This window comes from Bradyrhizobium sp. CCBAU 11357 (assembly GCF_028128865.1).
In the GTDB taxonomy this organism is placed as follows: Bacteria; Pseudomonadota; Alphaproteobacteria; order Rhizobiales; family Xanthobacteraceae; genus Bradyrhizobium.
The window spans coordinates 56720-113883 of sequence record NZ_LBJW01000094.1 but is presented as its reverse complement, the minus strand read 5'-3'; the positions used below and the strand labels follow the sequence as shown (position 1 = coordinate 113883).

Sequence of the window (57164 nt, the reverse complement as noted above, 5' to 3'; positions counted from 1 at the left end):
GCTGGGCTGGCCGAAGGCTTGCGACCGCGCGCCGTCGCGCCCGAGCCTGAAACGATCACCCTAGACATCGACGCGATTCGCGCCGACGAACGCTTTCGCATCATTCAAGCTGTTGAAAGCCTGGCCGAGACCGCTGAGCATCAGCTCGCAGCGCAACTCCGAACGGCCAACGCAGCCGAACGACTCGCGAATTCCATCGAGACGCTTGTGGGGCTGTTCGCATCATGCGTCGGCCGTGGCTCCGCGAGCGGGCCCGGCCAGTGCTCTTCCGATCCTTGGACCAGCGAACCTGTCAACTATTTCAGGGCGTCCTCAACGGGCAACAGCTTCAAGCCAGATCGCGATGGGGACGACGATGAGTGACATAGCAGCATGGGTGCAGGCGGCTTTTGCCGCGAACGCGCCAGCGACCGCTTCGAGCGTGTTGCAGCTCGCAGCTACGGGCTTCGCGGTAATGGCTAACGCTCACGTCGAGCGCGTTCGCTCCGAAATGGAGCTTGAGCGCATCGTCGCGCCCAGAGCGCAGGCGAAGTAACAACGAAGAACGGACAACACATGTCAGTGCTCAAAGTTGATCTGGACGGAAGTAAGCTAGAACAATGGGCGACTGTGTTGTCCACGCGCGGGCTTCGGAACTCCATAAGACGCGCGATTGATAGGTCAGCAACGGCCGCAAGGAAGGCTGCGCTAAAGATCATCGCGCAAGACGCGGGTGTCCCCGTCGCTAGGATCAGGCCGGGCGTTACTAAGTTGCGGCGGACCACGCAAACGGACCTGAGCGCGAGCTTCACGGCTACGAAGCTTCGCATCGGCATCTTGAACGTGTCAGGAGCTAAGATCGGTGCGGGCGGACTGACTGCCTCGACTCACCGCTTGACGGGCGGCGGCTCGTCTTCGTTGAAGATCAAGAGCGTGTTCCTGGTGCATGCCAATGGTGGTACGTTTGTCGCCTTTAGGAAGACCCGCGAGCGGCTGCCGATCAAGGGTGTTTACGCAGAGCACCCAGGCACAGCCATGGGTCAAGAGGGCGCAGCGGCTCGCACAGCGTGGGAAAAGGAAGCGAATAAGCAACTCGCTGAACGACTGCCGACCGAGCTTCAGAATCAGCTACTGGCCGAGGGCTTGCCGTACACAGCGCCCGCCGACAACGATTGATGGGGACCAATGAACGACAAACACAAGTTGGGCGATCTGCCAGCGGTTGCCGCGTGGCATGACGAGCGTGCCTCGTCAGCTTATCGCAAGCGGGCCTTTTCAGTATCGCGCAGACACACCTCTATCGCTGCCAAGCTCCGACGAACCCACAACCTCCTACTCGCTCGGCAACTGCCAGAGAAAATGCCGAGCGAGTTCTGAACTAAGACCAGCCCGCACTAGGACGGGCGCACCCCTTCGCGGTTTTGGACATGCCGCTTGACGGGACGTGCGCCACCCGGAGTGCAGGGCACAGCGCGTGGCGCCTTAGCGCGCCTGGCAGTCCGAAAGGGCGCCACGCGCACCCAATACCCCACGCGGCAGGCCGAGCAGCTTAGCTCTCGCGTCAGCATCGCCCGTGCGCCCCGAGGAGCACGCGTGGACTACGTCACCGACGCAGCCGAGCGCACACGACCGCACGGGCGATCACAAGCAGTACCCACGCGGAAGCCCGTGAGGCCGTGGCAAGCGTCCGCGCTTGGGTCCCCTCCGAGCCCCTCCGAAGGGCCGAGCGGGCCGCGGCCGCAGTTTTTCGATTAAAGCGAACCTACTTTTTGATAGCAGAGAACCATCATGGGCAGGCCGAGAGGCACAATCCGCAAAATCGCCGACGAAACGGGCCTTGATCAAGCGACCGTACGCCGCGCGCTCGCGGCTTCCAACTTAACCGAACGCGACTGCGAGGCCGATTTCTCAACAGCCATCGAGACCGTCGCAGCAATCGCAGACGCGGATCGCATCATAGGCCACGCATCTAACGGCAGAGGCGGAGGTGGGGGTAACAGCTCGGATTACGCAGCTGCTCGCGCTGAGTCTGAGAGGCACCGCGCTGAGAAGCTTCGCCTTCAGAACGAAAAGCTAGCTGGGAGTCTGATCGACCGACAGGTGGTGACCGACACTGGTATCCGCATATTGGCTGAGGCTCGTACTGCCTTCCTGTCACTCGGACTCCGCGTCGCTGATCGATTGGTCGGAAAGACAGACGCGCGCGAGATCGCGCGAGCCATCGAGGCCGAGGCGCGAATTGTGCTCGGTGAACTCGCCGATGACGAGAAATTTTTCGAAGCGCTCGACATCGAGGCGCTGACTTAGGACATTCGCAATGATCGACCACGACATAGCGCGAGCATGGTTGCGCGCGCTTGCGCCGCCGCCGATTGTCGCGCCGACTACTTTCGCCGAAAGCCAGATCATCCTCCCAGCGAGCGTCAACGCACTGCCGCGACCGCTACGTCTTTACCCATATCAGCGAGAGCCGGTCGATTCGGTCGCAGACGATGACGTTGAAATCATAGTACTTATGCTCGCTTCGCAAACCGGAAAGTCGACCACCATCAATGCGATTTTGGGCCACTGCATCGCGAGCGATCCCGGCCCTATGCTGCACGTCTCCCCGACCGGAGGCCGCTCGGAAGAGTTCGTTCGGGAACGCTTTGACCCGCTTGTACTGTCGTCCCCCGCATTGCGGGCGCTGATCGGCAAGGGCCAAGACACCCGAAAGGGAAGTAGCGGGGGCGTCAACTCGGTCACGGCGAAGAGTTTTCCTGGCGGGCAGCTCAGTTTTGCGTCGTCGTTCAAAGCCGACGAACTTGCCGCTCGCGCGATCCGGTTTCTGTTTCTCGACGAGATAGACAGGTTTGCCGCATCGGCAGGCGCGGAAGGTGATCCCATTGGCTTGGCCGTGAAGCGAACGAAGACGTTCGAAGGCAAGGGCCGAAAGATTATCATCGTCAGCACGCCGACGACGCGCGCCGGCTCCAGAATAAATGCGTGGCATCTAAGGGGAGATCAACGGAAGTTTTTCGTCAAATGCCCTGACTGTGGGCATTCAGAACCGCTTGCCTTTGAGAACCTCAAACGGGTGCCCGGCAAGCCCGAGACGGCCCACCTAATTTGCGAGGCTTGCGGCGTTATCCATGACGAGCGTGCCCGCCGGTCAATGATCGAAAGCGGGAAGTGGCAGGCTACCGCATTAGGTGAGAAGGGCATTCGCTCTTATCACCTGACCGAGCTGTCGTCGCTCTTCAGTACCATGGCGTCGGTCGCTCAGCAGTACGAGGCGGCCGTAACGCCAGAGCAAAAGCAGGCGTTCTACAATACGACGCTCGCGCAGGTCTACGATGCGGGCACCGAAGTAGAACTGTCGTCATCCGAGTTGCAACAGCGTGCCGAGAAGATCGCGCCGCCCTATGCGGCGAATCTTGTCTTCATCTCTGCGGGTGTCGACGTTCAGGCGGACCGGCTTGAGGCGACCTTTCTCGGAGTGCACAGCGATGAGACGTTCAGCGTGCTCAACCATCTCAAATTGATGGGTGACACAAGCGGCGATGCAGTATGGCGCCAGCTTGACGAAGCGATGGGGTCGACGTTCAAAACGACAGACGGGCGGACGTTGGCCATTCAGATACAGGCCATCGACTCCGGCTTCAATGCCGATCAAGTCGTCAAGTTCGTGATGGCACAACGTAAGAAAGCGCGTGCCGCTTACGCTGTGAAGGGCAAGGAAGGCTTTGACCGCATGCCGCTCGCACAAGGCGGGCGTCTGAAGGGACAGTTGCGGTTGCTCATCGTGGCGTCTGACGCAGGCAAGCTCGCGGTGCAAAAAGCGCTGGCGCTGCAAGAGATCGGACCCGGCTACATCAGGCTGCCTGATCACCTTGACGCTGATTACTTCGAGGGCCTCGCCTCCGAAGAGCTGCGGGTCAAAGTCATTAAGGGCGCACCGCGTTACGCCTATCACCGCACAGTGAAACGCAACGAGCCGCTAGACTGCCTGGTCTACGCGACGGCCATAGCGAAACACCCACACGTGCAGGCCGTGATCACAAAGCCGTCTGTGCCTGCACAACCTAAACCGTCATCAATTACCGAGTCGGCCAAGCGTTTGGCCGCGCTCTCGCAAACGAGGTAACCCACTATGTCTAAGAAACCCACCGTCGCCGCGACTGTCAGCGGAGACCGCAATGCCGCTATCGCTGCCGAGCGCCTGCGCATCGCGGCTATTCTCGAAAGCCCCGAGGGCAAACGCAATCCGGCAATGGCTCAAAAGCTCGCGCTCGGCTCGGTTCTTGATGCAGAGACCGCTCGCAGCATTCTTGCTGAGGCCCCGGCCGCTAACCCGTACCTGGCCGCCGCAGACCGCGAATGCCCAATCGGGCTGAGCGCTTCCACCGTGGACATCGCGGCCGACCCGAAGGCTGCGCGCCTCGCCGAGATCAAAGTCGGCATGAACGCCTTCAACGCCAGCCGCAAGAAGGGCTAACCCAAAATGGCTAAGCGATCCACGCGCAGTCGGCCGTCACGGTCGATTGCCGCACAGAGCGCGATCAGCTCCGGCGCTGCTATCACCAACAACATGGTGGGCGTGTCGGAAGCCAAGGCCGGAATCATGTCCGGCACCGATGGCAGCAAGCCTTCGCTGGTTTGGGCTCGTTACGACGGTGCGCCCTTCACGGCTGGAAATCTTGGCGGCTGGCAGCCCTATTGGGGAATGCCGGGCTCAGAGATCAGCCGGGAGCGAGCCTTGGTGTCTTCGGTCACCGTCGACCTGCTTATGTCCAATCCGGTCATCGCCGCGCTCGTTGAGGGCTTCTCGACTTACGCGGTTGGCAACGGGCTCACGCTGTCGTCGCGTCCCAACTACGCCGCGCTCGGCATCACCAAAGAAGCTGCGGGCGAGCTGAGCCATCAGATTGAAACGGCCTGGCAAGCTTGGGCAAAGAACGGCGCCGAGTGCGACGCGTCCGGCCGTCACTCGCTGCATCAGTTGGCCGTCGCTGCTTATAAGAGCTTCTTGCTCACGGGCGAGACATTGTTTGCTATTGACTGGCAGAAATCAGTCGGCGCGGTCTCGCGCACCAAAGTCAATATGCTTGACGTTCGTCAGCTCGACCAGACCATCACCCGCATCGCGGAAGGCAATGGCGGGGGCAGCATCATGCAGGGCGTGCAGTTCGATACGAACGGCAGGGTTGAAGGATACTGGATCAGGCCCTTCGTGCTCGGCAGCTTCAGTTCGGCGCCTCAGGCTGTCTTCGTCAAGGCACGCACGTCATGGGGACGCACGAGAATTGGGCATCTGTTCGACTTGATCGTGCCCGGCCAAATCCGTGGCATCTCGCCGCTAGCTGCCGCACTCACCCCCGCGCACTCAAAGTCGACGCTAAGAGAGTTCGGACTCGCCGCCGCGCTTGTTCAGTCAATGGTTGCCGCGACGGTGGAGTCGGACTTGCCCCGCGATGCAGCGCTGCGGTCACTCACCACTGCCGATGCAATGGATATGCCTGCTCCGGCCGGTGTTTCGCCTGAGGCCTGGGCGGAAGCGCGCGCATCGTACTATGAGAACGTTAAGGTGAACCTCCAACCGGGTCTAGTCACCCACATGTACAGGGGCGACAAGCTGGTAATGCACCGGCCAAACAGCCCGAACATGGTTCACGACGTGCTCGATAAGAGCTTGTCGCGAGAAGCGGCGAAGGCTGCAGGCTCATCGGCTGAGGACGTGAGCGGGGATTACTCGCAAACGTCCTTCAGCGCTTCGCGCCTTGCGCAAGAGCTGCCTTGGCGGATCAACAAACGCAGACGTTCGGCAATTGTCGAGCCGTTCTATCAAGCTGTCTTCACTGCATGGCTTGAGGAGGCTTGCGAGACGGGCCGCATCCGTCTTCCGAACGGAGCTCCCGCATTCTGGCAGGCCACAGACGCCTACAGCACCGCTGTCTGGCGTGGCGAGGGTAAGCCGGTTGCCGATCCACTGAAAGCCGCTCAGGCTGACATTCTTGAGATCGAAAATGGCTTGTCGACGCTTGAAGCAAAGCTCGGTGAGCGCGGCCTCGATTTTGAAGAGGTGCTTGCTCAGCGAAAGGCTGAACGAGAACAGTTGGAAGCGGCTGGGCTGCCTCACCCCGTGCCAAAAAATCGCGACGACTTCGACCCCGAAGGCGACGAGCGGCCCGCAACATCAGGAAATCGAACCGATGACTAAATACACGCCAAGCGTCGATAACCCGTGCGCAATGCTCTCTGCGCTGCGCGCGGCGTTCTACCAACTCTTAGCGGGGCAAGCCACGGCCCAGGTCCGTAATGGGGACATGTGGACCACGTGGCATCGCTCCGACGCTAAGACGCTGCAACATGAAATCCGTCGCCTCGAAGCCGTCTGCGAAGGCGGCTTGAGCGCGGGGCGCGCCGTCCGGGTTGGACCGTATGTCCCGATGGGCGCACAACGCCATCACCGATACTGAGGTCAACGCATGACTACCGTCTACACGCACCCGGCTTCCCGCCGAGACGTACTTCTCTCATCCGGCGAGACGATGTCTCGCGCGGACGCTGAGGCGCTCGGTTATGACATCGCTCCGTACACGGACCTGCTGAAGCCAAACGAGCGCATCGCCACTCGACATTCAGACCATCTCGACCTGGCAGTCCTACCGCCTTTCGGGCTGACAGTCACCGAAACCACCGCAAAGACAATGGGCTTCGCCATCACGAAAGATGGGGCGAAGCGAAATGCACTGCGATCCGACGCGTCCGCCGCATGGCGCACGGCCATTTTTACTTCACCCGAGGCGCAAGACAGACCAACCGCGACGGCCGAGCTTGTTACGTCGCGCGGACCTGAAAGCCTCTCAGCCGATCAGGCCATCAGTTTTCTGCGTGGCCTTCCCATCGAAACCACCGACATCAACACAGAAGAGACCACCATGACCAATGACGACCCGCGCGCTGCACGCCTTGCCGAAATTCGCAGCACCATGAACGCATTTAACAGGAACAACGGCTACAAGGCTAAGGCGTCGCGCGCAGATGCAAGCGCCGTCGAGCCCGCGAAGCTCAAGCGCCTCGCTGAGATTCGTTACAGCACGCTGTACACGAACGGCAAGGGCATGACGCAAGAAGCGAAGCAGATCAAGCTCGCGCTCGACACGCACGACAAGATCGGAACGCCGCTGGTGCAGGCCCTGGCTCAGCTTGGCGTTGACGCATCTACGCTCATTCCGCGCACCTAATCGAGGATCGCATACATGACTACCGAGACCTTCACCTTGACGCGGCCGCTCAAGACACACAACGGAGAGGTGCTCACGCTTACTCTGCAAGAACCGACGGCAGGAGCGTTCATTGATTACGGCGAGCCATTCACGCTCAAGCCGCGCAAAGGCGAGGACGGCGAGCCGGAGGGCGTGACGTTCGTTTACGACAACAACAAAGCGTTCATGCGCTTTTTGGTCGACATGATCGCGGAGAAGGGCATCGACGATCTCGTTTTGAAGAGCATCAGCGCGAGCGATTTTCAGCGCCTCCGAGGCGTCGCGACCAACATCATTCTGCTCGGGGTGCAGGACGAGCGCCCTACGTAACCGTCCAGCGCATGGTCGCGGTCATGATCCGCGATTACGGGGTGCAGCCTTCGGAGCTGCACTCCATGCGCATCGGACGGCTAGTGGCACATATCAAGATGCAGGCGGACCTCACTAAAGTTCGCAAAAAGAGTGCAAGGTAGGACGGATGTCTAACCCTTCAGTAACAGCAACAATCTCCGCCAATGATCAGGCAACGCCCAAGCTGCGCGAGTTGCTTGAGCTGACGAAGAAGCTAGACCAAACATCTAAAGCCCTATTCCGTGAGAGCACGGGCAGCGGGTACACCAACAGCTTCCGGCAAGCCACCTCGGCCGCCGTTCAGCACCTTTCCGTGCTGGAAAAGATTCACAAGGTCCAATCGGCAATTGGTGCGACTGTGGCGGGGGTCGCAGGCGCGAAGGCGTTCCAGTTAGCCCGTTCGGCTGTTTCCAACTACATCCCATACGAACGGGATGTTCGGTATCAGCGGGCAATTCAACACTATAGCAATGCCGATATGGCTCTGTTGGAGCGACAGCGCATCAACGCGGCGACGGTCTACGGACTGAAGCCAGAAGATACGCTGCACGCTCAGCAAGCCTTCGTCACCCGGAACTTCTCAGCCCCGATCACTGAAGCCGCGACCAATCAGGCTATCGTGCTCGCCAAGGCCCTGAACGTCCAAACGGCTGAAGCCGCAAAGATCGTCGAGGGCCTGACGTTCGGGCAAGGCATCCATTTGCACAATCCGGCTCAGGCTGCCCGCGAGATCGCCCGATCTTCGGACCTCGCGGCCATCGCCGCAAAGGCGGGCGCGATGTCACCGGAGGACATCACCCAATTCGGCAAATTCGGTATCGGCATGTCCACGGCTGCCGGTATCAGCGCCGAACAGGCGTTCGCTGCGGCTATGACGCTGAAGCGGGCGAACGTTGGGGGTGACGAGTCGGGCGTCTTCATGCGCCAGTTCGCAGCGCGCCTGCTCGCGCCGACCAAGCAAGCCTTCGAAGCGTTCGCCCATATGGGCATCAACTATGCGGATTATGCCCCGCAGGGGAATGTCAATCCGGATGCTATTGATGCTTCGCTGCGTCGTCGATACGGCAAAGGACTATCTGAGGCAGGAAAGGCAAAGCTGACGGAAGCCTTCGGCGACGAGTCCCGAAACGTGCTCGGCAGCCGAGAGGACTTCAGCACCGCGGTTCGGGAGGCCGTTGAGGCGAGCGGCGAGAAGCTCTCGAAGATGGACCAAAAGCATTTGGTCGATACGGCGCTTCGTCAGTACGACCTTGCAAAGGGCTCGCTGAACGGCGGGGCGCTCTTTGACGCGATCCTGCAAAAGGCCAGCGCTCGGGATATTCAAGCGATCCTCGGGGACAAGCAGGGTGGCCGTGCGTCCCTTCTGCTCGGTGCGAGTGACCAATATGGCGAATATCTGGAAAAGCTGAACCACGGCGACGGTTTCGCACAGAAGATCGCCGAAGAGCGCATGCAGGGCTTGGCGGCGGCCGTCGACAGGCTCTCAGCGTCAATCGACAGCGCTGAAAAGCAGATCGTGAAAGCGAACGAAGGGTGGCTGACGCCGCTCGCCGATGCCGGTGCAAAGCTGGCAGGGTTTGCCGCTGGTCTGTCGGACGCTCAGAAACAGGCGCTCAGCGTCTCAGCGGGGCTCGCCTCGCTGTCCGGCTTAGCGGCTGCCGGTGCCACCATCGCCTCTGTCATATCGAGCTTCACGGGCCTAGCGGCGAGCGCCAATGTGGCGTCTGCGGCCTTGACCCGGATGGCAGGCGGCAGCGCGCTCGGAACGGCCACCAGCGCAGCGGGAGGCATGGCTGCGGGCGCGGCAGGCTCGCGAGCGGCATCTATCCTGGGCGGCGCTTCCAAGGGCCTCGGATGGCTGTCCCTCGGTGCGTTGTTCGGCCCTACGCTTTGGGATGAGATCGGCAAAGAGGCGGCGGGAACTGACGACGCAAAAGGCGGGGGGGCTGCAAACTATCGGCGAAACCTGGCACGATTGCGGGCGACGCGTGGCAGCGAGTACGAGGATTTGGTTGGTGATGAATCCAGCCCGTTTGATCGCTATCAGCCCGCCAACCCCTGGAAGCGTCGGCGCGGTGCGACTAGCGAATACCTTCGCCAGCTTGGCGCGTCGGAGGATATGGATGGCAGCCGGTTCGGTTGGCAGGACTCAATTCGCGCAGTCGCTCAGTCGTCGGGCTTCAAGGACGTTGCCGTCACTGGCACCGTGACCGGCGAAGCCGAGCTGCACAACAATATTCAAATCGAGGTCAAGCCGTCCACCTACTTCGAGTCGCTGGTCAAGCGGATGGAGGCGGTAGCCAACATGCATTTGAACGGTCAGCTCGGGGCCGGTCTTCAAGGGCCGGGTGACAATTCGGTCAAGCCGATGCAAGGCCCGCCGACAGGAGCGCAGGAATGACGTGGTTATTTCCAGAGGCAAACGATTGGCGAGCGGGCATGCAGGAAGTATCTGCCGCAATCGACGACACGATGGGCGAAACCGTGGTTGTAACTCCGGTGCGGTCGGGCGGTGTGAACTTCCCCACCATCCCCGAGCCCGAGCGGTCAATCAGCACAACGGCGGTTTTCATGGCGAAGCCAGAAACGGTGGTGATGGGGGACAACAAAGTACATTCGCGCGGCCATGCGTTGAGCCCGCTCATCTCGACAAGCGTTCCCGTGTTTAGCTTCGATCACAAGTCGCTGCCGTGGCCGCTCAAGCAGGGTTACCGGATCAAGCTTTGTCGCACAGGCGCAGTCTATGAGGTAACAGACCCCAAGTACGACAGCGTCGCGCGAATCGAAGCTAAGGTCGTGCAACTCGGCAGGGACGCAACATAATGGGAGTAGTCAAACTTCAGTTCGCGCCGCGCACTGCGGCCGTCGAGACTGATACGCCAGATGTCCTGGCCCATGCGCTCGCGAAGCTCAGACAGTGCGGGGGCGATGCAATCAACGTTCTGCGCTTGACGGATGAGCTGCCTGAAGTCGTGTTGCCGTTCCTTGCGTGGGCGGCTTCACGTCGGCAGGACATTCCGGCTCGCGCCATTCGAGTCGTGATGAAATGCTGCGGCGAGCCGATGCTTGAGAGAGCGCTTGGCCTTCACCGGTTGCGGCAACTGAAGCAGAGATATGGGGAGATCAGCCTGCCGTTCGCGGCGCGAGCGACTTAACGCCACCCAACCTATCAGACTGTAGAACGATCAGAGCGGTCTCCACGCGAGTTTCATGACCACCAATCCTGGTAGGTCACTTCGGATAGCTTTCCCGCTAGTATCCTTTGCATCCCGTGGCAACGGGCCTAACGGGAAAGCCGGACGGGTTAGCCTTTTGATACCCAGGCTGGCCACCGAAGTTAGCAGCACGCGATAGTGACCGTGCTTTCCTTTGCTCTCCAGAGGGAGGCTCACGTCGCTTCTGACTTCCCGGGAAGTGCGGATGCGGCAGGGACAGCGCCTTTATCTAAGGCCCCCCGGTCGATAAGGACGCCGAGTCGCATCCACGCTGCTTTCCCCCAACGCCATCAATTTATCAACGGGGCGGAGGGTCGAAACGTTGTTGGTTTTGTAAGGATTGTCACCTTACAAAAATCCAGTAAAATCAGTTGCTTAGAGCGGTTTTGGCGTTGACAGAAACGGCACGGTTGTGCATTGTATGGTTGCACGGTCGATAGATCGTGTGGGGCGTGACAACCCCATTAGAGGCGCCCAAAGCGCCGAACCTCGAACGGCGCTATTTTTGTGTCCGGATTTCCGTTCGATGTTCCGCACGGCGGGAGGGCAGCGATATAAGGCTGGAAACAGCACGAATAAGCTCGCCTGTCCTCTACAGGTTGTCAACCTCCCGCCACCAGCGGAGAGGCTTCCACCAGTCTCTCTGCGAGGTTTTTGACAAGCCTATAGGGGAACTAAAATGGAAGTCATCCGCAACGTCTCGAACTCGAAGACCTTCAACACCGCAGTCGATATAGCCATCGTCACACGCATCAGCCTTGAGCGCGACTCAGATGGCGCTTGGTGTGAGACGCACTCCCGCCTGATGCACAAACCGAACGGCAAGCTCTATCTGATCGAAGAGACGCAAGAGCCGGGAGGTCGTGAGGTCGTAACGCCTATCAGCCGCAAACATGCAATAGCTTGGCTTATCAGACACCCGGCGCGTCGCCCGGGGGGTGCAGCCGCTGATCGTAAGTGGGCCGAACGCCTTTTGTCTGCGGCCTGAGTGCGAAGCAGATGTACGCGTTTGATCACATTCGCCGCTACTACTGGGACGAAGCGGCCTATAAGCGCTACTGGCGCTACATGTTGAGATGCTGAAAGACGACGGCCCGCGTCAGAAGGCACAGGGCCGTCCCAGGGTTCTCAGTCCTGACGGCAAGCGGCCCCATACGGGCCGCTTTTCGTTTGTATATTGCCGCGCGCGGGCCTCGTCAGCTTTTGGAAAGCTAGCCCGAATACTCAGCCATCGAGCTTAGCGGCGCGTGGCAGGGACAGCGCGTGCCCAGGTGTACGCGAGGGGGCTAGAGCGCCGAGTCACGTCCACCGCTAATCTCATTGCAGCGCGGGCACGGTAGGGACAACGCCTGATTCTTATCCTGACCTGGCGCCGAGCCGTGCCCGCGTTGCTTCCGGTCACTGAGACTGATCGACCAAGCGCCTGGCGACGACCAGTCCTGGTAGTTGTGCCACGGGCTTTCCTGACGATACTTTCCGCCGTCAGCTTCAGTCGCTTGACGCTGGCCATGTTGAAGTTGGCGGGGCGTGGTAGGGACAGCGCTCTAACTCCAGCCCTAGGGCGCCGAGTCACGTTGCCGCTAACTTCTACAAATGGGTCCAAATGGACGGTGATCATCAGCGTGACAAACCTTCGCCCGCAGAGCTGAGACGTTCGGAGCGGATACTACGGGCCGATCAGATCGCACCTCGGGGCCTCACAAAGGCCAACGCAGCCGCCTATTGCGGCTGCTCCGAGGACGCGTTCGACACATGGGTTAAGAAGGGCTTGGTGCCCGGGGCCATCCCGGGCACTCAGCGTTGGGATCGCAAGGCGATTGACTGGTATCTGGACCGGGCGTCTGGTCTGAATACGGATACCGCAGCGCACGATCCTCTGGCAGACTGGCAGGCTTCTAGGCGTGCAGGCCGGTGAGCGCGATCTGGGGTTGATAACTATCACGGACACTCAGGGAGCGAGAGGAGATTGTTCGGCTGAATTCCGTCCGCTGTTGTCTTGATGTACTTGTGCCCTTCGTGTTTGGCCACGTCAAACTAGCCGTGAGCCCGTCTTCCTGGATATAGAATTCCCACGCGCCGCTTTCGATGTCTCTGATCGTCTGAACGACAGATTGCTTCCACTGACTTCCGTTCGAATATACCCCTCCGATGCTGCTGATTCTCTCGTGTGGATTCGTCCTGTCGGTCTTGTGGCGATGTACAAGACCACCCGCGCGAACGCTCAGTTCCAAGAGATTTGGGCGATCCCGCTCGCCGAAAGGAAAACGCCAATGACGAATGCAGCCTATCACCGCACGCGCTGCCACTCGCTAATGTTCTCCGGTATGCCCAGGTTTGAGGGGTCTCCGTTCGAAGGCCAAGAGCATGTACCGTTCGCCAAGTCTTCGGCGGCTGAGGATGGCGAAGCATAATGCCCCAATGTCTCACCACCAAACGTGACCGCAAAACCCTCCCCAGTCGGAACGATCTCAGCGACCCCTGCGTGAGTTTTGTAAAACCACTTCACCATCTGCAACTTTCATAGCGCTGTGTTTCACGTCGGAATGTACCTCGACGGCGCCGAGGATGCTCGCACCACCTTACGTTCTCGTCCCCACCAATTTTGATAGGTGCCAAGGCCACTTCTTAGCCATACAAAGTGGTCGCACCTTGAGAACTCAGCCTCTCGGGAGCAAAGGTGGCTAGCTGGTGCCCAGAGACGGGCAGCCACCACCGCTTGAGACGCCCCTACATTGTAGGGTACAGGCGAATGGATGCACATATTCGAGCGGTACATCACGTCCCTACGCTCACAGGCGCTTGCGGTGCTTGCAGCCAATCAGGCCCGCGCGGCCGATCAGTTTTTGAGCCTGGCAGATCGCCAAGTCGCGACGTTTGCGCGCATGAGAGCTTCGCACAGACCGGGGCGCCAAATCTAGAGGAGCTTCACGGGTTGGTGACGCGACTCCTTGATGAGCAGATGGCGACTGTGCCTGACGCGCAAGCGGGAGAATTACCTGCCAATGACGCGCCCGCCTAGCGATAGCTTGGGTGCACCCGCGCCTTTAGTATCTCGGTCAACTCAGCCAAATTTAGTCTTCGATTGTGGAGCCTATTACGGATCGGTTCGAACACACGGTACATGCGCTTGTACGCGTCAACTGAGTGACTATGCGAATTGAGATTGCGCCCCTTGAAGTAATCGAAGCGATGCCGCATGTCGTTCAACATGTAACTAGCAACGTGGTAGTGCGGCTCGTTGTTCGCGTCGAAACCCGGGAATTTGACGTCCGTTCCGAAAGGCTCTGCATCTTTCTCTAGCTGCTTCTTTTCGGCTGGCCCCAATGCCTCATAGCCTTCCTCCAGGAACATCCACATGTCGAGGAAGTCTGTCGTTTCCCGCACTTCGGATGGGTCCTCGGCAGCCTCGAACGGAATTCCGGAAAGCTCCCAGTTGAAACCCCATAGCTGATCTTTGAAGATTGTGTTGGAGATGAAATCAGGGTCGAACTCACCTTTGATCTTCATCGCTTTGTAAATGTCAGCAAGCATGAGGAGGATTAGCTTCTCGCCGTCCGATAATTTCATAGATCGCTCCCGGTATATTGGCGTCTATTTGCACAATCAGTGCGTGCGGTACAATAGCCACATACAGTAGGGGCGAGTTGAGACGTCCAACGCTGGGGCTATTTAATAGACAAGTTTTGAAAGTCTATGCGACTACAGGGCTGATGCTTGTCGCCCCTGAAGGTCTGCCGATGGTCAGAACGGAAAGCCCCAATCAATCCGCGTTCACGCGCCCTCGCAGGGGATTGCGTCGTGAAGACGCGGCGTTCTACGTCGGGGTGTCTCCGTCCACATTCGACAAGTGGGTTGAGGACGGCACGATGCCGAGGCCCATCAGGCGCGGCGGCGTGGTCTTGTGGGACATGCGACTGATTGACCGCGCCTTCGAAGTCCTCTCGGGCGATGCGGAAGATGCGAACCCGTGGGCTAGTGTGAGCCTAACGCGGCAATAGCCTGCTTGGCGAGCAGCCTTTGCTCCGCAGCCTTCGTGTACCGTTCCAGTTCTTTCAAGCTGTCGTGCCCTGTGATGCTGGCAATCACCTTCAGTGACAACCCCAGCTCGGCAAGTCGACGGGCTGCCGCGAAGCGCAATGTGTGGGGACTGCATTGCGTCGTGATCCCGGCTGCTTTGCCCCAGGCTGAAAACTTGCCGGTGAACGACTTGTCGCTGTAAGGCTTTCCGCGTTCAGTCAGGATGAATGCTGGCGCATCCGCTGCGATCTTGCAGGCCTTGAGCGCGGCTGCGAGTTGTGCAGCTAGTGGGATTTCCAGCTCTTTGCCGGTCTTGTTTTGTCGGACTTCGATGCTGCTATCGTTCAGGTCATCGAGATCGAACTTGCCGCCGACCACGCTGTGAGGCCCGAGCCTGACCGCATCGCCGCGCCGCTGGCCGGTGTAGAGCAGTACGGTCATAGCGAGATGTTGCCGAGTACCGAGGGGCCACCGCTCGAAAAACTTGGCTATGTTGGTTTCCGATAGCGTGTCCCAACCTTTCTTCGCGCCTTTCGGCCGACGCTTCTTTTTGATGTCCTTGGCCGGATTGTCCTTCCGGTACTTGTGGTCCTTGGCGAACGCCATGAGCAGCCGGAAGATTCGCCGCGTACTGTTCCCGGCTTCTATGCCGCCTTCAGCAGCCCGTTCGTCGACCATACGCTGAATGTCATCCTCCGTGATCTTGGCGACGGGCAGGCTTCCAGCGGCCTCTTCAAGCCGGGCGAACAACCTGGTGTAGTTGTCCTGAGTGACCTGGCCCAGCTCGGGGAACTTGGACTTTTTGTAATGCCGGATAAGGGCCGCCATACTGCCAGCGGGAACGGTTTTGACGGGCGTGCGCTGCTTGCCAGCCTCAGGCGCGCTCGTTGCCCGTCCGGCCTTGCTGCCCGCCTCCAGGGCGGTTGCGTAGGCCCGCATGAACTCTTCCGACCAGGGCAGCCCGGGCAGGGTGACGCGCGGTATGCCTTTCTTTCGGACGTAGTGGCGCGGATGGCCGTGGCTGTCTAAAAAGCCTTGCACATAGCAGGGGAGTCTGCGGCGGTTTTGCATGCCTGAGCATGGGGGAATGAGGCCGCAAGTGTCAAGGTGGCCGTTCGTGAGGTCGCTGAATTGACAGTCGCGATAAAAATATCAATAAAATCAAAGGTGAATTTTGGTTCTGGCGCTCCCTAGGGGAATCGAACCCCTGTTTCAGCCTTGAGAGGGTAAATCGATGCCCTCGATGATCATCGTTGAGAGTCCTGCGATGGAGACCTTCCGGATGTCACGCCCGGCTCGCATAAGCAGGCGTTACCGCACCAGTTTCGCACCAGAAACGACCCAACCGAAGCGTAACGAACGCGATCAAATTCAAACAAAAGGTCAGCAAAATCAACGAAGCCAATCGCTATCCCGCCGCTCATAACGGTCTGGTTGCAGGTTCGAGTCCTGCCGGGCCCACCAATCAATCGATCACTTTGCCGGGCCGCGGCAAGCACTCCACTTCCGCTGAAGCGGGCGACACGAGCTTTGGCCGCGACCCAGGTCGCAATACGGTTCAAATCCGGCAATGCGCCGGATTCATTTTGGCCGCAGGCGAGATGAGTGCGCGGACCGGGGGAATTGATGCAAAGGCTGTAACCGCACCCGAACGGATGTAGCCGATGTTGCGGCTGCCAGACGAGCGCTATATCCGAACTGACGGCTGGGCATTCGACCTTCCCGGGACGACATTCTCTCCGGAGTGCAGAACCCGTCCGATTGCGCGGAGCGATCGCGATGAGGGAGGCTACGATGGATTTTACGCGGATGTCGGATGCAATCCGGCTGCATCACGCCTCTCATCACCACGATGGGTACGATGGCGCGGGCGAATTGGGCCCTGCCCCCAAAGCTCCGTTCATGGCTGACCCGGTCGGCGGCGGCGCCCTGGTCCATCGTCCCGGCCCGTTTGCCGGTCCTGGAGCATACGCCGCGAGCGCGAATATCCAGCATAAAGACTCCGACCCGGTTCAATCCAAACATCCCCCATCGGGGGGCGAGATGGGCAGCCACGCCGGCAACCACGCTGCAGCGGGCCTGGATGTTTCGTCCACGAAGCCTGCTGCCGGCGCATCCTTTGCCGAGAAGGGCATTGCTTCGGTCGAGAGTGGGGCGAACACGGCAGGGAACGGCGGGGATGGCCATTTTTACGGAGGTATCATTCACGCGTCCCTGTTGATCTACGAACCGATCAACATTTCGATCAGCGCGGGATACGGCTCGGTCGCCCTGGCCAACCAGTCCAACGATTTGAATGTCGATCAATCCGCTTTTCAAATGGCCGGCGTCGGCGGCCATGGCGGCAATGACAACATTGCAGCGGGTGGGAGCATCGGTACGTTTTCAGGCTCCGGCGTGATTGCGAGTGGCGACAACAGCGCCGGAAACGGCGGCAGCGGCCATTTCTCGGGTGCGATCGTGGACGCTCCCGTGGTGATCTATCATCCGATCAATATCGCGTTGGCGAGCTCGGGCGGCACTGCACATGCAAATCAGTCGAACACGGTCGACATCGACCAATCGGCCACGCAGATCGCGGGCGTCGGCGGAAGTGGCGGACATGGCAATGTGGCGGCCGGCGGCAGCGTCATCACGCTCGACCCCAGCTGGGGATCGAGCGTCTTTGACGTTCAAACGGGCGGAGGCCAGGCCGGCAATGGCGGTGACGGCATGTTCTACGGGGAAGTCGTCCATACCTCGTTTGTCGTGTACAACCCGATCAACATCGCAATCGCGGGCTATGGCTCCAGTGCTTACGCGGTCCAGATAAACGATGTCTCCGTGGATCAATCCGCGGTTCAGATCGCTGGCATTGGCGGGCACGGCGGCAACGACAACGCCGCAGCGGGCAGCCATGCAAGCCTTCTCTCCCATCATCTGTGGGGCGGGTCCGATACGATCGCGACCGGTTCGAACAGCGCAGGCAATGGCGGCAACGGTTATTTTGCGGGCAGTCTGATCGACGTCAGCGTCGCGATCTATGCACCCATCAACATAGCAATCGCAGGTCCACATTCGACGGCCGTGGCCGATCAGGTCAACAACGTGCACATCGACCAGAGTGCGACCCAGATCGCCGGCGTTGGCGGAGACGGCGGCTACGGCAACCTCGCGCCAGGTGGCGATGCCGCGCACCTCCTGTCGGATCTTCACCTGGTGGCATAGCGAAACGTCGCATCGCTCACATGGCCGATCGCATCGCGGCACGCGGCCTCGCCACTCGCCGCATGCAAAGCCCGCGCAGAGGCGCCTCCCCTGACGAAATGTCGTACTTTCGTAGGTAGGCCCACCAAACCTGATGATGTTCGATTTGACATCTATCGCTCTCGCGCACGGGCGGATCAGACTTGCCGTGCGCGTCCGCCTGATCGGGATGGATGTTGCACGACAGCCAACAAAACGACGGAGGCCTCAAATGATGCCAAAGGCAATCAACATCTCGGATACGATCAAGGTCAAATCGATCGACACCGGTGGTCAAAGTGCCGGAAATGGCGGCGACGGTACTTTCAAGGGAGCCATCATCAGCAAGCCGACTGTCAACTACGATCCGACCAACAAGGCGGAAGGCGCCGACGTGCACGTGAGCACCGGCGATCACGTCAAGCAGACGGCGGATTGGGATGCCGGCGGCGCCAACGCCAAGGCCTCGGTGTTCTCCAAGGCTCATGGCGGAGACGCCGAGTCGAACGGCAGCCAGAAGTCCTACAGCGGCTACGATACTTCCAAGGTCTACGCCAATACGGATGCCACCCAGATCAACAAGGTCACCGTGGACCAGCACCAGGAAGTGGTCGCCGGCATCGGCGGCGATGGCGGAGACGGCAACTTCGCATGGGGCGGCGGAGTGACCTTCCATCTCGACACGCTCTGACGAGCCGCTCGTCCGACTGGCGGGACCGGCTGCCGCGGCCGCCGGTCCCGGATTTCGCGCCAAAGATCTACCGATGCGGTTGACGGATTGCGTTGACCGTCAGTCAAGTGCGCCGGACCTCGATTTCAGGCGGTGACGATCATGCTGATGCCGCCCATTCGGTTGCCCATCCTGCCGCAGATCCGGACGCCACTGCACACAGCCCTCCGGTCCTGCGTGGGACCGCTAGGTCTCGTATTCGCATATAGCTGCAGTTACAATCTGCTACTGTTTGCGCCCTCCATCTATCTTCTTCAGATCTACGACCGGGTGTTGTCGAGCCGGAGCGGCGACACGTTGCTCCTGCTCACGCTCATCGTCGCGATCACAGTGGTCGTCGGCGGCGTGTTCGATGCATTGCGGCGCGCCGTCCTTGGACGCCTCGGCGCCTGGCTCGACGATCGCCTTCGTCCCTGCGTGCTTTCGGCCGGTCTCGAATCGGCGTTTCGCAGCGATTGGACGCAAGCGTCGGGCGCATATCGGGACCTCACCGTGCTGCGCCAGTTCGTCGAGTCCGGCTCATGTACGATGCTGTTCGACGCGCTCTGGGCGCCCTTGTTCCTCCTTGTCCTCGTTCTGATCCATCCCCTGCTTGGCGTGGTGGGCGCCTGCTGCGTCGCCTTCCTGTTCGCACTCACGGTCGCCGGAGAGCTGGTCACGGAAGACGTTTTGCTCAGGTCCAGCGCCGCGCTCTCCAGAAGCTACGGTCGCCTTCAGACTGCCGCGTGCAACATCCACATGATCCGCGCGATGGGAATGTTCGATAGCGCCGCGCGCATGATCCACCGTGACGCGCAGCACGCGCGCAGAGAGCACGATGTGGCGCTCCGGCGAGGCGAGATCGTTGCTCTGGTCGCCAAGCCCGTTCGCGCGCTGTCGCAGGTCTTGATCATGGGGGCTGCCGCCTGGCTCGTCCTCGATCACGGCAAAAGTCCGGCAATCATCTTTGCTTCTACGCTGATGTTCAGCCGGGCGCTCGCACCGGTCGAAAGTGCTGTCGCAGGCTGGAAATCACTCGTGACGGCCGTGAGCGCCTGTCAGCGGCTCGGCGCGCTTCTCGCCGCATTCCCCGTCACCCGGCAGGAGAGCGCGGGGGTTTTCCCGCCGCTGGCACGAACTGGCCTCGTCGTCGACAATGTGGGCGTGTGGCTTGCCGGGACCGATCATCTTCTGCTGAACGGCGTCTCCTTCAGCCTCATGCCCGGAGAATGCCTTGGCATTATCGGTCCGTCCGGGTCAGGCAAGTCCTTGCTCGGCCAAGTGATCGCGGGGCTGTCTATGCCGACGCATGGCCGTGTTCTCCTCGACAATACCGACGTCTCGCTGCTCCGCGAGACCCGAAACGGCGACGGCCTCGGATATCTCCCCCAGGACATCAATCTGATCGGCGACACCATCAACGACATCATCGCACGCCTTGAAGATGCGGACCGGCAAAAGGTCGTCGAAGCGGCCAAGCTCGCCGGAATCCATGGGGCGATCATGCGCCTGCCGCAGGGTTACGACACGGTGGTTCACAATGAAACAATCTTCTCACGCGGGTATCGGCAGCGCCTCGGTCTTGCCCGCGCCTTTTTCGGCAGTCCACGCCTCATCGTTCTCGACGAACCCAACGCCAGCCTCGACTACGGCGGCGAGCGAATGCTCCTGGATGCCATCGAGCGCATGAAGCTCGCGGGCGTCATTCTTGTCGTCGTCACTCACAGGATGGGTCTCCTCGCCGCCACGGACAAGATTGCCATCATGGAAGACGGTGCGGTCGCCGCGTTCGGCGACAGCGAGGACATCTTCGAACGGCACCTGAGCCGACCCCAGGTTACTTCACAGGTTGCGCCATGATCTGGAATTCTCTCACCACCTGGAAGCATCCTGCCGTCGCCAGACTTCCCATGATCTGGGACCGGTTCGTACGAGGGCCGTCGCGCCCCCCGCCGGCCCGACGATCTGGCGTCGTGGTAACCGCAATCGACGATTTCGAGCCTCTGGAATTTCCATGGTGCTCGACGCCCACGCCGACCTCGCCACGCGGAAGGCTTCGCGCTATCACCGTCGCGGGCAATCTGCTGGTGCTCTGCTTCATGCTGGGGCTTGGTACATGGGCGAGCCTCGCGCCTCTCGAAAGCGCCGCGATCGCGTCCGGCGTCGTGGAATCGGAATCGAGTCGCAAGACGATCCAGCATCTGGAAGGCGGTATCGTCAGCAAGATCCTGGTTTCGGATGGCGATATCGTGCGCAGCGGCCAAACGCTGATCGCGCTGGAGGACACCCGGGCGAGTTCGGAGGTGCAGAGCCTTCAAGGCCAATTGTGGGATGCAACTGCTCGTGCCGCTCGGCTTCAGGCCGAGCAGCAGAGATTCGAGAGGATCGCAATTCCGGACGCGCTGGAACAAGACAGCATGCAGAGCGGAGTGGCCGCCGCTGCGGTGTCGGCGCAGCAGTTCATTTTCCAGGCACGCCTGCAGGTCCACGAGTCGCAGCTTGCAGTCATTCGCGAACGAAGGCGTCAAGTCGAAAAGGAGATCGAAGGTCTCACGGCGCAGGAGAGCGCCACCGGGCAGCGGGTCGGCATCGTACGGGAGGAACTGGATATGGTCACGACACTCGTCAACAAGGGTCTCGAACGGCGGCCGCGACTTCTGAACCTGCAGCGGGAGCTGGCCGACGTTGAGGGCCGCCGCGGCGAGATCGCCGCGCAGATTTCCCGCGCCGCGCAAGTCATCAGCGAACAGCAGGCCACATTGTTCAAGCTCGAGAGCGAGAGGCAGAACGAGATCGCACAGTCGCTTCGTGAAGCACAGAACCAGATATTCCAGCTCCGCGAGCGATTGTTTGCGGCCAGGGACCAGCTATCGCGAACAGAGGTCAAGGCGCCAGAGGACGGCGTGATAACCGATTTGCGGATTCATACAGCCGGCGGCGTCATCGGAGCGGGCGCTCCGCTCATGGACCTGGTACCCCGGCAAGACCGTCTCATCGTGACCGCGCGCCTGAGGCCCGAGGATATCGATGTGGTTCATCCCGGCCTCAATGCCGAGGTTCACCTCGTACCGTACAATCAGCGTCGCGTGCCTCGCCTGATCGGAACTGTCGTGCACGTGTCCGCAGACCGGCTCCTCGACAAGCGCACGGACCAGCCATACTACGCGACCAAAATCCGGATCGATGACGCGCAGATCGTCGCAAACGACATCCAGATCGTCCCCGGCATGCCGGTTCAAGTGTTCATCACGACAGGGCGCGGTACCGTGGCTCTCTACGCGCTCAGGCCCCTGCTCGACTGCTTCCGTAATGCATTCAGAGAGGACTAAGTCTCCTGCATCGGACTTGCGCCGGGGTCGTGCCCCTGCGACGGCAACCGGCCGCGCCAGCGCAGCACGGCTTCCGTCCGATTGTGCGCAGCACATTTCCTCATGATATGCTGGATGTGCATTTTGACTGTGCTTTCCGACAGGTTCAATTTGGCGGCGATCAGCTTGTTGGGCAGGCCGAGCGCCAATTCCGCCAGAACCTGTTGCTCACGAGGCGTGAGATCCGGCACGCTCCTTTCGATAGTCACTCCGGCTCCCTCGTTCACAAGAGATGCGCGCGCAAGCCCGCGCGCATCTGGCGGCTCGAAATCCGATATCCTGTTCATCCCGGCGACGGGCAACGGCCTGTAGACGCCGCCGACAAGGACAAGGCGCAGGCCAGCTATGGCAATCTCGATCGGCAGCGAGGTAGAAAGAAAGCCGCGCACACCCCGCTGCATCGCGGCCTGCACGGTCGGCTCGTCGTCATGGTTTGACAGAATTGCAACGGCGGCGTTGGGACAACACTCCGCAACGAAGGCGAGACTTCCCTCAACCGAGGGATCGTCGATGGGCTTGTCTGCGATACTCAGCACCACCAGACGAACATCGCGGGTTGATGTGCAGTCCAGGCTTTCGACCGTTGCCATGTCGAGGATCTCGAATTCCGCCAATTCCCGCCTGAGGACGTTCAGAATACATGTGCGAGGCAACAGGAGCGGTTCGACGAGCACCAGAACCGGCAAGTGAAGTGACCCATCGAGCCGCTTTGAGGAGTTTGTTATGTCGTCCATGATTTCCTCGAGATAAAAAGAGCTTCCGCGATATTCCCATTCCCTATTGCTTGTCCCCTGCTGCTGCATTCATCCTGAATGATCATCACGAGAGCGGCGCAGTGCCGCCGCCAGTGCCTTGTCCACTGCGGTTAAACTGGCGCCTGGGTGGAAATTCTTTCCGCTCAAATTCATTTCGGCGCGGACCGCGCGCTGCCGCAGCCGACGCATTCCCTAATTGCAGATATTTCGATAGGCCGTTGACGCCGCCGACCCCGACTTGCCGTCGACGACGTATGCTTCATCCTCCTTCACGAGATAAAGAAACGGTCTCTCTGCGGCCTCGCCCCCTGATGCGCTTCCTCCTTTCACACGCCCGCAAATCGTATCCACGGGGCGTCCGAGCGTGTTCTTTCGCATCGTGCGCTTCATTTCGGTGAATTCGGCCGATCCTGGATCCTCCATCTTCGTCGCGATGGTGACCTTCGCCTTTTCTAGGACAGGATCTGAGTCTTCGGCGGGCCGTTCGGATGCTGGGGCGCTGGTCCTCGTCCGCAGTGACGCCGCTTTGGCGAGGTCGACCGATCCGCTCTTCTTTGGTGATGGTTTCTTGCCGGACCTTCCCGGAGTTGCAGAATTCGGTTTGACGATCACGGGATCCGGCGCCAGTGCCGCCGGCGTTGGCTGCGGGGGTCGGGCGACCGCAACCCGGTCGAAACAGGGTCGTGACGCACACCCAAGGAAATACCCTCGGGACGGCGCGAACCAGCCAAAGCCGATCAGGACTCCTGCCAGCACTCCAACAAAAAGCAGTCCCATCCGATTCCCCTCCCTGGGAGCTCGGCTCGCACTCGTAACTAGGACTAATTCCGCGCTGGTGATCCATCTGTTGCGCAAAAGCGTTAAACGCCCATTAAGCGCGCAGCGGCGCGATTTGGTCCGCTCTTGGACCTCTCTGCAACTTGCGTGTTCGAACGTCCGCCTTGCACCACCAAAAGCTGCCGATCACCGGCGCGTGGCACAGCCACGCAGAGGCCCGAAGGGCGAAGCGCGGTGTCCGGCATAGCTGGAGCGCAGCGGAAGCGACGACGGACTGTTGCGGCGAGCTTCAGCTAGGAGAGCCAGCGACACACATTAGAAGCGAAGCGAGTGAAGGCTGCCGTGCCCGATGAGGTTTCTTATCGTTTGAATTTCCGCTCGATGACTGGAAGTGCCGGAGTATCGCGCGTATACGTCCAACGGAATGCACAACCCGCTTGCTCGCCGGTGGCTTCGCCTTCCAGGCGGTTCTCATGGCCGGTGTATTGACCCTCGCCCAGCTTGTGGATCGTCCGGCGCAGCGTGTCGCTGTGGTCGTGTACCGAAGGTGCGCGGATTGATTTTCTGGTTATTCGACTTGGCGCGCTACGGTTTCTCCGCTGGAATCCGACCATCCGGATCCCAGATACTCACCGCGATCGGTGGTGAAAGCCGTGGTGCTGGGCAACGCCAGGCGTTGTCTCATAAGCCCTGTTGGGCCCAAACAAGGGAGCCGCTCCGCCAGGGCGTTCCAGGCCCATTCTACCTGCTGGCGTCAGTTCGCAGTCGTTCAACACATCCCGATCGGGATATTGCGCCTGAAACAAATTTGGATTTTGAGTCGCCCACAACGGGCACTGGGCGCTTGCAGAGCTTATCGCGCCAATCGACATCATCGCTGCAATAACAATGGTCCTGAATCCAGTCATGGTCGTGCTCCGAACGGCTGTTGTTTTCGTGCGGAGCATTCGCGCTTGCTCGAATCGGCTGCTCTGTTGAACGCGTTTCCTTCGAGTTTCTTGGACGAACATTAGATGGGTGTGCGCTCGGCAAAAACACGCGGTGAACAATCACAGCTGCGCGAATGGCAAATCGTTATGCTCACCATTGCGTGACGCACACCGGCATCCCGCATGTCTGAAGTCGCGTCACATCGGACACATTCGCCAAAGTCGCTCCAGCATCGGCAGCTGAGTGCAGCGACGGCGCGTGATGCCGAGGACGTTACCAGTCTTGCAGGCGTGGCCGATTGCGAGGGCGTGGACTGAGACTCATCTAACTCCTCATCGAGGTCTATCGGAGAAACCACCATGCGATCAGGTCTCGTTTTCAGCCTTCTGATTATCCTGTGTGCACCCGTCAGCGCCGCGGTGGCAGGCCAGGTCCATCGGCATCATGCGACGGCACATTCCCGTGTCTTGACGACTGGGACCGCTGCGGCCTGGGCTTATTCACCGGCACGGCCGGACCGCCATCAACCGACCCCGCACTATGATGATCAACCAGAACCAGGTCATAATCCGTACGAGGGATGGGGCGGTTAACACCCCCTCGCCGCCGCGTCGCCGCCGGCTTGGCGCCCTTCGAGCGCGGCGATGTACGGCGAGTTCGGTGCGGACCTCAATCCCGGTTCAGGAGGCGTTCGCCCTCGCCCGTTCGCGGGCTTCGCGGCGGCGCTCTCGGCGCTCGCGCCGCGGCTTGGCCCGGTCAGCTGGCTGCGGCAGCGGGGGAAGCGGAGCAATCTCGAATACCGGCTGGGACGTCTCATCGACCGGGGACGCCGGGCTTGGCTCGCTTGGTGCCGGGCGGGCTTCCATGAACTCCAAGATGTCTCGCCCCTTGGAGGTCAGTCTCCAGCCACCGCTGATGCGCTCGACCAGCCCCTGTGAAAAGATGTCGAGGTCCGGCACCCGGCTGGCGAGACGCCTCGTCCGGTCGGCCCAATCGGGGCCACTGGTCGCCAGGATGGCCATGTCGCGCTTGAGGTCTTCCATGACGGCAAAGCCATCTGGATAGCTCACCAGGATCTTCAAAACCGTAACCTGGAAATTCACGCCCCCGCCCCGCTCTGAATCAATCAGCGCCAGAAGATCCCTCCCGGGAAACGCCCACCGTACTTTGCTTCGGTGCCTTCGCGATTCAAAAATGTTAATCTCGAGGAAGAAGCGCTCGCAGGAGGAGCAGGGCTGCAGCCCGCGTCGGGCGAACCTAAAGCTTCCGATAAGTCACATGCGCCGTCGCGAACGGAATGCCCGCCCGCCCGGCGGATCCGCGCACGATGCAGGCGCGGTCATCGATCGCATAGAACCAGTCATCGAAGTTCAGCTTGAACGACTTTCCATCGCCTTGGGGCGTGTCGCGCGTGTACGTCCAATGGAATGCACAACCGGCCTGCTCGCCGTTGGCTTCGCCTTCCAGGCGGTTCTCATGGCCGGTGTATTGGCCCTCGCCCAGCTTGTGAATCGTCCAGCGCAGCGTGTCGCTGTTGCCGTCGTCGAAGGTGTAGGTTTCGGTCAGGACGACAGTGTCGGTGTCCGCGTCCAACTCGCCATGCGCCGTGATCGTCGCTCGCTTCAACAGCCCGCCGACGAGGCTCTCGACCACTGCCCATCCTTCCAAGCGGCCGACGAAGAACTGCTCAGGGAGAAACACCGGCGTGGTGCCAGCGAACGCATCAATGGCCATGGCTTTTCCTCCGAAACCGATGACCACTCAAGTCGCCTCTCGGCACCAGGTTCCCCAGCAGGGACCCGCCTGGCTCGGTCGTGCTTGCGGCGCAGGCAGACTCCGCGTCAACACTTCGCCTCCTCCACAGCCCACCGGAACACGTGGACAAGATCAGTCCCGCCGTTTGGGAATCCCTGACCCGTGCTAACCGCCGGGAACGAGCGGTCGGTGGCGCGGATTCGTCCCGCAGGAGTGATCTTGCATGCTGATGATCAGGGAAAGACGGCCGGCGATCCGCACCTTGCGGGGATGGGCGATCCATGTGCTGCACGACGCCGGCGCGATTTGCGAATGCGAGGAGCACGGCTGGGCCAAGGATCGTGCCGACCCGCACGCGCGCCATCGCGCGGTCGAGCTTGCGCGCCAGGAGCCACCGGACGGCGTCTCCGCCGATCAAGCCGTCGCGGAGATCAACGATGTGCTCGATTCGATCGGCGATACCTGTCCGGAGTGCCCTGAGGAGGGCCTTTGAGGCCTCCGACAAGGACCTTCGCGTACCGCGGACGATGAAGATGCTTCATGCCGATTTCCGCCGCGCCCCTGAGGCCGGCTTCTTAGCGGACGTCTCCTTGGCGGCCGCCTTCTTGCCCGCGATCGGCATCAGCATCTCCTTCTGGCCGGCCGCGGCCTTCCTCGGCTTCTTCGCCGGTTTGTCCGCCTTTGCGGGCGCGGCCTGCTTCCCGGCCTCCTTGCCGACGCTCCGCCGCAGCGCCTCCATGAGGTCGACGACGTTCTCGCCCTTCGGCCGCTCCTTCGGCCGGATCACCTTGCCGGCGCGCTTTTCGTTGATCAGCTCGATCAGCGCGGTCTCGTAGTGATCCTCGAACTTTTCGGGTTCGAAGCGGCCGGCCTTCTGGTTGACGATGTGCCTGGCGAGATCGAGCATGTCCTTGGTGACCTTCACGTCCTGGATCTCGTCGAAATATTCGGCCTCGCTGCGCACCTCGTAGGGGTAGCGCAGGAGGGTGCCGACGAGGCCCTTGTCCATCGGCTCCAGCGCGATGATGTGCTCGCGGTTGGTCAGCACCACGCGCCCGATCGCGACCTTGTTCATCTCGCGGATGGTCTCGCGGATCACCGCGAAGGCGTCGTGGCCGACCTTGCCGTCGGGACGGATGTAATAGGGCCGGATCAAATAGCGCGGGTCGATGTCCGACCTGTCGACGAACTCGTCGATCTCGATGGTGCGGGTGGACTCCAGCGCGATCTCCTCGAGCTCTTCCTTGGAAACCTCGATGTACTGGCCCTTCTCGAGCTCGTAACCCTTGACGATGTCCTCATTCGGCACCTCGTCGCCGGTTTCCGCATCGACTTTCAGGTACTTGACCCGGTGGCCGGTCTGCCGGTTGAGCTGGTTGAACGAGATCTTCTCGCTCTCGGACGTGGCCGGATAGAGCGCCACGGGGCAGGTGACGAGGGACAGTCTCAGGAAGCCTTTCCAATTGGCGCGCGGGGCCATTTACGCAGTACTCCGGTTCGAGGCGGCTTGGATTCAAGACGAACGGCCGGCCCGGGTTCCGACATGGGGAGCTGCATTTCAGGACACCGCCTCCGCGCCTCGCCGCCTTCGCCGCTCTCCCGCCGCAGGCGCCTCCCGCGTCCCCATCCAGAGTTTCAGATATTGCAGTTAGCTGCGTCAGCCCCTATATTGGACCGGAAGGAAAATCCGTTCCATGACCACCCATGTGCTGCAGTTCGTGGGGCTATCTGACCAGGACCGCAAGGCGGCCAAGGCCTTCGACAAGCTCGGCAAGGGCGATCAGGTCGAGGTCCGGGTTCGCCGCAAGTCGGGCGAGGATCAGGTCGTAAAGTTGCCGCCGAAGGCCGCGGCGCTGCTTGAGACTGCGCTCGGCCATCTCCTTCAGGGAGAGCGTGTCGCTGTCCTCGCCGAGGATCAGGAGCTCAGTCCGAACGACGCGGCAGACATCCTGGGCATCTCCCGACCGCTGGTCGTGCATCGGATGGGCCTCGGGGACCTGCCATTCCGATATGTCGGCAAACACCGCCGCACGAAGCTGAAGGATGTGTTGGCGCTGAAGTCGCGGATCGGTGCCCAGCGGGCGGCAATGGAGGCGCTCGCCGGAAATGCCGAGGACCTGAGGCGGCGCCAGGGCGTAAGCCCGACGAGGAAACCGAAGAGCGTCGGACGCTCTTCAAGCCGTACCTCCAAGCCAAAGGACGTCGATCAACTCGTTCTCGGTACAATCAATGCTCCGTACCGCCGGACGATCAATTCGACTGATCTTGTGGCTTGCCTCATGTCGAGAGATTGGCAGAATTGGATCGCACATGTCGTTACATTCTTCACGGAAGTACGACCTGAACTGGTTTTGCAATTCGCTCGGCTTCACGCGATTCCCATTCGAGACTTGGTTGCTGCCTATCACGCGATGACGTCGGCCACTGGCGAAACCAATCCCGCACTGGAGCGCGCATTTGAGCGGCTGGCGTAAGTTACTTGGTCGAGCGCTCGATGGGCTGTCCGATCTGGAGCAGCAGGGCCAATCGGTGCCCGGCTGGGTACTTGGCGGCGGCACGGCCCTGATGCTCTACGCCAACCATCGATTCAGCCGGGACATCGACGCGTTCATCGACGATCCCCAGTATCTCGGCTTGTTATCGCCAGATACCACGGATGTATGGAACTGCGACGATTGGGACAAGGCGGCTCATTGTCTCAAGCTCAGATATCCCGAGGGCGAAATTGACTTCATCGTCAGCGGCCCGGTGTCTGATCTTGATCCCGCTGAGAAGGAAATTGACCTGACATCAATCCGAGCAGGCTGGAGGCCAGCGATCATGGTCGAGCCGCCGGCGGAGATCGCTCTCAAGAAGATGTATCATAGGGCGACGATGCTGAAGCCTCGCGACATTTTCGATATTGCAGTCATTAATAAGATCGACAGCGACTCCCTTATCGGAAACCTAAGCGAGATCGCCTCCAAGAAGGACGACCTCGTTCGCCGGCTCGCTGGCATTCGTGTCGACTACCTGACGGCCGACCTTGCCGAATTGGACATCCAACCCGGATGGGAGCACGAGAAGGAAACATGTCTCGAAACCGTCCGCTCGCTCGTGGCGCAGATTCCAATGGCCGGCTAGGCGCGTGAGACGGCATGTGAACTTCTTTGGTAAATTTGAGACCCATGGCCTCGTTTGCTCAAGTCCCCGAAGAACAATCGCGCACGCTGCGGTGGCTGCCCTTTATTGCCGCAGTCATGACTGCAGCTCCCTTTGCGTGGGATACGAGCCTTCGCACGTTTCTGATAGAGAGCATGCGGGTGAAGAGCGGAAAGCATCGGTGAAGTTACGGTGACAGTGCTGGACTGTCATCGCAATTAGAGATCGCGCCTGACGCGCGCGAGCGCTTTGAAAGCACTTCAAAGTCTCGTTCAAAATCGAGTCGCCGCGTGGGTGGATTGGTGCGGCGAAACACCTCCGGCGCGTGAAGAAACGATCGGCTGAACTGGAACGCAAAACGTGATTTATACCCAAATTGGGGTATATCCTACCCAATATGGGAACATCAGCCCAGCCAACCAGCCTGTCGAGCGCGCTGTTTTCAAACGTGCAGCAGCGCGTGCTTGGCCTCATCTTTGGCCAGCCGGAGCGAAGCTTCTACACGTCCGAGATTGTTAGAACGGTCAACTCGGGGACCGGCGCCGTCGAACGCGAATTACAGCGGCTGCAAGGCAGCGGCCTCGTCTCGGTTCAATGGATCGGCAATCAGAAGCACTACCGCGCTAATCCCGATTGTCCGATATTCAACGAGCTGCAGAGCCTTATCCTGAAGACGGTGGGATTGGCGGGACCGTTGGCGGAGGCTCTGCGGCCACATGCTGGGAAGATGCAAGCGGCGTTCGTGTTCGGATCGGTCGCAAAAGGCTCGGACACAGCGGCGAGCGATATTGATCTCTTGGTGATTGGTGACGATCTCGACTACAGTGACCTCTACACGGCGTTGCAAGGTGCCGAAGGCAAGCTGCATCGCAAGGTCAATCCTCTGTTCCTGACGCGCGAGGACTGGCGGCGTAAGATTTCGCGCAAAGATTCGTTCGTTCAAAGAATTAGCACGCAGCCGAAGATCTTCATCGTGGGATCGGAAAGAGCCCTTCATTCGTGAGCAAGGTCGAACTCGACAATCTGGTGAAGATCAGGAAGCTCAGGAAGAGCCGCCCTCGCGCTCGGAATATGATGGGATGCTGAGCGCCGCGAAGACGCGGCTGCGCGACGCACAGAACGAAGATCTCGATTCCGACAGCCAGTTCGACCTGGACTATGGCGCGGCGCACAGGCTAGCGGCAGCTTCTTTGCGACGGGAAGGCTATCGCTCGGAAGACCGTATCACGGTATTTCAAACGCTGGTCCACACCGTCGGCACCGACAAGTCGGATATCCAGGTTTTCATCAGGGCCCATAACGAGCGCAATCTGGCGGAATACGAAGGCCGTACCGAGATCGACGCAGCGTTGTTGGCGGCTTTGATCCGCTGCACGAAGAAGCTGGAAGCGGATCTCGCCAAGCTTGCGCCGCCGCCGGAAGCGAAAGGTTGATGCGCGGAATTGGATAGGGCGCTTCCCGCGACCTCTGAAACGGCCGACCCATTTTCCCGAGATGCTCAAGACAACAATCGCGACATCACGGCTCAGCTACGCTTTCGGCACCGTACTTTTTCCGGCAAGGGGGAGCGGACGCACCTGCGGGGGCCGTGGGTCAGTCGGCTCAGTCACCTTTAGACCCAAGCCTGTTCAGCCGTTCGATGAATTTTCCCTTCTTCTCGTGCCGGACGCGAAGTGCGGTGATACGGCCACCAAAATCGTCCTGGCTTCCCTCTTCGTCCGCCAAGGCCTGGAGGTCGGCGAGCAGGCCAATTGCGTTGGCATAGCCGGCCGGATTGCGGCGCTCGATCTCCTGCTCGATTTCGCGCCATACAGTGCTGACGCCGCGCCGCTTGAGAATCGCAAGTCGTGCGCGGCGCGCCTTTTCGGCCTCTGCCTCCTGGCGACGGCGTTCACGCTCGCGTCGCCCGGCTTCCGCGCGCTCGCGCGCCTCGGCGATTTGCTGCGCCCGCATACGCAGCATGCCGGCGGTACGCCGCCCGGACGAGGCGAGATTCGTCTTGCGAACGCTTTTCCTGAGCTCGGCAGCGACGTGAGGATCGCCGGCGGCGAGCCGCATCAGCAGATCGACCTTGTCACGCTCGGGAATGGCCGAGATCGCCCGACGCAACGCGTCTTCGGACGGGGCATCATCGTCTCGACCCAGCTCCGCAGCCGCCGCGACGAGATCCGGATCCACGAAAAAGAAATCCGCGAACGCTTCGAGCGCGCCAGTCAGCGGCGCAAGACCGGGCAACGGCTCGATCTCGTCCTCGGCGATCAGCTCGTTCTGCACCACCGTCAGCCACACGAGATAGAATAATCTGAGGTCGCCCGACAGCAAGTCGGCCCGAAGCGGCGCGAGCGCCGCCAGCCGACTGGAGCCGTCCTCCCAGTCGTCGTGGCCACCTTCCTCGTGAAGACAAAGATCGATGATCAGATTGTCGTCGGCGGTCCATATCTGTGCCCAATCGATCTCGCCGAGAAAGGGATCGATGTCCGCCCGGCTCACGAACCGCTCCGGGACCCTGATCATGAGACGGCGCGTTCCCCAGTTCGCGACGTATAGATGCAGGTCGAACCAGCGCTCCATGAACTTGGCAGGATCGCCCATCAGGTCCGCCCATTCGTAGTGATTGATAAAGCTCGTCGCGGTGATCCGCGCGCGAGACGAAATCGCGCGCAGCTCATCCTGTGCGGCGCGGTCGAGAGGGCGATCGACTGCCTGAAACTCGTAGTACTGATATTCGCTCATAGCTGCTCGTCAGACGTCGACCGATTCATTTGGGCCGCAATGCAGATTGCACGGGCGCGCCGCTGCAAGCTAATAATCGCCTCGACATCTCGGTCAAGCGTGCAGCGCCGCGCTGGCGGCCTTCGCAGTGGAGCGGACGATGTCGACGATCAGGGCGGAGGCGAGCGCTTGCGTACCCACGCAGCGCGCCGTGCATCCCTCAGGACGCCGCCCGCCTGACCTTCTCCGCAGCCGCCTCCAGCCGCCGCGGCCGCCCCAAGAGATAGCCCTGCATCTCGTCGCAGCCTTCCTGGACGAGGAGCGACATCTGGGCCTCGGTCTCGATGCCTTCGGCGAGGACGGGGACGCCGAGCCCGTGGGCGAGGCCGATCACGGCGCGGACGATGGCGAGCGAGCGCTCGCTCTGGCCGAGGGCGGCGACGAAGGAGCGGTCGACCTTGATCCGGTCGAGAGGAAACGCTTCGAGATAGGACAGCGACGAATAGCCCGTTCCGAAATCGTCGAGCGCGATCAGGATGCCGAGCGACTTGAGCGACTGCATGGTCCGCTTGGCGCGCGGCACGTCCTCGATCAGCACGCCTTCGGTGATTTCGAGCTCGAGCCGCGCGGCCGGCAACCCGCTCTCGCGCAGCGCGCGGCGGACCTGCGCATCGAGGTTTTCGCGGCGGAACTGGGCGGCGGAGACGTTGACGGCGACCCGCAGCGGCTGATCCCATGACGCCGCCTCCCGGCACGCCTCCATCAGCACCCAATCGTCGATCTGCGCGATCGCGCCGCTCTGCTCCGCGATCGGGATGAACTCTCCCGGAGGGATGACACCGCGCAGCGGATGCCGCCAGCGCACCAGCGCCTCGTAAGCCATCAGCGTGCCGTCCCGATGATGCTGCGGCTGATACTCGAGATAGAACTCGCCCCGCTCCACCGCGAGGCGCAGATCGTGCTCCAGCGCGCGGCGGTCGCGCAGCTGCTGGTCCATCGCGCTGGTGAACAGGCGGATGGCTCCCCTGCCCTCGTGCTTGGCGCGATAGAGCGCGGCATCGGCGTTTGCGAGCAGCGACACGGCGTTGTCCGCATCGCGCGGATAGAGCGCAACGCCGACACAGAGGTCGATCTTGAGCGCGTGGCCGTCGACCTCGATCGGGCGCTCGAATTGCGCCCGCATGCGCGTCGCGAGCAGCTCGGCGGTCGCCGGCAGCGGCAGCTCATCGGTGATGCCGATGAACTCGTCACCGCCGACGCGCGCGACGTAAGCTCCCTGCGCGGCCTCCTGCAGCCGGCGCGAGGCTTCGCGCAGCACGGCATCGCCGACGGCATGACCGAAGCGGTCGTTGATCGCCTTGAAGTGGTCGAGATCGATACAGAGCACCGCGAAGGCGCCGTCCGTGATCTCAGCGCGCTCGATGGCATCGCCGAGATGCTCACCCAGCGCGGCCCTGTTGGGCAGCTCCGTGAGCGCGTCGTGGCCCGCGAGATAGCTCACCCTTTGTTGCGCCCGATTGCGCTCGGTGACGTCGAAGGCAACGCAGACATGGGCCAGACGGCCCTCATAGACCAGCGGCCGGGATTCGATCACGACCTGGATCGCCTCGCCGTCGGCGGTCCTGTGCAATTCGTAGTCCTGCCCGGCGTCCTGCCGCTCGCAATATTCGAGCTGACGTTCGGACATCGCGAGCAGGTCGTGGCGGGAATAGCCGTAGTGCCGGCACATCGCGCCATTGACGGCGATGAGGCGCCGCAGCTTGGCGTCGACCACCCACATCGGAAGCGGGTTCTCCTCGAACAGCAGGCGGAACGAGGCCTCGCGGCGCTTGAGGTCGGTGATGTCGATGCGGACGCCGATGCTGCCGCCGTCGCTGGTGCGCCGTTCCTCGACGCGGATCCAGCGGTCGCCCGCCAGATGCTGCTCGTGCGAATGGTGGGGCAGCGCATGGTGCGCGAGGCGCTCGGCGAGCCACGCCTCCTCGCGCCCCGCGGCATCAGGGTATTGTCCCGCGGCAAGGCCGGTTCGAAGCATGGTTTCGAACGGCGTGCCGGCCGCAAGGGCTTCCCGGCTCGCCGCGTAGAATTCGGCGTATTGATGATTCCAGAGGACCAGGCGATCGTCCTTGTCGAAAACGGCAAGTCCTTCGGGGACGACGTCGAGCGCTTCGGTCAGATGGGTGTGAGCGGCGCGGGCGGCGGCTTCGGCCTGCTCGGCCGCCGTCTTGGCTTCCGCAAGCGCCATCTCGGTTCGATGACGCTCGGTGATGTCCTCGTGGGTGGCGACCCAGCCCTTGCCCTCCATCGGGCGATGCTTGATCCGCACGATCCGGCCGTTGGTCAGTTCCACGGTGGTATCCGAATTCTCGGCGCTCACCGGAGCGCTGTTGCGCCAGACCAGATAGTCCTGCTTCGACATCTTCGGCGCGCTGCCGGCCGAATAGCGGAGATCGACGATCTCGGTCAGCTTCATGCCGGGCCGGACCAGCTTCGGATCCAGATCGTAGATCTCGAGATATTGCCTGTTGCAGACGATCAGGCGCTGATCGTCGTCGAAGAAACAAAGGCCATGAGACATGTTGTTGAGCGCCCGGTCGAAGCGCTCGGCGAAGGCGGTCGCGATCTGCTCTGCGGCCCGCGCGCGGTCGCCCTCCTCGGACAGCCGTCCGTGGGTCTCGACCAGCTTCACGAAGGAACGGAAATTGGTGTTGATCATCCGGGCGAGCAGAGCGAGCAACACCAGGAGATTGATCCCGACCGAGACCAGCATCCCCTCGCCCGAGAGCAAGAGGAGCGTGGCGATCGGTGCGCCGGCGATGATCATGGTCAGCCGCGTCGCGGGCGGAAAGCTGCCGAGGCAGTAGGCGGTGCCGACGCAGCCCATGAAGAGAAGCAGCGAGACCGACGCGCGCAGACCGGGATCGACGACCATGAACAGCGCCAGGATCCAGATCACGAAGCCGGAGCTGAGCACCACCGTGGCGATGCGAACTCTTGCAAGCTCGAGATACGCCTCCTCGGCGGTGAAATCGGCCTTCTTGAGCCGCAGCCACTGGGCGAGCCGGAACAGACAGGCCGCCAGAAGGGCGGCCGGCAAGGCAAATCGCAGCCACGCCGATATCGTGTTGGGAAGGACCAGGCCGACGCTGATGCTGTTGACCAGGAGCATGGCGTAGAGAACGGGCACCTGCTTGCGCAAAACCCGGAACTGTTCGACCAGCAGCGCACGGCCGAGCGGATCGCTCGTGTCGCCCACGGAGAAGGAGGCGCGAAGCCGCGCGAAGAAGCCCATCGAATTTGCCCCAGCCCGTGAAGGCTAGGGCACGAGTGGCGAAGGACCCGTAAAGGCGCTTGGTATTTTTAGGTTTAACGGAATGTTGGAAAACACTGGGACGTCGATCATCTCGGTTCCCGAAATGAAACCTCGAGGCTGGGCAAGGAACGATCCTCACCCCTCCAGCCGCCACAACCTCCACCGCTCCGGCACGCCCTTCAGCCGGTGCACGCCGTGATCGCGCAGGCCGATCGCCGCTTGCGTCGTCATCAGCTCCTTCACCGCGCTCGACACCAGCACCTCGCCGGCGCGCGCCTTCGCGGCAATGCGGGTGCCGATGTGGAAGGCGAGGCCGACCATTTCGCCGCCGCTGATGGTGTATTCGCCGGTGTGCAGGCCAACCCTGATCTCGAGGCCGAGCGTGCGCACGGCTTTCTGAATCGCGCTGGCGCAGGCGATGGCGGCGGCGGGCTTTCTGAAGGTCGCCAGCACGCCGTCGCCGGTGGTGACGACCTCCTTGCCGCCGCACGTCTTCAGCTCCTTGCGGACCGCCGCGTAATAATGGCCCATCACCTTGGTCCAGCGCGCATCGCCGAGCTTGGCCGCCTTCGCGGTGGAGCCGACGATGTCGACGATCAGGATGGTGGCGAGCGCCTGCTTGAGCTCGACGCCGCGCGCGGCCGGCGGCCGCCGGTTCGCGATCGCGCCGGTCAGCGGCTCATAGCGATGGCTGCGGCGCCGCGCGATCGCGGCTTTGGTGTAGTCCTGCGCGCGCTGCGCGGTGCCGCAACGAACGGTCTTCTCCTGCGGCAGGCGCGACCAATAGACCTTGCGCGCGGCGCCCGTGCCATGCACCTCCACCGCGCCCCATTTCAGGAAGACCGCCGAGCCGACGCGTCTGACACACCACGCCTTCGACGTGTATCCGGAGACGTTGGACTGATGGACACCGATGCGGAGGAATTTGGGCATGAAGGCGCGGCCGATGGAAGGACCGTTGGACGATGTGCGCCAAGCCTATTCGGAGAGTTCCGCATCGGCAATAGGCGCTCGGTTCTCTGGCCAACCGATTGGCACTTTCTGCGGCAAGGCGCGTTGCGGTGTTTTCGAGGAGGCGCAGATGACCAAGACGAAGGCTGCCCACGCGCAAGACGCAAAGACGCAAGCAGCGCTCAATCCCGGTGACGAAGCCGCGCCCGGAACCAAGGGCACCGGCGAAGACATCTGTCCCGATTGTCACGGCAAGGGGCGCATCGACGGCGCGCCTTGCGCGACCTGCGGCGGGAGCGGCACCATCACGCGGGCGGTCGGCGGCGCCTGACGCCGCCAGCGGCTTCATTTTGGTAGCAACGATCGGCCTTCACGCGTGTTTTCCGCAACTGGATGCAGTGAGGCGTGCCATGAACAAGACGACCGGACTGACACCCGACGATTTTCCGATCGAGGCCGACAAGGACAAGCTGAAGACCCACAAGGGCGAGCCGGTGGCTTCGGCCGAGACCGAGCAGATCGCCGACGAGATCGCCGACCGGCTGAACGAGCACGCGCACCAGGAAGAGCAGGATCGCTGGTCGGCGTAGTTCAGCGGGTTTGCGGCCGCCGAACAGGATTTGGAACGACCACGCGTTGCCGCGCATTGGCCTTTTGCCGGCGTCTCACCATTCCGGCAAATGGCGGCCCCGGCTCAAAGCCCCGCCCCCGGACCGCCGGGCCGGGGCCGCCTGGGGCCGAGCACAGGAGCGGACATGAAAGCACTCGTCATCGCAGGGCTCATCGCGGCTCTCGCCTCGCCCCCTTCCGCCTTCGCGCAAAGCGGCGCGGGTGCGTCGAGGACGGGCTCGAGCATCAATTCGACCGGCACCGGCGGCACCACCGGCGCGGGCGCCTCCAGCCTCAATACCTCGTCGGACGCCAACAGCGGCGGCGCGAATGCCCCGGCGAAGTCGTCAACGATGAGGCCGGGCGACAACGATCCGGCCAGGCAAACCCAGGGCGGCCAGCAGGCCCTGCCGAACGCCACCGGAACTAACCGGAAGTAGCGCGAGCCGGATAGGCATACAGCTCGATCGGCGCGTTGAAGCCGCGCACCTCATGCTGGCCGACATGCTCCAATGCGAACTCCTTCTCGACCAGCTCGGCGAAATCACGTGACAGCAGCACGTTCCTGCCGAGCGTCTTGGTCAGTGTCTCCAGGCGGGAGGCCATGTTGACGGCCGGGCCGATCACCGTGAAGTCGAGCCGCCTGGCCGATCCGATATTGCCGTACATGACGTCGCCGACGTGGACGCCGATGCCGTAATTCAGCGGCGCGCGGCCGCTTCCGCTGTTCCGCTCGTTGAGCGCGGCCATGGCTCCCCTCGCCTCGGCCACGGCGTGCAGAAGATTGGCGCAGGCGTTCGGCTGACGCAGCGGGAAGATGGCGAGCAGGCCGTCGCCGATGAATTTCAGGATCTCGCCGCCGTGCCGCGCGATCGGCTCCGACATCGCGTCGAAATAATCGTTGAGCAGGTCGATGACGTCGTCGCGCGGCCAGTTGTCGGAGATCTTGGTGAAATCCCTGAGGTCGCAGATCATGATCGCCGCGCGCACCGTCGTGCCGCTGCCGCGCCTTGTGGCGCCTGCCAGGATCAGCTCGCCGGCGTGCGTGCCGACATAGGTCTCCAGCAGCGTGCGTGCCAGGCGATTCTTGATGCGGATCTCGCTGACCAGCGCCAGCACCGGCAGCAGCTTCTTCAGGCCGGCGATGTGGACGTCCTCGAAGCCGCCGGGACGATCGGTGGCGAAGGTGACGACGTGGCGCTTGCCGAGCGTGTGAAGCAGCGGCCAGGCCACATAATCGGTCATGCCCAGCGACCGCATCTCGTCATAGAGAGCGTGCTTGCGGCCGAGCGAGAAATCCCGCTCGAGCTTTTCGCGGACCTCGTCGGCGCCGTCATGGATCTCGTTGGCGGAGCTGCCGATATATTCGGGCCGCTCGCGAACGTCGTAGTCGGCGAGCGTGATCTCCGCCTCGCGCTTGCCGTCGGACCACATCATGCGGGCGCCCAGCCATTGCGGGTGATGGATCATCACGTGAAGCGTCGACCGCTTGAGCGGGATGCCCGCCTGCTGCAGGCGGATGCACATCTGCGCGAAGATGTCGTCGATGAAGCGCTCGCCGCGCGTGCCGTTGGTCAGCCAGTCGATGACGCCGTCGGCCTGCGTGGGGGCGTATGTATCTGGCGCATTCATATCCTGCCCCTCGAGCTGCGGTCTTTAACGAAGCAGATATCGTGCGCCGGTCGGGCCGCGTCAACCTAGCCAGTTGCACGGATTGTGCGCATCGGTCTGAGGTTCTACCCCAGAAGCCGGATCGACCCCAGCACCGCGAGCCCCGAGACCAGCGCAAGCTGCGATGGCCCGGCCAGCTCGAGCTTCAGCGTGCCGGTGCGGGGAATCGCAAAATCCCCATCGTCGAGGCGGATGCGGCATTCGCCGCGCGGGGCGTAGACCAGATGCGTGCCGGCGGCGAGCCGGAGGTCGCCGGGCTCCTTCAGTGCGAGGAGGTCGATCTCGGCCGCGCCGCGCCGCGCCATGAGGTTCACGACCTCGACGGGGCCGGCCTCGAGCTCGGTCACGATCTCGAGTTCACCGGTGAAACGCACCGTCGTAAAAGGTTCACGTTCGTCGAATTCCTGCGTCGGCGACTTCAGCACCAGTCCGCGGCCCTCCACCACCATCTGCAAGCGGTCGATGCCGGGCATATGGGAGAAGGGACCGGGCGCCAGAATCGGCGTCGACGCAAAGCGCCAGAGCAGGCTGTTCCAGTCCTTGCGCGGCGCATCGGCCCGATGAGCGTCGGCGATGTCGGTGAAGATGCCGCCGCCATTCTTCCACGGCGAGCGGGTGTAGCTTTCAGGATTGAGCAGCGTTGCCTTCATGGAGATCCCTGATGCGATGAGGGTGCGAAGCAGCGGCGCGCCCGTCCAGGAACGGCTCGGCCGCCTCGCGCACCGCGTCCAGATGCGTGAACAGCGAGACGTGACCGCCATCGGGGAGCGCCAGCAGCTTCGCCTGCGGGATTGCGCGGCAGACGTTCTCGGCATGCGAGAACGCCACCACATCGTCGGCGCGGCCGTGCACGACGAGAGCAGGCGCCGAGACCGCTCCTGCGGGCAATTGCTCCGGCGCGGCAAATTGTGCGATGTCGTTGACGGTCCCGGGGATCCTGGCGTGCAGATGCTCGAGCACGCTCGACTGCAAGGTGCGCAATAAGAGGCCAGCCTCGGGATGGCGCAAGGTTCGCTCGCGCATCGCGTCATCGGGAATCGCGCGGCGCGCACCGGATTGCGGATTGCGTTCAGCCCGCCACTTCAGGAGCCGAGGCAATCCGGGAAGACGCGCAAGATGGCGCATCATGCGCAGGCGCGCGGCGATTTCCGGCGGCGTTTGCAGTCGCCCCGTGCAGGCCGACACCAGCACGAGCGAGCGGCAGCGCGAGGGATGCCGCGCGGCAAATTGCAGCGCCGAGGGGCCGCCGGCCGAGACCGCGACGACCGCCACGTTGGAGATCCCGAGCGCATCGAGCAGCTCGCGATAGAGATCAGCCTGCTCGTCGGGCGAGGCACCCAGTTCAAGGCGCGAGCCGAGATAGCCCGGGCGAGACACGGCGATAACCCGCTTGTCGCTGAGCGTCGAGGCGAGCGCACGCGCGAGCAGCCACGATTGGTCGTGGCCTCCCATGCCACCATGAATGGCGAGGATGGCAGGCCCCTCGCCTGCGATCGCGCATTGGACGATCCCACGGGAGGTCTGCACCGAGACCGGAGCAGGCCCGGCGAGCGGCAATGCATCCGGATTTGTGGTCATGTCGCGCCTTCCACGCCTCGGGTGCGCCGGCCTTGAGATGACGCAGAAGCTTCGCGGGACGCTGACGCCTGGGTGAACTGCAGACCCAGGCGATCCCTTACAATAGGGCCCCGGCGAGCTCAAGGGCTCGGCCTGCGGAATGCGCGGCACGCGCATGACGTCGCAAAATCCGCGCGGCTATTTCGACGTCAATGCCGCCATAGGCCGCCAAGTGACGTCGGGCGCAGCTGCAGCGAGCCGACGGCAGCGGTCACGCATCAGCTCGGCCGGACGATCGTGTCCGCGCTGCTTCAGCACGGCCTCGAAATCGGCGAGTGCGTCGACAAAGCGGCGCGCGCGATAGGCGGCGAGACCGCGTTCGTAATCCGCGATCCAGCCGATCGTGTCGCTGCCCGCCGCATTATCGTTCACCATCCCGACCAGCTCGTGAACGGACAGCCCCTCCTCGCGTCCGTAGACCGCGATACTGTCGACCTCGCGCGCGACGACGGCGCCGCGCGCCAGACGCTCGGTCGCCGCGCCGATCAGGATTTGCGTGCCGTAGGATTTGTTGGCGCCTTCGAGCCGACTCGCAACGTTCACGGCATCGCCGATCACGGTGTAGTTCAGCCGCAGCTCCGAGCCGATATTGCCGACCAGCATGCAGCCGGAATTGACGCCGATGCGGATCTGGAGCGGCTGGCCGAGATCGTCGACGAGGCCGGATTGTTCGACCGCAAGGCGGCAGGCGAGCGCGGCGCGGCAGCAGCGCGCGGCGTGATCGTCTTGCGGCTGCGGCGCGCCCCAGAACGCCATCACGGCATCGCCGATGAACTTGTCGATGGTACCGCCGTTGGCGACGATGATCTCGGAGGTGAGGTCGAGATAGCGCGACAGCAGCGGCACGACGCGATCGCCGAGCCGCTCCGACAGCCCGGTGAAGCCGGCGATGTCGATGAACATCACGCTGAGCTCCTGGATGCTGCCGCCCGGCCGCGCCTCGACGCCCTGGCGCAGCAGTCCGCGGACGAGATCCGCCGGGATGAACTTGCGGAATGCGGACAGGCCGGCCGCCATCTCCGCGATTGCACCCGACAGGCTCGCGATCTCCTCGAGCCGCGACGGATGGCGACGAACCTGCTCCAGCGCGAAGGCTTCGACATGGCGCAGCTCGCCGACCACGCGCGACAGCGGCGCGGCGATGACGGACCGCGCCAGCATCGCCGAGGCCAGCGCCGCGAGCACGGCGCCGATGGCGAGGCCGAGGATCAGGCGATGCAATGTCGTCTCGACCGGCCCGAGAAATTCGGCCTCGGGGATCACGGTCGCGAGCGACCAGCCGGGAAACGGCAGCGGCGTCAGCGCAACCTCATAGGCCGCGCCGCCCGAGGTGAGCCGGCTCCGCCAGGCCTCCTTGCGGCCGGCCTCGCCCGCCTTGTCGAGCGCTGCGCGCGCCAGCGGCAGCAGCGCGGTGTCGCCGCGCGCCGGATGGAGCTCGTCGGCGTCCTTGTCCGGCGCTGCGACGAGCTCGCCGCTGCCGTCGACGATGAAGGCGGTGCCGGTGCGCCCGACCTCCAGCTGCGACAGGAAACGTGCGAGCCTGGTATATTCGATGATGACGGCAAGCACGCCTTGCCGCTCCTGATAGACGTCGATCGGTCCGGCGAAAGCGATCGACGGCCGTTCGCCGGTCGCGTGGTCCATCACCCTGAACCATTGCGGGTCGTCCGCGCCGAGGCCGGCCTTGAACCAGGCCTGATCGGCGACGCGGAAATCCGTCGGCTCGAAGCGGCGATTGGCGAACTCGATGTCACCGGGCACCACGTCGTATTCGTCGACGCGGCGCTGGCCCGGATGATCCGTGAGCGAGATCTCCATCATCTCCAGGCGCCGATCGCCGAGCTTGTGCGCGGTGAAGAAGGAGCCGTCGGGCCAGCCGAATGCGACCCAGGAAATCGTCGCCTGCGACTGCAATTGCGAGAGAAAGACGAACTCGCGCTTGTCAGCCTCGCGGGTGTCGAGCACGTTCTGGAGGAACAGCGTGCGGATCGCGGTGTGCGCGGCCCGCGCCTCGTCGACGATGGCCGAGACCTCCTTGCGCACCGCCGCCACGATCTGCTCGTTGATGGTCGAGGCGAGTTGCCGGCTGGCCGTCTCCGCCGTGCGCCACCACAGCAGGCTGGACAGCGCCGCCGTCAGCAGGATCGCGGCGAGGACCAGCGCGGACACAGCAAGGCGGATGCTCACCGTCATCCTTGCGATCGCATGAAGCTGCCTATCGACCGTCATCGCTGTCTTCGCCTGCGCCTTGTCGCGAGCCACTGACACTGCCTTACGGCCGCCGGCGCTGGTTCGTTACGTCTGGCAGGAGCGGGTGCCGGCCGCCAATGCCCGTGGGCTAACGTCTCGATAGAAGCTGAGCATTGGCTTTACGCCGTCGTTTGCCCGCTAATCCCCACCCAAGCGCACTGCCCGTGCGCCCGATCCAATCGGTCTCACGGCTTCGTGAGCAGCCCGCCGGTAACGCGGACGGCGCGCGGAGCGAAGGAGACCATGCGCGCATCCCCGCCCAGGCGATGCCACCTCGAACAGGAGAACCTCTGATGTCTGTCAAACATGCCGTGACCTCCCTCGCCCTCGCCGGTGCGGTGTCGACCGCGCTTGCGACCCTTGCCTCCGCCGGCCCTCTGACCAAGGCCGAAGCCGATGCCGCCGTCGCCGCCAAGAAAGAGAAGTGCTTCGGCGTTGCGCTGAAGGGCCAGAACGATTGCGCGGCGGGACCGGGCACGACCTGCCAGGGCACCTCGACCGCCGACTACCAGGGTAATGCCTGGAAATTCGTCCAGGGCGGCACCTGCACCAGCATCGAGCTGCCGGGCGGCAAGAAGGGTTCGCTCAAGCCGGTGTAACGGCCGGCGCAACAGCAAGCGCGAACGGAGCAGCACGATGAGCACAATCAAGCCGGCCCTGCCAGCAGCGCTGCCGCTCCGCTTCGCGACGCCGATCGGCGGCGTTGCCGGGACGAGCTTCAAGCCCGAGCACCTCCCCGCAATCCTCGAGGCGAAGCCTCGGCGCGGCTTCTTCGAGGTCCACGCCGAGAACTACATGGGCGCCGGAGGGCCGCCGCATCGCGCGCTGGAGGCGATCCGCTGCGATCATCCGCTCTCGCTGCACGGCGTCTGCATGTCGATCGGCGGGCCCCGGCCGCTCGACAAGGCGCATCTGGCGCGCTTCCGCGGCCTGGTCGCGCGCTATCAGCCCGCGCTGGTGTCCGAGCATCTCGCCTGGTCGACGCATGAGACCAGCTTCTTCAACGATCTGTTGCCCCTGCCCTATACCGCGGCAACACTGGCTTGCGTCTGCGATCATATCGACCAGGTGCAGGAGGCGATCCGTCGGCCGCTGCTCCTGGAAAACCCGTCGACCTATCTCGCCTTTCGCGAATCCTCGATGCGCGAGACCGAATTCATGCGAGCCGTTGCGGAGCGCACCGGCTGCGGCCTGCTGCTCGACGTCAACAACGTGTTCGTCTCCGCGGCCAACCATGGATACTCCGCGCTCGACTACCTCGCTGATTTCCCGCTGTCGCGCGTCGAGGAAATTCATCTCGCCGGGCATGCCGAGCAGGCCGACGACGAAGGTGACCTGCTGTTGATCGACAGCCACGACGGCCCGGTCGCGGACGCCGTCTGGAAGCTCTACGAAATCGTCATCCAACGCCGCGGGCCGGTGCCGACGCTGATCGAATGGGACAGCAAGATTCCGGACTGGCCGGTGCTGCAAGCGGAGGCCGCTGCTGCACAGGCGATCCTCGACCGCCGTCAATCCACAGCAATGGCAGGAGACCGTCATGCTGCCTGAACCCGGCTTGTCCTTTGCCGCATCGTTCGCGCCGGCGCTGCTGGATCCGGCACGCAGCACGCCTGAGCTGGTCACCGGCCCGAACGGCAAAGCCGCTGGCCGGCGCTACGACGTCTACCGCAACAACGTCACGGTCAGCCTGATCGACGCGCTCGCCGCGATCTATCCGGCGGTGCAGCGCATCACCGGCACCGATTTCTTCCGCGCGATGGCGCGCTTGCATGTGCGCAGCCATCCGCCGACATCGCCGCTGCTGTTCGAATACGGCCGCGATTTCCCGGAGTTCATCGAAGCTTACGAGCATGCGCAAGATATGCCCTGGCTCGCCGACGTTGCGCGTCTCGAACGGGCCTGGCTCGATGCCTATCACGCCGCCGACGCCGCTCCGCTGTCGCCGGCCCGGCTCGCGGCGGTGACACCCGATCGCTTGGCTGATCTGGTGTTCATTCCGCACCCGGCCGCGCGATGCCTGCGTTCGGACTACGCCGCCCTGACGATCTTTGCGGCCAACCGCGACGACGCACCGGTCATGCGGATCGATGCCTCGACGCCGGAGGATGCCCTGATCACGCGAGGCGAGTTCGACGTCGCCGTGCGCCGCCTGCCACCCGGCGGCGCGGTCTTCGCGCACCTTCTCATGTCAGGGCGGCCGCTCGGCGAGGCCGCGACGGCGGCGCTGGAGGCTGCAAGCGAATTCGACATTGCCGCGAACATCGCCGGGCTGATGGAAGCCGGCGCCTTCACCTCGCTCTGTTGCGGAGACCCATCATGATCACGGACCAGCACATGACGACCGCCAGCGGCCTGCCCTCGCCCGGAGCACTCATCGACAGAGCCAATCATCTGGTGCAGACGCTCGCGACGCCATCCCTCGTCCAGCTGGTGCTGCGCCTCGCGCTGGCCGTGCCGTTCTGGCGCTCGGGCCTGCTCAAATGGGGCGGCTTCCTCAAGCTCAACGACACCGCGGTGACGCTGTTCAGCGACGAATTCATGCTGCATCTGCCGGGCGGGCCCTATCACTTTCCGGCACCGACGGTGATGGCCTTCCTGTCGGGCTCCGGCGAGATCATGTTCCCGATCCTGCTGGTGCTGGGGCTCGGCACGCGGTTCGCAGCGCTCGGGCTGCTGTTCATGACGCTGATCGTCGAGCTCACGGTGCCCGACGGCTGGCCGATCCATCTCACCTGGGCAGCGATGGCGCTCGGCATCATGGCTTACGGGCCCGGGCTCATCTCGCTCGACCATCTCGTTTGTCGTGCGCGGTCGCACGGGCGATGAGCCTGCGATCTTATCTATCCACAAGCACTCCGTCATCCTGAGGTGCGCGCCCTTGCGCGCCTCGAAGGATGGGCTGCAAGCGCTCGTGGCCCATCCTTCGAGGCTCACCTTGCGATGCGATGCATCGCAAGGTGAGCACCTCAGGATGACGCCGGTGGGTGTGATTGGCGTAGCTACATCCCGCTCAGGCCGCTATCGACCGCGAGGTGCTGGCCCTGGCGGGAAACCATGGTAATTTGCGCCTCGTGTCCGAACCTTCAGCGAGGCTAGCATGCCCGACACTGACAAGGTCTTCGCCGGCTCGATTCCGAAAATCTACGACGAGTATCTCGTCCCGATGATCTTCTCCGTCTATGCGGAGGACATGGCTCGGCGCGTCGCCGCACGCTCTCCCTCCGTCTTGCTCGAGATCGCCGCGGGCACCGGCGCCGTGACGCGTGCCGTGGCGGCGGCGCTGCCGCGCGGCGTTCGCTACGTTGCAACCGACCTCAACGAGCCGATGCTCGCGGTCGCCGCGCAGCGCCAGGCGGATGACGATCGCATCACCTGGCGCCAGGCGGACGGGATGGCCCTGCCCTTCGGCGCTGCCGAGTTCGACGTGGTCTGCTGCCAGTTCGGCGCGATGTTCTTTCCGGACCGCATCAAGGCCTATGGAGAGGTCAAGCGCGTCCTGAAGGGCGACGGCACGTTCGTGTTCAACGTCTGGGATCGCATCGAGGACAATGTGCTGACGCACGAAGCCACGGCCGCGCTCGGAAAGCTGTTTCCCGAGGATCCGCCACGTTTCATGATCCGGACGCCGCACGGCTATCACGACAAGGCCGTCATCAGGGGCGATCTCGAACGCGCGGGCTTCCGCGACATCTCGATCGAAACCCGATCCGAAATCAGCCGCGCGCCTTCAGCCGAGTACGTTGCCATTGCGCTCTGCCAGGGCACGCCCCTGCGCAGCGAAATCGAGGCGCGGGATGCCGGCAAGCTTCAGGCTGCGACCGATATCGTTGCCGAGGCAATCCGGACGCGCCATGGCTCCGGTCCGGTCGAGGGCAAGATCCAGGCGATCGTGATCGAGGCCCGCCCGTAGCCGCGGGCATCGATCGACGCGGCAGGTCCTTACCAGAAGCCCCGCTGCATCGGCTGCGCCGGCTGATAATACTGGTACTGGCTGCGCCGGCGCGGGTTGGCCGGCTGGACGTAGGGATCGCGCTGCTGGAAGAAGAAGCCGAAGCCGTTATTGTCCCAGCCGTCATCGCTCGCGATCATCGCAGGCGCGGTCGGCTTGCGCGTGATGAAGCCGCCTTGCGGCTCGTTGCTCAGCACCGCGACGAACTCGGTCCGGTAATTGGTCTCGCTGCTCAGCGGCTCGTCCGAGATGATGATCGAGGAGCGCGGCAACGCGGTCGGCCCGATGCGGTCCCACACGTCCTGCGGGATGGTGATGCGATCGAGCGCGTTGCGTGCCTCGTCGCCGTTCTCGATCGTGACCACGCTCCAGCGCAGGCCCGTACCGGTCTTCGCCATCGCCGTGAAGATATGCGTGCCGATCGGCTGCTCGGGATTGCGGATCGTGACGGGGACCTCGATGCTGGTGTCGAACACCTCGCCGCCGCCGTCGGGCGCCGGCTTGTGCGTGTTCCGCCGCACGTAGAGCTTCTGCGTCGAACGGCTGATGTAGACCGAGACCGGCTCGCCAGCGAGCTTTGCGTCGGTCGCCGCCTTGACGGCCTCGGTTTTTCTGGCCGCAGAGGTCTTCGCGGCTTCCTTGGTCGCGGCCACGGCATCGCGCTTCGGCTGCGCGGCGGCCCTGGCGGCGTCGAGCTGCGTCGCCGCGTCGGCAGCCTTGGCTGCAGCCTTCTGCTTCAGCTCCTCGGCCTTGGCGCGGGCCTGATCGTTCCTGGCATTCGCGAGCGTCTTGTCGGCGAAGGCAAGCTCGGCATCGGCGCGGGCCTTCTGCTGTTCCAGCTTGCGCAGCGCGGCCGGGAGCGAGGCGGCTTCCTTCGCGGCGGCGGACGCAGCCTTCTTGGCCTCGTCGGCCGCCCTTGTGGCCTCCTCGGCCTCGGCGGAGAGCTTGTCGGCCCGAGCAGGCACGGCCGCGATGGCCTCCGGCTTCGGCACGAACAGCGAGGGGTGAGAGAAGTCGGTCGGGACCGAGTCATACGGCGAGATGATCACGCGCATCCCGAGATAGGTCTTGTCGAACAGGTTCTCGGCGAAGCCGAACGGCATGCGCACGCAGCCGTGCGAGGCGGCGTAGCCGGGCAGCGGCCCGCCATGCAGGGCGATGCCGTTCCAGGTGATGCGCTGCATATGGGGCATCCAGGCATCGTCATACATCGTCGAGCGGTGCTCCCTTTCCTTCTCGACGATGGCGAACACCCCGGCCGGCGTCTCGCGGCCCGTGGTGCCGGTCGAGACCGGCGCGCGCAGGATCCAGCCATCGGCATCGTAGAACGTGACCTGCTGGCTCTTGATCGACACGATCGCCATGATCGGCTCGCCGGCCACACGCTGCGCCACCGCCTCGGCCACCTGGCGCTGCTGCTTGGCCGCAATCGCCGGGGCCGCTGCTGCAAGGGTCGCCGCCGCCACGAGCGCCATGATTCCGGCAGGCCCCCGGCGCCCCACCGCCCTGATGGATTGCGCCGTCGTCGATCGGTTTTTCATGCCATCCTCGGTCGAACTGCCCATCGGCTGGTGTCGCTCACGTGTCAGATTGGAATCATTGCATTAAGAAATCGCAGCCGCCTTACGTTCCCTCTGTGGCGAGATTCGGCACTTCCGGCGGCAAATCTCTCATATACGACGCCTCGCCCAGGCGGAAGGCGGCCTTCAGCCGAGGCTGGCCCGAAGCTGGTCTCGACCGCTGCGGCAGAATGTCCGATCAGCCGCGGGGGACGCGCCCATTGAGGCGGGGCTAGACGCCCAACGCCTTGCGGTTCAGCGTTCGCAGCACACGCAGCGACAAGGTCCGCACGTTCGCAACATTGAGCAGCCAGGCCGCAGCCGCATAGCCGAGGCCGCCGGCGAGGCTGACGACGATGAGCGATGAGAGTCCGGTACCGCCCGCTTGCGAGCGCGCCAGCAGAATTGCCGTCGCCATCGCGGCTGCGGAGGCGGCAACGCCGGCGAGGCGATTGAGCTCGAACGGGACCGGATGGGCCCGATGCATCAGGACGAGTGCGACGAGGAAGCCGATCGCCTCGGTTGCCAGCGTCGCCAGCGCCGCGCCGTAAAGGCCATAGCCGCCGATCAGCGCGAACATCAGGAACACGCTGATCACCAGCGTGAGAAAGGATTGCGCCGCCAGCATGAACGGCCGCTCGGCGAGCTGGAAGCTGATCTGCACGTAGAACTGATTGGCGATGCCGAAAAGCCGCGCGAGCACCAGCGTCGGCAGCAGCGCCGAGACGCCGGCGCGGAAATCGATGCCGACGAGCGTGCCGGCCACCTGGTCCGCCGCGAGCGCGAGCCACACCGCGACGGGCGCCACGACGACGAGCAGGAGCTCGAGGCTTTCGGTCAGCCGCTCCCGCGTCGTCTCGCCGTTGTTCTCGGACAAGGACCGGAACACCAGCGGCACGGTCGCCGCGGCGACGCTGGATGCGATCATGACCATGAACTGGCGTGGCAGATCGGCGGCAACGCCGAAGATGCCGGCAGCGTCCTTGCCGAGCAGATAGGCGACGATCAGCCGGTCGCAGGCCGAATAAACTGCGACGGAGAGGCCGGCCAGCGTCAGCGGCAGGCCATAGCGCGCCAGCTGCATGAACTGGCTGCGCTGGAAGCGCGCAATCCTGGTGCGGTCGCCGACGAGATTGAGGATGATGCCGGCGAGCGACCCCAGACCGAATGCGGCGAGCAGTCCCAATCCACCCCAGCCGAGCCAGATGCCGAGAAGACCGAAGCCGACGCTGGAGACGCTGCGCACGATCGAGATCGCCGCGAAGCGGTAGGGCCGCAATTTGGCGCGCTCGAACTCCTGGCCGACATCGACCGCATTGGCCATGATCGCGACGAACATGCTGGCGAGCAGCAGCTCGACGCTGACATCGCCGCGGAACAGGACGACCAGCGGCGTGGTGGCGCAGAGCACCGCGACGGCCAGGGCAAAGGCGACGATCGCCGTGCCGCGAAAATCGATCTCCGCCGACATCGCCTGATAGCGCGACACCGACAGCTTGATCCAGGCGAAGAAGATCGCACCCAGAATGCCCGCAAGGCTGATGCCGACCACATAGACACCGTATTCCGCCGGGCTCAGCAGCCGCGTATAGGCCGTGACGGCAAAGAAGCCCACCGCCGCAGGCAGGATGTAGGCGACGAGATAAATCGAGAAATGGCGGTTCAGCATGCGAGCACGGGACCGGCAGCGGTCTTGCGAGTGTGGCGACGGTCGACCCAATTGGATCTTGGCGGGCGAACGAACTGCGCCGCAGCATCTCTCAAGAGTGTCACATAAGTCTGCAGAACGGGCGGCGAATGAGGCGTTGGAGCGGCTTTCGCGCGTTAGCGTTAAATTTGCGCTGTGCTGAACGGGCGGATGGATCAGGGAAAGGAAACCATGTTTCCGGGCGTTTTCCGCGTCCGGATCCCCTTTTGCCGGCCCGCCACAGAGTTAACCGAACGACATGAAACCCGGGCAGCGCACGGCATCGCTTGGTAGGAAGGCGCGTTGGTTGCAGAAGGAACGTCCCAACGTGACTAGGCTCGCTAGACGCGAATTTCTGCTCGGCAGCGCCGCGGCCCTCGCCGCGGGCGCATCCGCGTCTGCGGTGCCGGCCTCGAAACGCGCCCAGCGCCGTCCCGGCTTTGGCGCTGCGGCGACGCTGTGGGACCTGCAAGCCGATCCGCGGCTCGGCGAGGCCATCAGCACCTATTGCACGCAGGTGGTGCCGGTGCTCGAGCTGAAATGGCCGATGCTGCGGCCGGACGCCCATACGTTCGCCTTCGAGCGCGCCGACGCGATCCTGGATTTCGCGCGCGACAACGATCTGACCATGCGCGGCCACGCGCTCGCCTGGTATCACGACATTCCGGACTGGACCAAGCAGATCAAGGACAGAAAGGGCGTCGAGCGCGCCTATCTCGATCACATCGGCACCGTCGTTTCCTACTACAAGGACAAGCTGACGTCGTGGGACGTCGTGAACGAGCCGATCCCGGACAATCCGAAGGGGATCACCGACCGGCGCGATACGTTCTGGACGCAGCATCTCGGCAAGAGCTGGATTGCGCTGGCGTTCCGCACGGCCGCCGCGGCCGATCCCTTCGTCAAGCTCGCGATCAACGAATATGACATCGAATCGGCGAAGGATTCCTTCATCGCCAAGCGGGCGGCCTATCGCAACCTCATCATGGACCTGCTCGATCAGGGCGTTCCGCTCCACGCCGTCGGGCTGCAATCGCATCTGCATGCCGAGCTCGAGATCGACACGCACGGGCTCGCCGACTTCGTCACCGAGCTGCGCTCCTGGGGGCTCGAGGTGCTCATCACCGAGCTCGACGTCGACGACCAGAAGCTGGCGGGGAGTCCTGCGGAGCGCGATGCCGTCGTCGCCAAGCGCGTCGACGACCTGCTGACCGCCGTTTCCGCGAGCGGCCCGGTGCGCTCGATCCTGACCTGGGGCCTCTCGGATCGTTACAGCTGGATCAACGGCACCTTCGCCCGCGCCGACAAGCAGCCGAACCGCCCGCTTCCGCTCGACGGCGAGTTCAAGCCGAAGCCGTTCATGGACGTCATCAGCAAGTTCACGAAAGACGCTTAGAGATCAGCGTGTCTTGGGCGTTTCGAACGCGGCCACGTCGCCGATGTGATCGGGAGCCAGGCTCGGCGCGCGTCGGTCGCTTGATGAGAGACGGAACACATCGCGGATGTCGTCGATCGAGGTCGACGAATAGGACTGAATGCAAAGCGCGACCTGTTCGGGCGAGGCCGTACGCATCATCGCTTCGATGGCCGGGCGGTCGAGCGGCGTGTCGTCCCAGTGCGAGACCGCGATGCTGTCTTCGGTGACCCGATGCCGCGCCAGGTGCTCCGGCGAGGTCGCGACGAAGTTTCCGTAAAGCAAATACTCGGAGAATTTCTTCTTCCGGCACAGCGCCAACGCCCAGCTCAGGCCCGTCGCCGACTTGATCGCGTCCGTCATCGCACGCGCGGTGTCCTTGTCCCAGACCAGCGCGTTGCCGACATAATCGTCCGCCGGGAAGGTGCGCTGCTTGATGCCGAGCAACTGATCGACCGTGCGCAACCACAGACCATGCAGCGGGTGGTCGGCACCGATCGCTTCGCGCGTGACGAAGAGAGGCGTCTGCTCGCCGCCGGCATATTGGCCGACGTCGAACTCGCGGAAGAACAGATTGTCCGAATCCAGGATGCAGAGGCGCTGCTCCGGCGCATTGAGGACGCCGGCGATCTTCAGGATCTGCTGGATGTGCCAGCCGTGCACCGGCGACGACAGCAGCGACAACCAGACCCGCCGGCTGCCGAACTGGAGCGCCGGCGGCAGCGCGAACAGCCATTTCGGCAAATACCGCGAGGCCGGAACGATCACGCGCTTGTCGGACGCGAAGCGCGCGAACAGCGGCACATCCTCATCGTTAACGAGTACATAATGCCGCGTGTAGCCCGTCAGCCAGGTGTCGATGCTCTCGCTCAGCAGCGAAAAGCGTTCGATATCCTTGGCGTAGCTGGCAGTCAGCAGGGCAACGGAATGCATGGAGCACGCTCGGATGGCCATCAGCTCGCACTGATAGCGGCAATGCAACATGCTGGAAACTCACGATAGGAATCAAGGTAAAGCGAAACGAAGTGCGACTGCAGGAAGGACTAGCCTTCGGACTACAGGCCTCGGATGTAGGCGATCGCCCGCTCCGCTACGGCCGGATCAAGGTCGGTTTCGCGAATCCTGCGCTCGACCAGCCTCAGGTCCAGCGGACGCCTCTCATGAATTGCGCCCACGAACCGCTTGTCCCTCTCGTCCAACCGCGCAAGCTTGGACACGACAAGGTCCTCCGGCGCCGGAGCCACACCCGTGACCGTTCTTCCCGCGACTTCGGTTTGCACTCTGACTGCTCGCCCCTGCCAGCCTCTCGGGAGTTTGGCCGTGGTCTCATCGACGCCATCGATGTAGAACCCATGCGTACGATGGAATTGGCTCTCCGATCCGAACAGCCCATCGATATGTTCGGATGCCATCGGCTGCACACCATCGCGCGTGCGCTTGGCCTCGGTGAGTTCCCAGATTCTCGCGTTCGCCGGAAACGCGTCAATCTCCGGAGATTCTCTTGCGGCCTCCGGAGCATCCGGCATGGAAGCCAGAATTGCCTGACTGCCAACCACAAATACCGTATCGGTTTCGAATTCGTACGCTAGGGCCCTAACGACCCTGAGCAAATCCTCCAAGGTGCGCAGCACGCCGGTCCCGGGCATCAAGGGCCACGCGAAGAGGGAGGGCGGGCGCTCAAGCCGCGTTCGACGATACGTCTTGCGGCTCTCCTCAATCGAATTCGCGCATCGTAGTCGCCGAAATGAACGCCTTCGACGAGATAAAACGGTGACGAGTTGCGGAGCATCACCATCTCGCGATCGCGGCTGATCAGCCTCGACGCGAGCTCGCCGGTAGGAAGCGCAAGCAGCTTCTGCCACTCCCGCACGAAAGGCCAGCCGTCAAATTGGTCGGCTTGCCGCGTATGCGCTTCCTTGGCCTTCTCCACCAATGACGGGTCATGTCGGAGCCTCCGCACGATCAGCCGATGCATCATCAGCTTCGCGGTGTCGCCAACTATGCCCTCGTTCAGCCTGTCTTTCATCCGTCTCCCCAGAGACTGGTCAAAATATAGACGACCTACCGGGAACAAGAAAGGGGACGGGCGCCCCCTAATTGTTGCATTGGTTCGAAGAGGACTAATCCGACGGCAGCCCCTGCTCCAGCCCGCGAAAGCGGAGCGGTGCGAGGGCTGAGGCGCGCTGCCACCAGTCGGCGACGCGGTCGTCGAGGGCGCTCACGCCGCGGCCCTGGCCGGGGAAGATCCGGATCTGCTGGATCGCTTCTGCCTCGAAACCCCTGGCCCTCCGCCTGATCTTGAGGGCGGCGCCTTCGCGGTCGCGCTGGGTCAGCGGCACCAGAAGACGGCCGCGCGGACGGAGTGACCGCAGCCAGAGCGGATGCGGATGCGGGAAGCCGGCATGCACGATGATCACGTCGGCGGGCTCGCCCACGTCCTTGCATCCATCGCCGTGGACGACGGTGACGTTCCCATAGTCGCGCAAATACCTTGCCGCTCGGGCCGCGAGCCGCTCGTCGCATTCGATCGCATGGACACGGCCCTTCTCGCCGACCATCATCGACAGCACCGCCGAGAAATAGCCGAGACCGCAGCCGATCTGCACGACACGGTCCGCCCGCTTGACGTCGAGCATGTCGATCAAATGCGCCCACAGGCTCGGCAGGCCGGTGTCGAGCTTGCGGCGTGCATCGATGGCGACCAGCACGTTGTCATAGAGATGAACGGGATCGGCATCGGGCGTCAGCCGGTAGCTGCGCGCAGCCTCGCCCTTGATGCGCCACGGTCCCCTTGGCAGAAACTTCTCGCGCGGGATGGCGGCGAGCGCATCGAGCAGACGCCTTGAGGCAATCCGCTCGCGCCTGGCGATCAGCTCCACATAGCGCGCACGCGCGGCGGCAAGATCGCTCATGTCACATGACCGGCCTGCTCGCGCACCGGCGCGTCCATACCGAGCTCCTCGACGAGCTGCATCGCCTGCTTCAGGTCCTGCGTATGAAAGCCCTCGCTGAATTTGCCGACGATCGGCATGAGCAGGAGCCTTGCGTGCTCGCGCTTGCCGGCTTGATGCGACAGGCGCGCGAGGCAGACGGCGGTGCGAAGCTCCCAGGACAGCGCACCCTGCTTGCGCGCGATCTCCAGCGACAGGCCGAACAGGTCCTCCGCCTCCTGTACCGACGCCGGGTCGCCACCCGCCAGCGTGATCTCGCCTTGCAGGCGATAGACCTCGGCGAGATAGAAGTGATCGCCGGTCCGCCTTGCGGTCGCAAGCGCACCATCCAACGCGCGCAAGGCGGCGTCGCGCATCCCGACCTTGGCGTAAGTTTCCGCGAGCAGACAGCGGAACCAGCAGCCGGCGAGCCAGGAATCCATCGCCTCGTACTCGTCGAGGCCGAAGCGCATCTGAGCGAGGCCTTCGTCGGCTTCGCCGAGCTGAGCCAGCGCCCAGCCGCGCAGGATCGCCGCCTGCTGCTTCCAATGCAGGAAATTGTGCTCGGTGGCAATGATCATGGCGCGGTTGGCGTGGTCGCGGGTGCCTTCCACGTCGCGCAAATGCTGCCGGAGATAGGCGCCGAACACCAGCGCGAAGGCGAGCGTGAACGGGTGGCGGATCTTCTCGGCGTTCGCGATCGCCTGCTCGCTGTGCTGGCGGGCGGCGTCGGGCCGGCCGAGGAACCACAGGAGATAACCGAGATAGGACAGCGAGACCACGCCGGGATCGATGCCGTGCCGTTGGATCAAATCGGAGTGCAGATCGGGGCTGAACAGGTTGATGCAGCGGTGCAAATGGTGCTGCGAGGCTGCGAAGCGGCCGCGATAGAGCATGGTCATCGCGATCGCGCGGTGCGCCTCGATCAGATAGCCGGTCTGCTGCGCCGGCTGCGTCCGCTCGTTCAGGCGCTCGCGCTTGGCGAACTTCAACAGCTCGACGCTGAGATCGTGCGCGCGGGTGAGATCGGCCCGGATGAAATGGCACACCCAGAGCCCGCGCGTGGCAGCGAAGACCTTTTCATCGTCGTCGAGCTGACGGCCGAGCTCCAGCGCGCGGATGTAGTTCTCCTCGACCTCCTGCACCGCGTAGCCCTTGGCGGCGATCAGCGCATTGCCGAGCGCAATGCGCAGCTCGAGCTCCATCTCGTCCGCGCCCTGCATGCGCGTATTGGCCTGCACGACGGTGAGGCCGCGGCGGAGGTGGCCGATCGCTTCCAGGTTGGCGCCGGTCTTGGCGGCCTGCTTGCCGGCCTTGAGCCAGAAGCTGGCGGCGCCCTCGCTCTGGCCGGATTCGGTCAAATGATGGGCGAGCAGCTCCGGTTCGCGCTCGGTCTTCTCCGGATACATCTCGGCGAGCACCTGGGCGATCCGCGCATGCAGCTTGCGCCGTTCGCTGTGCAGCAGGCTCGCATGCGCGGCGTTCTGGATCATCACATGCTTGAAGGAGTAGAGCGCGTCCGGCGGATGGCCGCGGCGCATGATCAGCCCCGCCTCCTCCAGATGATTGAGTGCCGCCTCGATCTGCTCGGCCGGCGTGTTGGCGACGGCGTGCAGCGTCTCGTAGGAGAACTCGCGGCCGATCGTGGCGCCGATCTGCGCGATCCGCTTGGAGGGTCCCATCCGGTCGAGCCGCGCCATCAGGGAGTCGGTCAGGGTGGCGGGGATTGCGAGCTGTCGCCACGGTCCCGACAGCACATAGCGCCCGTGGCGCTCGGTGAGCAGATTGGATTCGAGCACCGTCTTGGTCAGCTCTTCCAGGAATAGCGGTACGCCGTCAGTCTTGACGATGATCTCCTCGACGACCTCCTTGGGCATCTCGCGCCCCGCGACGCGCTCGACCAGCGTCGTGCGCAGCTGCCGGCTCAGCCGATTCAGGACCAGGGTGGTGACGTGCGAATGCGCGTTCCAACTCGGCTGGAATTCCGAGCGCGCGGTGATGATCGCCAGGATCGGCCGGTTCTGCACCCGGTCGACCAGGAGGTCGATCACCTCGCGGGAGGTCGGGTCGATCCAGTGCAGATCCTCGAACGCGATCACGAGCGGCATCTCGCGCGCAAGTCCGAGGAAATGGTTGACCAGCGCCACGACGGTCGCATCCTTCTGCTGCTGCGGCGACAGCTCGAGCGGCGGATAGCGGTCTCCGGTCGGTATCGACAGCAACGCGGCAAACAGCGGGGTGACCTGCTCGATGTCGCCATGAGCGGCGGCGATCGCGTTCTCCAGGCTCGCCAGCGACAGCGCGGACGACTCCTCGCGATCGAGGCCGAGGGTGAATTTGAGCTGCGCGACGAACGGATGGAACGCGGTCGAGGTGTAGTAGGGCGAGCACTGCAGCGAGACCTGTCCATGGCGGTCGCCCGATACCCGCTCGAAGATCTCCTGGATGATGCGCGACTTGCCGATGCCGGGCTCGCCGAACTTGACCACGACCTGGCCGTCGCCGTCCTTGGTCTGCTGCCAGCGCCCCATCAACAGCGCGATCTCCTCCTCGCGGTTGACGAGCGGCGTCAGCCGCGTGCCCATCGCGGCGGCGAAGCGGGTCTCCACCCGCGAGGCGCGCACCACGTGCCAAGCCTGTGTCTTCTCGGGAATTCCCTTCAAGTCGTGGACGCCGAGATTGCGGTAGTCGAACTTCCCCTTCAGCAGCGACTGTGTCGAAGCGGAGATGACCACGCCGTTGGGCGGCGCCAGGCCTTGCAGGCGCGCCGCGAGATTGACGGTTTCCCCGACCGCGGAATCGCGCTCTTCGGTGCCCTGCCCGACCAGATCGCCGACCACGACGAGGCCGGTCGCGATCCCGATGCGGACGGCGGGTGAATGGCTGAGCGCACCGCGCGGCTCGACCGCGCGTGCGGTCGACAGCACCCGCACGATCTCGAGCCCGGCGCGCACCGCGCGCTCGGCATCGTCCTCATGTGCGGTCGGATAGCCGAAATAGACCAGGATACCGTCGCCGACGAAACGGGCG

At 63.1% G+C, this 57164-nt stretch carries 52 protein-coding genes and 1 tRNA gene (2 of these 53 running past the window's edge); 30 read left to right on the top strand and 23 right to left on the bottom strand.

The genetic code is table 11. The annotated features are described in order from the left end of the window. From XI05_RS14120 to XI05_RS14065, 12 genes are all read left to right on the top strand, one after another. Positions 1-363: the 3' portion of a hypothetical protein gene (locus tag XI05_RS14120; protein ID WP_271502456.1), read on the top strand. The gene continues 27 nt to the left of window position 1, outside the view; only the last 363 of its 390 coding nucleotides appear in the window; its start codon lies off the left edge, out of view; it ends in the stop codon at positions 361-363. 534 nt (positions 364-897) lie between these two features. Beyond that, positions 898-1155, top strand: a complete 258-nt coding sequence (locus XI05_RS14115) for a hypothetical protein (RefSeq protein ID WP_271502454.1) — start codon at positions 898-900, stop codon at positions 1153-1155. Positions 1156-1767: 612 nt separating this feature from the next. After that, a complete protein-coding gene (locus tag XI05_RS14110; protein WP_271502452.1) occupies positions 1768-2286 on the top strand; it encodes a hypothetical protein in 519 nt (172 codons plus the stop codon). A 10-nt stretch (positions 2287-2296) separates the two neighbouring features. Further along, positions 2297-4105 (top strand): phage terminase large subunit family protein, encoded by a 1809-nt coding sequence (locus tag XI05_RS14105; RefSeq protein WP_271502450.1) that lies wholly within the window; start codon positions 2297-2299, stop codon positions 4103-4105. A 6-nt stretch (positions 4106-4111) separates the two neighbouring features. Beyond that, positions 4112-4456: a hypothetical protein gene (locus XI05_RS14100; protein WP_271502447.1), complete on the top strand. Its 345-nt coding sequence runs from the start codon at positions 4112-4114 to the stop codon at positions 4454-4456. 6 nt (positions 4457-4462) lie between these two features. After that, positions 4463-6178, top strand: coding sequence for a phage portal protein (locus XI05_RS14095; RefSeq protein ID WP_271502445.1), 1716 nt, complete (start codon positions 4463-4465; stop codon positions 6176-6178). 268 nt (positions 6179-6446) lie between these two features. Then, complete coding sequence (locus XI05_RS14090) at positions 6447-7205, top strand: hypothetical protein (RefSeq protein ID WP_271502443.1); 759 nt, start codon at positions 6447-6449, stop codon at positions 7203-7205. A 15-nt stretch (positions 7206-7220) separates the two neighbouring features. Continuing rightward, the gene (locus XI05_RS14085; RefSeq protein ID WP_271502441.1) at positions 7221-7556 is read left to right on the top strand and encodes a hypothetical protein; all 336 of its coding nucleotides are present in this window, start codon (positions 7221-7223) and stop codon (positions 7554-7556) included. A 148-nt stretch (positions 7557-7704) separates the two neighbouring features. Then, positions 7705-9978 carry a phage tail tape measure protein gene (locus XI05_RS14080; protein ID WP_271502440.1) on the top strand — a complete coding sequence of 758 codons (2274 nt, stop codon included), beginning with the start codon at positions 7705-7707 and terminating at the stop codon, positions 9976-9978. Beyond that, positions 9975-10400 carry a hypothetical protein gene (locus tag XI05_RS14075; protein ID WP_271502438.1) on the top strand — a complete coding sequence of 142 codons (426 nt, stop codon included), beginning with the start codon at positions 9975-9977 and terminating at the stop codon, positions 10398-10400. The genes XI05_RS14080 and XI05_RS14075 overlap by 4 nt, the downstream gene beginning before the upstream one ends. After that, complete coding sequence (locus XI05_RS14070) at positions 10400-10732, top strand: hypothetical protein (protein WP_271502436.1); 333 nt, start codon at positions 10400-10402, stop codon at positions 10730-10732. The genes XI05_RS14075 and XI05_RS14070 overlap by 1 nt, the downstream gene beginning before the upstream one ends. Before the next feature lie 739 nt (positions 10733-11471). Continuing rightward, positions 11472-11780, top strand: a complete 309-nt coding sequence (locus tag XI05_RS14065) for a hypothetical protein (RefSeq protein ID WP_271502434.1) — start codon at positions 11472-11474, stop codon at positions 11778-11780. Positions 11781-12730: 950 nt separating this feature from the next. On the opposite strand, the gene XI05_RS14060 is transcribed toward XI05_RS14065, so the two are convergent. The 4 genes from XI05_RS14060 to XI05_RS14035 all read right to left on the bottom strand — a co-directional run bounded on the left by XI05_RS14060 (position 12731) and on the right by XI05_RS14035 (position 16095). Next, the gene (locus tag XI05_RS14060) at positions 12731-12820 is read right to left on the bottom strand and encodes a DUF3892 domain-containing protein (protein WP_271502483.1); all 90 of its coding nucleotides are present in this window, start codon (positions 12818-12820) and stop codon (positions 12731-12733) included. Positions 12821-13807: 987 nt separating this feature from the next. After that, positions 13808-14359 carry a YfbU family protein gene (locus XI05_RS14050; RefSeq protein ID WP_271502432.1) on the bottom strand — a complete coding sequence of 184 codons (552 nt, stop codon included), beginning with the start codon at positions 14357-14359 and terminating at the stop codon, positions 13808-13810. Positions 14360-14764: 405 nt separating this feature from the next. After that, on the bottom strand, positions 14765-15880 hold the full coding sequence (locus XI05_RS14040) for a tyrosine-type recombinase/integrase (RefSeq protein ID WP_271502430.1): 1116 nt from the start codon (positions 15878-15880) through the stop codon (positions 14765-14767). A gap of 110 nt (positions 15881-15990) precedes the next feature. Beyond that, a tRNA-Glu gene (locus XI05_RS14035) sits at positions 15991-16095 on the bottom strand. 508 nt (positions 16096-16603) lie between these two features. On the opposite strand from XI05_RS14035, the gene XI05_RS14030 reads away from it, so the two are divergent. From XI05_RS14030 to XI05_RS14015, 4 genes are all read left to right on the top strand, one after another. After that, positions 16604-18016, top strand: a complete 1413-nt coding sequence (locus XI05_RS14030; protein WP_271502428.1) for a hypothetical protein — start codon at positions 16604-16606, stop codon at positions 18014-18016. A gap of 250 nt (positions 18017-18266) precedes the next feature. Next, complete coding sequence (locus XI05_RS14025) at positions 18267-18725, top strand: hypothetical protein (RefSeq protein ID WP_271502425.1); 459 nt, start codon at positions 18267-18269, stop codon at positions 18723-18725. A gap of 141 nt (positions 18726-18866) precedes the next feature. Then, positions 18867-20603 carry a type I secretion system permease/ATPase gene (locus tag XI05_RS14020; RefSeq protein ID WP_271502423.1) on the top strand — a complete coding sequence of 579 codons (1737 nt, stop codon included), beginning with the start codon at positions 18867-18869 and terminating at the stop codon, positions 20601-20603. Positions 20604-20716: 113 nt separating this feature from the next. Then, on the top strand, positions 20717-22072 hold the full coding sequence (locus tag XI05_RS14015) for an HlyD family type I secretion periplasmic adaptor subunit (RefSeq protein WP_271502421.1): 1356 nt from the start codon (positions 20717-20719) through the stop codon (positions 22070-22072). On the opposite strand, the gene XI05_RS14010 is transcribed toward XI05_RS14015, so the two are convergent. The 4 genes from XI05_RS14010 to XI05_RS13990 form a co-directional block, all read right to left on the bottom strand. Next, on the bottom strand, positions 22069-22914 hold the full coding sequence (locus XI05_RS14010; protein WP_271502419.1) for a response regulator transcription factor: 846 nt from the start codon (positions 22912-22914) through the stop codon (positions 22069-22071). The two genes, XI05_RS14015 and XI05_RS14010, sit on opposite strands and share 4 nt — an antisense overlap. A gap of 144 nt (positions 22915-23058) precedes the next feature. After that, entirely contained in the window at positions 23059-23643 is a 585-nt protein-coding gene (locus XI05_RS14005; protein ID WP_271502417.1) for a hypothetical protein, read from the bottom strand. A 1610-nt stretch (positions 23644-25253) separates the two neighbouring features. Next, the gene (locus XI05_RS13995; protein ID WP_271502415.1) at positions 25254-25676 is read right to left on the bottom strand and encodes a hypothetical protein; all 423 of its coding nucleotides are present in this window, start codon (positions 25674-25676) and stop codon (positions 25254-25256) included. Between the two features lie 154 nt (positions 25677-25830). Next, positions 25831-26307 carry a DUF3833 family protein gene (locus XI05_RS13990; protein WP_271502413.1) on the bottom strand — a complete coding sequence of 159 codons (477 nt, stop codon included), beginning with the start codon at positions 26305-26307 and terminating at the stop codon, positions 25831-25833. 244 nt (positions 26308-26551) lie between these two features. Here XI05_RS13990 and XI05_RS13985 point away from each other — a divergent pair, with 244 nt between their 5' ends. Continuing rightward, positions 26552-26821 carry a hypothetical protein gene (locus tag XI05_RS13985; RefSeq protein ID WP_271502411.1) on the top strand — a complete coding sequence of 90 codons (270 nt, stop codon included), beginning with the start codon at positions 26552-26554 and terminating at the stop codon, positions 26819-26821. Between the two features lie 45 nt (positions 26822-26866). Here the strand turns inward: XI05_RS13985 and ku are convergent, their stop codons facing one another. Continuing rightward, positions 26867-27808: a non-homologous end joining protein Ku gene (ku, locus tag XI05_RS13980; RefSeq protein WP_271502409.1), complete on the bottom strand. Its 942-nt coding sequence runs from the start codon at positions 27806-27808 to the stop codon at positions 26867-26869. 214 nt (positions 27809-28022) lie between these two features. On the opposite strand from ku, the gene XI05_RS13975 reads away from it, so the two are divergent. From XI05_RS13975 to XI05_RS13960, 4 genes are all read left to right on the top strand, one after another. After that, entirely contained in the window at positions 28023-28802 is a 780-nt protein-coding gene (locus XI05_RS13975; RefSeq protein ID WP_271502408.1) for a hypothetical protein, read from the top strand. Next, on the top strand, positions 28786-29451 hold the full coding sequence (locus tag XI05_RS13970) for a nucleotidyl transferase AbiEii/AbiGii toxin family protein (protein ID WP_271502406.1): 666 nt from the start codon (positions 28786-28788) through the stop codon (positions 29449-29451). The genes XI05_RS13975 and XI05_RS13970 overlap by 17 nt, the downstream gene beginning before the upstream one ends. 415 nt (positions 29452-29866) lie before the next feature. Continuing rightward, positions 29867-30472 carry a nucleotidyltransferase domain-containing protein gene (locus XI05_RS13965; protein WP_271502404.1) on the top strand — a complete coding sequence of 202 codons (606 nt, stop codon included), beginning with the start codon at positions 29867-29869 and terminating at the stop codon, positions 30470-30472. A 76-nt stretch (positions 30473-30548) separates the two neighbouring features. Then, complete coding sequence (locus tag XI05_RS13960) at positions 30549-30902, top strand: hypothetical protein (RefSeq protein WP_271502402.1); 354 nt, start codon at positions 30549-30551, stop codon at positions 30900-30902. A gap of 169 nt (positions 30903-31071) precedes the next feature. Here the strand turns inward: XI05_RS13960 and XI05_RS13955 are convergent, their stop codons facing one another. The 3 genes from XI05_RS13955 to XI05_RS13945 all read right to left on the bottom strand — a co-directional run bounded on the left by XI05_RS13955 (position 31072) and on the right by XI05_RS13945 (position 36427). Further along, the gene (locus tag XI05_RS13955) at positions 31072-32202 is read right to left on the bottom strand and encodes a hypothetical protein (protein WP_271502400.1); all 1131 of its coding nucleotides are present in this window, start codon (positions 32200-32202) and stop codon (positions 31072-31074) included. A gap of 199 nt (positions 32203-32401) precedes the next feature. Continuing rightward, positions 32402-35473 (bottom strand): EAL domain-containing protein, encoded by a 3072-nt coding sequence (locus tag XI05_RS13950; protein WP_271502397.1) that lies wholly within the window; start codon positions 35471-35473, stop codon positions 32402-32404. 156 nt (positions 35474-35629) lie between these two features. Continuing rightward, positions 35630-36427: an adenylate/guanylate cyclase domain-containing protein gene (locus XI05_RS13945; RefSeq protein ID WP_271502395.1), complete on the bottom strand. Its 798-nt coding sequence runs from the start codon at positions 36425-36427 to the stop codon at positions 35630-35632. 148 nt (positions 36428-36575) lie between these two features. Here XI05_RS13945 and XI05_RS13940 point away from each other — a divergent pair, with 148 nt between their 5' ends. The 3 genes from XI05_RS13940 to XI05_RS13930 all read left to right on the top strand — a co-directional run bounded on the left by XI05_RS13940 (position 36576) and on the right by XI05_RS13930 (position 37494). Beyond that, complete coding sequence (locus XI05_RS13940; RefSeq protein WP_271502393.1) at positions 36576-36776, top strand: hypothetical protein; 201 nt, start codon at positions 36576-36578, stop codon at positions 36774-36776. A gap of 79 nt (positions 36777-36855) precedes the next feature. Continuing rightward, positions 36856-37035: a hypothetical protein gene (locus tag XI05_RS13935; protein WP_036035855.1), complete on the top strand. Its 180-nt coding sequence runs from the start codon at positions 36856-36858 to the stop codon at positions 37033-37035. A 165-nt stretch (positions 37036-37200) separates the two neighbouring features. Continuing rightward, the gene (locus XI05_RS13930; protein WP_271502391.1) at positions 37201-37494 is read left to right on the top strand and encodes a hypothetical protein; all 294 of its coding nucleotides are present in this window, start codon (positions 37201-37203) and stop codon (positions 37492-37494) included. Here the strand turns inward: XI05_RS13930 and XI05_RS13925 are convergent. The 4 genes from XI05_RS13925 to XI05_RS13910 form a co-directional block, all read right to left on the bottom strand. Further along, on the bottom strand, positions 37481-38686 hold the full coding sequence (locus XI05_RS13925) for an adenylate/guanylate cyclase domain-containing protein (RefSeq protein ID WP_271502389.1): 1206 nt from the start codon (positions 38684-38686) through the stop codon (positions 37481-37483). The two genes, XI05_RS13930 and XI05_RS13925, sit on opposite strands and share 14 nt — an antisense overlap. 104 nt (positions 38687-38790) lie before the next feature. Then, the gene (locus XI05_RS13920) at positions 38791-39375 is read right to left on the bottom strand and encodes a HutD/Ves family protein (RefSeq protein WP_271502386.1); all 585 of its coding nucleotides are present in this window, start codon (positions 39373-39375) and stop codon (positions 38791-38793) included. After that, positions 39350-40303, bottom strand: a complete 954-nt coding sequence (locus tag XI05_RS13915) for an alpha/beta fold hydrolase (protein ID WP_271502385.1) — start codon at positions 40301-40303, stop codon at positions 39350-39352. The genes XI05_RS13920 and XI05_RS13915 overlap by 26 nt, the downstream gene beginning before the upstream one ends. Positions 40304-40480: 177 nt before the next feature. Then, entirely contained in the window at positions 40481-42571 is a 2091-nt protein-coding gene (locus XI05_RS13910; RefSeq protein ID WP_271502383.1) for an adenylate/guanylate cyclase domain-containing protein, read from the bottom strand. Positions 42572-42885: 314 nt separating this feature from the next. Between XI05_RS13910 and XI05_RS13905 the strand changes: the two genes are divergently transcribed. The 5 genes from XI05_RS13905 (at position 42886) to XI05_RS13885 (ending at position 46505) form a co-directional block, all read left to right on the top strand. Beyond that, positions 42886-43191: a BufA1 family periplasmic bufferin-type metallophore gene (locus tag XI05_RS13905; RefSeq protein WP_271502381.1), complete on the top strand. Its 306-nt coding sequence runs from the start codon at positions 42886-42888 to the stop codon at positions 43189-43191. A 37-nt stretch (positions 43192-43228) separates the two neighbouring features. Continuing rightward, a complete protein-coding gene (gene bufB, locus XI05_RS13900) occupies positions 43229-44143 on the top strand; it encodes an MNIO family bufferin maturase (protein ID WP_271502379.1) in 915 nt (304 codons plus the stop codon). Further along, positions 44133-44915, top strand: coding sequence for an HvfC/BufC N-terminal domain-containing protein (locus XI05_RS13895; RefSeq protein WP_271502377.1), 783 nt, complete (start codon positions 44133-44135; stop codon positions 44913-44915). Before bufB ends, XI05_RS13895 begins: the two co-directional genes overlap by 11 nt. After that, the gene (locus XI05_RS13890) at positions 44912-45421 is read left to right on the top strand and encodes a DoxX family protein (protein ID WP_271502375.1); all 510 of its coding nucleotides are present in this window, start codon (positions 44912-44914) and stop codon (positions 45419-45421) included. The genes XI05_RS13895 and XI05_RS13890 overlap by 4 nt, the downstream gene beginning before the upstream one ends. Before the next feature lie 271 nt (positions 45422-45692). Next, positions 45693-46505, top strand: coding sequence for a class I SAM-dependent methyltransferase (locus XI05_RS13885; RefSeq protein WP_271502373.1), 813 nt, complete (start codon positions 45693-45695; stop codon positions 46503-46505). A 29-nt stretch (positions 46506-46534) separates the two neighbouring features. Here the strand turns inward: XI05_RS13885 and XI05_RS13880 are convergent, their stop codons facing one another. Then, entirely contained in the window at positions 46535-48085 is a 1551-nt protein-coding gene (locus XI05_RS13880) for a L,D-transpeptidase (RefSeq protein ID WP_271502370.1), read from the bottom strand. A gap of 250 nt (positions 48086-48335) precedes the next feature. After that, complete coding sequence (locus XI05_RS13875; protein ID WP_271502367.1) at positions 48336-49772, bottom strand: lipopolysaccharide biosynthesis protein; 1437 nt, start codon at positions 49770-49772, stop codon at positions 48336-48338. 346 nt (positions 49773-50118) lie between these two features. Here XI05_RS13875 and XI05_RS13870 point away from each other — a divergent pair, with 346 nt between their 5' ends. Continuing rightward, positions 50119-51186, top strand: coding sequence for an endo-1,4-beta-xylanase (locus tag XI05_RS13870; RefSeq protein ID WP_271502364.1), 1068 nt, complete (start codon positions 50119-50121; stop codon positions 51184-51186). A gap of 3 nt (positions 51187-51189) precedes the next feature. Here XI05_RS13870 and XI05_RS13865 read toward each other — a convergent pair whose 3' ends face one another. The 5 genes from XI05_RS13865 to XI05_RS13845 form a co-directional block, all read right to left on the bottom strand. Beyond that, positions 51190-52137, bottom strand: coding sequence for a DUF6492 family protein (locus XI05_RS13865; RefSeq protein WP_271502359.1), 948 nt, complete (start codon positions 52135-52137; stop codon positions 51190-51192). A gap of 122 nt (positions 52138-52259) precedes the next feature. Beyond that, on the bottom strand, positions 52260-52850 hold the full coding sequence (locus XI05_RS13860; RefSeq protein ID WP_271502356.1) for a DUF6036 family nucleotidyltransferase: 591 nt from the start codon (positions 52848-52850) through the stop codon (positions 52260-52262). Beyond that, positions 52850-53230: a hypothetical protein gene (locus XI05_RS13855; protein WP_271502353.1), complete on the bottom strand. Its 381-nt coding sequence runs from the start codon at positions 53228-53230 to the stop codon at positions 52850-52852. Before XI05_RS13855 ends, XI05_RS13860 begins: the two co-directional genes overlap by 1 nt. Before the next feature lie 94 nt (positions 53231-53324). Next, complete coding sequence (locus XI05_RS13850; RefSeq protein ID WP_271502350.1) at positions 53325-54116, bottom strand: protein-L-isoaspartate O-methyltransferase family protein; 792 nt, start codon at positions 54114-54116, stop codon at positions 53325-53327. Continuing rightward, on the bottom strand, positions 54113-57164 hold the 3' portion of the coding sequence (locus XI05_RS13845; protein ID WP_271502349.1) for an ATP-binding protein. It continues 419 nt past the right edge of the window; the window shows 3052 of its 3471 coding nt (coding positions 420-3471); the start codon falls outside the window, past its right edge — the gene reads right to left on this strand; it ends in the stop codon at positions 54113-54115. The genes XI05_RS13850 and XI05_RS13845 overlap by 4 nt, the downstream gene beginning before the upstream one ends.

Bases quoted from the DNA above. Each gene is read 5' to 3' on its own strand.
- XI05_RS14110 (WP_271502452.1), top strand. From the start codon at position 1,768: ATGGGCAGGCCGAGAGGCACAATCCGCAAAATCGCCGACGAAACGGGC.
- XI05_RS14105 (WP_271502450.1), top strand. From the start codon at position 2,297: ATGATCGACCACGACATAGCGCGAGCATGGTTGCGCGCGCTTGCGCCG.
- XI05_RS14100 (WP_271502447.1), top strand. From the start codon at position 4,112: ATGTCTAAGAAACCCACCGTCGCCGCGACTGTCAGCGGAGACCGCAAT.
- XI05_RS14095 (WP_271502445.1), top strand. From the start codon at position 4,463: ATGGCTAAGCGATCCACGCGCAGTCGGCCGTCACGGTCGATTGCCGCA.
- XI05_RS14090 (WP_271502443.1), top strand. From the start codon at position 6,447: ATGACTACCGTCTACACGCACCCGGCTTCCCGCCGAGACGTACTTCTC.
- XI05_RS14085 (WP_271502441.1), top strand. From the start codon at position 7,221: ATGACTACCGAGACCTTCACCTTGACGCGGCCGCTCAAGACACACAAC.
- XI05_RS14080 (WP_271502440.1), top strand. From the start codon at position 7,705: ATGTCTAACCCTTCAGTAACAGCAACAATCTCCGCCAATGATCAGGCA.
- XI05_RS14075 (WP_271502438.1), top strand. From the start codon at position 9,975: ATGACGTGGTTATTTCCAGAGGCAAACGATTGGCGAGCGGGCATGCAG.
- XI05_RS14070 (WP_271502436.1), top strand. From the start codon at position 10,400: ATGGGAGTAGTCAAACTTCAGTTCGCGCCGCGCACTGCGGCCGTCGAG.
- XI05_RS14065 (WP_271502434.1), top strand. From the start codon at position 11,472: ATGGAAGTCATCCGCAACGTCTCGAACTCGAAGACCTTCAACACCGCA.
- XI05_RS14050 (WP_271502432.1), bottom strand. From the start codon at position 14,359: ATGAAATTATCGGACGGCGAGAAGCTAATCCTCCTCATGCTTGCTGAC.
- XI05_RS14040 (WP_271502430.1), bottom strand. From the start codon at position 15,880: ATGCAAAACCGCCGCAGACTCCCCTGCTATGTGCAAGGCTTTTTAGAC.
- XI05_RS14030 (WP_271502428.1), top strand. From the start codon at position 16,604: ATGGATTTTACGCGGATGTCGGATGCAATCCGGCTGCATCACGCCTCT.
- XI05_RS14025 (WP_271502425.1), top strand. From the start codon at position 18,267: ATGATGCCAAAGGCAATCAACATCTCGGATACGATCAAGGTCAAATCG.
- XI05_RS14020 (WP_271502423.1), top strand. From the start codon at position 18,867: ATGCTGATGCCGCCCATTCGGTTGCCCATCCTGCCGCAGATCCGGACG.
- XI05_RS14010 (WP_271502419.1), bottom strand. From the start codon at position 22,914: ATGCAGCAGCAGGGGACAAGCAATAGGGAATGGGAATATCGCGGAAGC.
- XI05_RS14005 (WP_271502417.1), bottom strand. From the start codon at position 23,643: ATGGGACTGCTTTTTGTTGGAGTGCTGGCAGGAGTCCTGATCGGCTTT.
- XI05_RS13990 (WP_271502413.1), bottom strand. From the start codon at position 26,307: ATGGCCATTGATGCGTTCGCTGGCACCACGCCGGTGTTTCTCCCTGAG.
- XI05_RS13985 (WP_271502411.1), top strand. From the start codon at position 26,552: ATGCTGATGATCAGGGAAAGACGGCCGGCGATCCGCACCTTGCGGGGA.
- ku (WP_271502409.1), bottom strand. From the start codon at position 27,808: ATGGCCCCGCGCGCCAATTGGAAAGGCTTCCTGAGACTGTCCCTCGTC.
- XI05_RS13975 (WP_271502408.1), top strand. From the start codon at position 28,023: ATGACCACCCATGTGCTGCAGTTCGTGGGGCTATCTGACCAGGACCGC.
- XI05_RS13965 (WP_271502404.1), top strand. From the start codon at position 29,867: ATGGGAACATCAGCCCAGCCAACCAGCCTGTCGAGCGCGCTGTTTTCA.
- XI05_RS13960 (WP_271502402.1), top strand. From the start codon at position 30,549: ATGCTGAGCGCCGCGAAGACGCGGCTGCGCGACGCACAGAACGAAGAT.
- XI05_RS13955 (WP_271502400.1), bottom strand. From the start codon at position 32,202: ATGAGCGAATATCAGTACTACGAGTTTCAGGCAGTCGATCGCCCTCTC.
- XI05_RS13950 (WP_271502397.1), bottom strand. From the start codon at position 35,473: ATGGGCTTCTTCGCGCGGCTTCGCGCCTCCTTCTCCGTGGGCGACACG.
- XI05_RS13945 (WP_271502395.1), bottom strand. From the start codon at position 36,427: ATGCCCAAATTCCTCCGCATCGGTGTCCATCAGTCCAACGTCTCCGGA.
- XI05_RS13940 (WP_271502393.1), top strand. From the start codon at position 36,576: ATGACCAAGACGAAGGCTGCCCACGCGCAAGACGCAAAGACGCAAGCA.
- XI05_RS13935 (WP_036035855.1), top strand. From the start codon at position 36,856: ATGAACAAGACGACCGGACTGACACCCGACGATTTTCCGATCGAGGCC.
- XI05_RS13930 (WP_271502391.1), top strand. From the start codon at position 37,201: ATGAAAGCACTCGTCATCGCAGGGCTCATCGCGGCTCTCGCCTCGCCC.
- XI05_RS13925 (WP_271502389.1), bottom strand. From the start codon at position 38,686: ATGAATGCGCCAGATACATACGCCCCCACGCAGGCCGACGGCGTCATC.
- XI05_RS13920 (WP_271502386.1), bottom strand. From the start codon at position 39,375: ATGAAGGCAACGCTGCTCAATCCTGAAAGCTACACCCGCTCGCCGTGG.
- XI05_RS13915 (WP_271502385.1), bottom strand. From the start codon at position 40,303: ATGACCACAAATCCGGATGCATTGCCGCTCGCCGGGCCTGCTCCGGTC.
- XI05_RS13910 (WP_271502383.1), bottom strand. From the start codon at position 42,571: ATGACGGTCGATAGGCAGCTTCATGCGATCGCAAGGATGACGGTGAGC.
- XI05_RS13905 (WP_271502381.1), top strand. From the start codon at position 42,886: ATGTCTGTCAAACATGCCGTGACCTCCCTCGCCCTCGCCGGTGCGGTG.
- bufB (WP_271502379.1), top strand. From the start codon at position 43,229: ATGAGCACAATCAAGCCGGCCCTGCCAGCAGCGCTGCCGCTCCGCTTC.
- XI05_RS13895 (WP_271502377.1), top strand. From the start codon at position 44,133: ATGCTGCCTGAACCCGGCTTGTCCTTTGCCGCATCGTTCGCGCCGGCG.
- XI05_RS13890 (WP_271502375.1), top strand. From the start codon at position 44,912: ATGATCACGGACCAGCACATGACGACCGCCAGCGGCCTGCCCTCGCCC.
- XI05_RS13885 (WP_271502373.1), top strand. From the start codon at position 45,693: ATGCCCGACACTGACAAGGTCTTCGCCGGCTCGATTCCGAAAATCTAC.
- XI05_RS13880 (WP_271502370.1), bottom strand. From the start codon at position 48,085: ATGAAAAACCGATCGACGACGGCGCAATCCATCAGGGCGGTGGGGCGC.
- XI05_RS13875 (WP_271502367.1), bottom strand. From the start codon at position 49,772: ATGCTGAACCGCCATTTCTCGATTTATCTCGTCGCCTACATCCTGCCT.
- XI05_RS13865 (WP_271502359.1), bottom strand. From the start codon at position 52,137: ATGCATTCCGTTGCCCTGCTGACTGCCAGCTACGCCAAGGATATCGAA.
- XI05_RS13860 (WP_271502356.1), bottom strand. From the start codon at position 52,850: ATGCCCGGGACCGGCGTGCTGCGCACCTTGGAGGATTTGCTCAGGGTC.
- XI05_RS13855 (WP_271502353.1), bottom strand. From the start codon at position 53,230: ATGAAAGACAGGCTGAACGAGGGCATAGTTGGCGACACCGCGAAGCTG.
- XI05_RS13850 (WP_271502350.1), bottom strand. From the start codon at position 54,116: ATGAGCGATCTTGCCGCCGCGCGTGCGCGCTATGTGGAGCTGATCGCC.